The 54,981-nt window shown below is 60.7% G+C and carries 58 protein-coding genes (2 of these 58 running past the window's edge); 32 read left to right on the forward strand and 26 right to left on the reverse strand.

Annotated elements, in window-relative coordinates; genetic code table 11:
• The 4 genes from CFE47_RS08875 to moaE form a co-directional block, all read left to right on the forward strand.
• Nucleotides 1–662: the 3' end of a PhoH family protein gene (locus tag CFE47_RS08875; RefSeq protein ID WP_185707832.1), read on the forward strand. Its footprint begins 733 nt before the window's first position; the window shows 662 of its 1,395 coding nt (coding positions 734–1,395); its start codon lies beyond the left edge, outside the window; its stop codon occupies nt 660–662.
• A gap of 170 nt (nt 663–832) precedes the next feature.
• Nucleotides 833–1,306, forward strand: a complete 474-nt coding sequence (gene moaC, locus CFE47_RS08880) for a cyclic pyranopterin monophosphate synthase MoaC (RefSeq protein WP_286836317.1) — start codon at nt 833–835, stop codon at nt 1,304–1,306.
• Nucleotides 1,303–1,545 carry a molybdopterin converting factor subunit 1 gene (gene moaD, locus CFE47_RS08885; protein WP_286836318.1) on the forward strand — a complete coding sequence of 81 codons (243 nt, stop codon included), beginning with the start codon at nt 1,303–1,305 and terminating at the stop codon, nt 1,543–1,545. The genes moaC and moaD overlap by 4 nt, the downstream gene beginning before the upstream one ends.
• A 2-nt stretch (nt 1,546–1,547) precedes the next feature.
• Nucleotides 1,548–2,000: a molybdopterin synthase catalytic subunit MoaE gene (gene moaE / locus CFE47_RS08890; protein ID WP_286836319.1), complete on the forward strand. Its 453-nt coding sequence runs from the start codon at nt 1,548–1,550 to the stop codon at nt 1,998–2,000.
• A gap of 158 nt (nt 2,001–2,158) precedes the next feature.
• Here the strand turns inward: moaE and rhlB are convergent, their stop codons facing one another.
• Nucleotides 2,159–3,607: an ATP-dependent RNA helicase RhlB gene (rhlB, locus tag CFE47_RS08895; protein ID WP_286836320.1), complete on the reverse strand. Its 1,449-nt coding sequence runs from the start codon at nt 3,605–3,607 to the stop codon at nt 2,159–2,161.
• 102 nt (nt 3,608–3,709) lie between these two features.
• Nucleotides 3,710–4,366, reverse strand: a complete 657-nt coding sequence (locus tag CFE47_RS08900) for an alpha/beta hydrolase (RefSeq protein ID WP_185707824.1) — start codon at nt 4,364–4,366, stop codon at nt 3,710–3,712.
• Nucleotides 4,367–4,713: 347 nt separating this feature from the next.
• Between CFE47_RS08900 and CFE47_RS08905 the strand changes: the two genes are divergently transcribed.
• From CFE47_RS08905 to CFE47_RS08920, 4 genes are all read left to right on the forward strand, one after another.
• Nucleotides 4,714–5,745, forward strand: a complete 1,032-nt coding sequence (locus CFE47_RS08905; RefSeq protein WP_185707822.1) for an amino acid ABC transporter substrate-binding protein — start codon at nt 4,714–4,716, stop codon at nt 5,743–5,745.
• 72 nt (nt 5,746–5,817) lie between these two features.
• A complete protein-coding gene (locus CFE47_RS08910) occupies nt 5,818–6,999 on the forward strand; it encodes an amino acid ABC transporter permease (protein ID WP_185707820.1) in 1,182 nt (393 codons plus the stop codon).
• Nucleotides 7,000–7,009: 10 nt separating this feature from the next.
• Complete coding sequence (locus CFE47_RS08915; RefSeq protein ID WP_185707818.1) at nt 7,010–8,107, forward strand: amino acid ABC transporter permease; 1,098 nt, start codon at nt 7,010–7,012, stop codon at nt 8,105–8,107.
• An 11-nt stretch (nt 8,108–8,118) separates the two neighbouring features.
• Nucleotides 8,119–8,883, forward strand: coding sequence for an amino acid ABC transporter ATP-binding protein (locus tag CFE47_RS08920; protein ID WP_003171943.1), 765 nt, complete (start codon nt 8,119–8,121; stop codon nt 8,881–8,883).
• 58 nt (nt 8,884–8,941) lie between these two features.
• Here CFE47_RS08920 and CFE47_RS08925 read toward each other — a convergent pair whose 3' ends face one another.
• The gene (locus CFE47_RS08925) at nt 8,942–9,433 is read right to left on the reverse strand and encodes a type II toxin-antitoxin system MqsA family antitoxin (RefSeq protein ID WP_286836321.1); all 492 of its coding nucleotides are present in this window, start codon (nt 9,431–9,433) and stop codon (nt 8,942–8,944) included.
• Nucleotides 9,430–9,741, reverse strand: a complete 312-nt coding sequence (locus tag CFE47_RS08930; RefSeq protein ID WP_286836322.1) for a type II toxin-antitoxin system MqsR family toxin — start codon at nt 9,739–9,741, stop codon at nt 9,430–9,432. The genes CFE47_RS08925 and CFE47_RS08930 overlap by 4 nt, the downstream gene beginning before the upstream one ends.
• Nucleotides 9,742–9,900: 159 nt before the next feature.
• Between CFE47_RS08930 and CFE47_RS08935 the strand changes: the two genes are divergently transcribed.
• Nucleotides 9,901–10,560 carry a FadR/GntR family transcriptional regulator gene (locus CFE47_RS08935; RefSeq protein WP_286836323.1) on the forward strand — a complete coding sequence of 220 codons (660 nt, stop codon included), beginning with the start codon at nt 9,901–9,903 and terminating at the stop codon, nt 10,558–10,560.
• Nucleotides 10,550–11,803: a CynX/NimT family MFS transporter gene (locus tag CFE47_RS08940; protein WP_286836324.1), complete on the forward strand. Its 1,254-nt coding sequence runs from the start codon at nt 10,550–10,552 to the stop codon at nt 11,801–11,803. The genes CFE47_RS08935 and CFE47_RS08940 overlap by 11 nt, the downstream gene beginning before the upstream one ends.
• 3 nt (nt 11,804–11,806) lie before the next feature.
• On the opposite strand, the gene CFE47_RS08945 is transcribed toward CFE47_RS08940, so the two are convergent.
• From CFE47_RS08945 to CFE47_RS08990, 10 genes are all read right to left on the reverse strand, one after another.
• Complete coding sequence (locus CFE47_RS08945; protein ID WP_286836325.1) at nt 11,807–12,442, reverse strand: DUF1120 domain-containing protein; 636 nt, start codon at nt 12,440–12,442, stop codon at nt 11,807–11,809.
• 8 nt (nt 12,443–12,450) lie between these two features.
• Nucleotides 12,451–13,083 (reverse strand): DUF1120 domain-containing protein, encoded by a 633-nt coding sequence (locus CFE47_RS08950; RefSeq protein WP_286836326.1) that lies wholly within the window; start codon nt 13,081–13,083, stop codon nt 12,451–12,453.
• Between the two features lie 10 nt (nt 13,084–13,093).
• Entirely contained in the window at nt 13,094–14,215 is a 1,122-nt protein-coding gene (locus tag CFE47_RS08955) for a DUF1120 domain-containing protein (RefSeq protein ID WP_502695457.1), read from the reverse strand.
• Between the two features lie 11 nt (nt 14,216–14,226).
• Nucleotides 14,227–16,665: a fimbria/pilus outer membrane usher protein gene (locus CFE47_RS08960; RefSeq protein ID WP_286836327.1), complete on the reverse strand. Its 2,439-nt coding sequence runs from the start codon at nt 16,663–16,665 to the stop codon at nt 14,227–14,229.
• A gap of 97 nt (nt 16,666–16,762) precedes the next feature.
• Nucleotides 16,763–17,470 carry a fimbria/pilus chaperone family protein gene (locus CFE47_RS08965; RefSeq protein WP_502695458.1) on the reverse strand — a complete coding sequence of 236 codons (708 nt, stop codon included), beginning with the start codon at nt 17,468–17,470 and terminating at the stop codon, nt 16,763–16,765.
• Nucleotides 17,471–17,472: 2 nt separating this feature from the next.
• On the reverse strand, nt 17,473–18,093 hold the full coding sequence (locus CFE47_RS08970; RefSeq protein WP_286836328.1) for a DUF1120 domain-containing protein: 621 nt from the start codon (nt 18,091–18,093) through the stop codon (nt 17,473–17,475).
• A 99-nt stretch (nt 18,094–18,192) separates the two neighbouring features.
• A complete protein-coding gene (locus CFE47_RS08975) occupies nt 18,193–18,786 on the reverse strand; it encodes a DUF1120 domain-containing protein (RefSeq protein WP_286836329.1) in 594 nt (197 codons plus the stop codon).
• 73 nt (nt 18,787–18,859) lie between these two features.
• Nucleotides 18,860–19,483 (reverse strand): DUF1120 domain-containing protein, encoded by a 624-nt coding sequence (locus CFE47_RS08980; RefSeq protein WP_286836330.1) that lies wholly within the window; start codon nt 19,481–19,483, stop codon nt 18,860–18,862.
• Nucleotides 19,484–19,514: 31 nt separating this feature from the next.
• Nucleotides 19,515–20,141, reverse strand: a complete 627-nt coding sequence (locus CFE47_RS08985; protein WP_286836331.1) for a DUF1120 domain-containing protein — start codon at nt 20,139–20,141, stop codon at nt 19,515–19,517.
• A gap of 30 nt (nt 20,142–20,171) precedes the next feature.
• Entirely contained in the window at nt 20,172–20,801 is a 630-nt protein-coding gene (locus tag CFE47_RS08990; protein ID WP_286836332.1) for a DUF1120 domain-containing protein, read from the reverse strand.
• Between the two features lie 394 nt (nt 20,802–21,195).
• Between CFE47_RS08990 and CFE47_RS08995 the strand changes: the two genes are divergently transcribed.
• From CFE47_RS08995 to dacB, 8 genes are all read left to right on the forward strand, one after another.
• Nucleotides 21,196–21,975: a response regulator gene (locus tag CFE47_RS08995; RefSeq protein WP_286836333.1), complete on the forward strand. Its 780-nt coding sequence runs from the start codon at nt 21,196–21,198 to the stop codon at nt 21,973–21,975.
• A gap of 192 nt (nt 21,976–22,167) precedes the next feature.
• The gene (locus tag CFE47_RS09000) at nt 22,168–22,803 is read left to right on the forward strand and encodes a response regulator (protein ID WP_286836334.1); all 636 of its coding nucleotides are present in this window, start codon (nt 22,168–22,170) and stop codon (nt 22,801–22,803) included.
• A gap of 178 nt (nt 22,804–22,981) precedes the next feature.
• A complete protein-coding gene (locus tag CFE47_RS09005) occupies nt 22,982–23,452 on the forward strand; it encodes a nuclear transport factor 2 family protein (protein WP_286836335.1) in 471 nt (156 codons plus the stop codon).
• Entirely contained in the window at nt 23,453–23,725 is a 273-nt protein-coding gene (locus CFE47_RS09010; protein WP_286836336.1) for a GIY-YIG nuclease family protein, read from the forward strand. It begins immediately after the preceding gene.
• Between the two features lie 75 nt (nt 23,726–23,800).
• Nucleotides 23,801–24,736, forward strand: coding sequence for a glutathione S-transferase family protein (locus CFE47_RS09015; protein ID WP_286836337.1), 936 nt, complete (start codon nt 23,801–23,803; stop codon nt 24,734–24,736).
• A 109-nt stretch (nt 24,737–24,845) separates the two neighbouring features.
• On the forward strand, nt 24,846–27,266 hold the full coding sequence (locus CFE47_RS09020) for a TonB-dependent siderophore receptor (RefSeq protein WP_286836338.1): 2,421 nt from the start codon (nt 24,846–24,848) through the stop codon (nt 27,264–27,266).
• Nucleotides 27,266–28,297 (forward strand): YncE family protein, encoded by a 1,032-nt coding sequence (locus CFE47_RS09025; protein WP_286836339.1) that lies wholly within the window; start codon nt 27,266–27,268, stop codon nt 28,295–28,297. Before CFE47_RS09020 ends, CFE47_RS09025 begins: the two co-directional genes overlap by 1 nt.
• A 54-nt stretch (nt 28,298–28,351) precedes the next feature.
• Complete coding sequence (gene dacB, locus CFE47_RS09030; RefSeq protein ID WP_286836340.1) at nt 28,352–29,803, forward strand: D-alanyl-D-alanine carboxypeptidase/D-alanyl-D-alanine endopeptidase; 1,452 nt, start codon at nt 28,352–28,354, stop codon at nt 29,801–29,803.
• Between the two features lies 1 nt (nt 29,804).
• On the opposite strand, the gene CFE47_RS09035 is transcribed toward dacB, so the two are convergent.
• Nucleotides 29,805–30,584 (reverse strand): IclR family transcriptional regulator, encoded by a 780-nt coding sequence (locus CFE47_RS09035; protein WP_286836341.1) that lies wholly within the window; start codon nt 30,582–30,584, stop codon nt 29,805–29,807.
• A 120-nt stretch (nt 30,585–30,704) separates the two neighbouring features.
• Here CFE47_RS09035 and hmgA point away from each other — a divergent pair, with 120 nt between their 5' ends.
• From hmgA to CFE47_RS09055, 4 genes are read left to right on the forward strand one after another with little or no spacing between them, the layout of a single operon-like run.
• Nucleotides 30,705–31,988, forward strand: coding sequence for a homogentisate 1,2-dioxygenase (gene hmgA, locus CFE47_RS09040; RefSeq protein ID WP_286836342.1), 1,284 nt, complete (start codon nt 30,705–30,707; stop codon nt 31,986–31,988).
• Between the two features lie 3 nt (nt 31,989–31,991).
• A complete protein-coding gene (gene fahA, locus CFE47_RS09045; protein WP_286836343.1) occupies nt 31,992–33,278 on the forward strand; it encodes a fumarylacetoacetase in 1,287 nt (428 codons plus the stop codon).
• Between the two features lie 15 nt (nt 33,279–33,293).
• Nucleotides 33,294–33,929 (forward strand): maleylacetoacetate isomerase, encoded by a 636-nt coding sequence (maiA, locus tag CFE47_RS09050; protein WP_286836344.1) that lies wholly within the window; start codon nt 33,294–33,296, stop codon nt 33,927–33,929.
• A 56-nt stretch (nt 33,930–33,985) separates the two neighbouring features.
• On the forward strand, nt 33,986–35,347 hold the full coding sequence (locus tag CFE47_RS09055; protein WP_286836345.1) for an MFS transporter: 1,362 nt from the start codon (nt 33,986–33,988) through the stop codon (nt 35,345–35,347).
• Nucleotides 35,348–35,359: 12 nt separating this feature from the next.
• Here the strand turns inward: CFE47_RS09055 and CFE47_RS09060 are convergent, their stop codons facing one another.
• Nucleotides 35,360–36,163, reverse strand: coding sequence for a SirB1 family protein (locus tag CFE47_RS09060; RefSeq protein WP_286836346.1), 804 nt, complete (start codon nt 36,161–36,163; stop codon nt 35,360–35,362).
• Between the two features lie 187 nt (nt 36,164–36,350).
• On the opposite strand from CFE47_RS09060, the gene CFE47_RS09065 reads away from it, so the two are divergent.
• Nucleotides 36,351–37,370, forward strand: a complete 1,020-nt coding sequence (locus tag CFE47_RS09065; protein ID WP_185707763.1) for a Glu/Leu/Phe/Val dehydrogenase family protein — start codon at nt 36,351–36,353, stop codon at nt 37,368–37,370.
• 55 nt (nt 37,371–37,425) lie between these two features.
• Here CFE47_RS09065 and CFE47_RS09070 read toward each other — a convergent pair whose 3' ends face one another.
• The gene (locus CFE47_RS09070; RefSeq protein ID WP_012722374.1) at nt 37,426–37,686 is read right to left on the reverse strand and encodes a YebG family protein; all 261 of its coding nucleotides are present in this window, start codon (nt 37,684–37,686) and stop codon (nt 37,426–37,428) included.
• A gap of 248 nt (nt 37,687–37,934) precedes the next feature.
• Between CFE47_RS09070 and CFE47_RS09075 the strand changes: the two genes are divergently transcribed.
• Nucleotides 37,935–38,423, forward strand: coding sequence for a phosphate-starvation-inducible protein PsiE (locus CFE47_RS09075; protein ID WP_176994956.1), 489 nt, complete (start codon nt 37,935–37,937; stop codon nt 38,421–38,423).
• Here the strand turns inward: CFE47_RS09075 and CFE47_RS09080 are convergent.
• From CFE47_RS09080 to CFE47_RS09090, 3 genes are all read right to left on the reverse strand, one after another.
• Nucleotides 38,420–38,734 carry a DUF3509 domain-containing protein gene (locus tag CFE47_RS09080; protein ID WP_286836347.1) on the reverse strand — a complete coding sequence of 105 codons (315 nt, stop codon included), beginning with the start codon at nt 38,732–38,734 and terminating at the stop codon, nt 38,420–38,422. The genes CFE47_RS09075 and CFE47_RS09080 overlap by 4 nt on opposite strands.
• Nucleotides 38,735–39,034: 300 nt before the next feature.
• Nucleotides 39,035–40,321, reverse strand: a complete 1,287-nt coding sequence (locus tag CFE47_RS09085) for a serine/threonine transporter (protein ID WP_286836348.1) — start codon at nt 40,319–40,321, stop codon at nt 39,035–39,037.
• 60 nt (nt 40,322–40,381) lie between these two features.
• On the reverse strand, nt 40,382–41,758 hold the full coding sequence (locus CFE47_RS09090; protein WP_286836349.1) for an L-serine ammonia-lyase: 1,377 nt from the start codon (nt 41,756–41,758) through the stop codon (nt 40,382–40,384).
• A gap of 137 nt (nt 41,759–41,895) precedes the next feature.
• On the opposite strand from CFE47_RS09090, the gene CFE47_RS09095 reads away from it, so the two are divergent.
• Both CFE47_RS09095 and CFE47_RS09100 read left to right on the forward strand, forming a co-directional pair.
• Entirely contained in the window at nt 41,896–42,843 is a 948-nt protein-coding gene (locus CFE47_RS09095) for a LysR substrate-binding domain-containing protein (RefSeq protein WP_185707755.1), read from the forward strand.
• A 212-nt stretch (nt 42,844–43,055) separates the two neighbouring features.
• The gene (locus CFE47_RS09100) at nt 43,056–43,466 is read left to right on the forward strand and encodes an HPF/RaiA family ribosome-associated protein (RefSeq protein ID WP_286836350.1); all 411 of its coding nucleotides are present in this window, start codon (nt 43,056–43,058) and stop codon (nt 43,464–43,466) included.
• 54 nt (nt 43,467–43,520) lie between these two features.
• Here the strand turns inward: CFE47_RS09100 and CFE47_RS09105 are convergent, their stop codons facing one another.
• Nucleotides 43,521–45,035: an MFS transporter gene (locus CFE47_RS09105; protein WP_286836351.1), complete on the reverse strand. Its 1,515-nt coding sequence runs from the start codon at nt 45,033–45,035 to the stop codon at nt 43,521–43,523.
• Nucleotides 45,036–45,140: 105 nt separating this feature from the next.
• On the opposite strand from CFE47_RS09105, the gene CFE47_RS09110 reads away from it, so the two are divergent.
• A complete protein-coding gene (locus CFE47_RS09110; RefSeq protein WP_286836352.1) occupies nt 45,141–46,013 on the forward strand; it encodes a LysR family transcriptional regulator in 873 nt (290 codons plus the stop codon).
• Here CFE47_RS09110 and fecA read toward each other — a convergent pair.
• The 3 genes from fecA to CFE47_RS09125 all read right to left on the reverse strand — a co-directional run bounded on the left by fecA (nt 46,010) and on the right by CFE47_RS09125 (nt 49,864).
• Nucleotides 46,010–48,346 (reverse strand): TonB-dependent Fe(3+) dicitrate receptor FecA, encoded by a 2,337-nt coding sequence (gene fecA, locus CFE47_RS09115; protein WP_286836353.1) that lies wholly within the window; start codon nt 48,344–48,346, stop codon nt 46,010–46,012. The genes CFE47_RS09110 and fecA overlap by 4 nt on opposite strands.
• A 91-nt stretch (nt 48,347–48,437) precedes the next feature.
• Nucleotides 48,438–49,379, reverse strand: coding sequence for a FecR domain-containing protein (locus CFE47_RS09120; RefSeq protein WP_286836355.1), 942 nt, complete (start codon nt 49,377–49,379; stop codon nt 48,438–48,440).
• Complete coding sequence (locus CFE47_RS09125) at nt 49,376–49,864, reverse strand: sigma-70 family RNA polymerase sigma factor (protein WP_286836357.1); 489 nt, start codon at nt 49,862–49,864, stop codon at nt 49,376–49,378. The genes CFE47_RS09120 and CFE47_RS09125 overlap by 4 nt, the downstream gene beginning before the upstream one ends.
• Nucleotides 49,865–50,047: 183 nt before the next feature.
• Here CFE47_RS09125 and CFE47_RS09130 point away from each other — a divergent pair, with 183 nt between their 5' ends.
• The 5 genes from CFE47_RS09130 to CFE47_RS09150 are packed head-to-tail and all read left to right on the forward strand — an operon-like array spanning nt 50,048 to nt 53,810.
• Nucleotides 50,048–50,350, forward strand: coding sequence for a DUF3649 domain-containing protein (locus CFE47_RS09130; protein WP_122306279.1), 303 nt, complete (start codon nt 50,048–50,050; stop codon nt 50,348–50,350).
• Nucleotides 50,347–51,921 carry a PepSY-associated TM helix domain-containing protein gene (locus CFE47_RS09135; RefSeq protein ID WP_286836359.1) on the forward strand — a complete coding sequence of 525 codons (1,575 nt, stop codon included), beginning with the start codon at nt 50,347–50,349 and terminating at the stop codon, nt 51,919–51,921. Before CFE47_RS09130 ends, CFE47_RS09135 begins: the two co-directional genes overlap by 4 nt.
• Entirely contained in the window at nt 51,922–52,248 is a 327-nt protein-coding gene (locus tag CFE47_RS09140; protein WP_286836361.1) for a DUF3325 domain-containing protein, read from the forward strand.
• Nucleotides 52,249–52,257: 9 nt separating this feature from the next.
• Nucleotides 52,258–52,836 carry an RNA polymerase sigma factor gene (locus CFE47_RS09145; RefSeq protein ID WP_185707735.1) on the forward strand — a complete coding sequence of 193 codons (579 nt, stop codon included), beginning with the start codon at nt 52,258–52,260 and terminating at the stop codon, nt 52,834–52,836.
• Nucleotides 52,833–53,810, forward strand: a complete 978-nt coding sequence (locus CFE47_RS09150; RefSeq protein WP_286836364.1) for a FecR family protein — start codon at nt 52,833–52,835, stop codon at nt 53,808–53,810. Before CFE47_RS09145 ends, CFE47_RS09150 begins: the two co-directional genes overlap by 4 nt.
• Here the strand turns inward: CFE47_RS09150 and CFE47_RS09155 are convergent, their stop codons facing one another.
• Together CFE47_RS09155 and yejK are read right to left on the reverse strand one after the other, a co-directional pair.
• Nucleotides 53,811–54,161 (reverse strand): glutaredoxin family protein, encoded by a 351-nt coding sequence (locus CFE47_RS09155; protein ID WP_286836366.1) that lies wholly within the window; start codon nt 54,159–54,161, stop codon nt 53,811–53,813.
• On the reverse strand, nt 54,161–54,981 hold the 3' portion of the coding sequence (yejK, locus tag CFE47_RS09160; protein WP_003171997.1) for a nucleoid-associated protein YejK. Its footprint extends 184 nt past the window's final position; 821 of the gene's 1,005 nt are visible here — the last part of the coding sequence; the start codon falls outside the window, past its right edge — the gene reads right to left on this strand; the stop codon is at nt 54,161–54,163. The genes CFE47_RS09155 and yejK overlap by 1 nt, the downstream gene beginning before the upstream one ends.

Genomic DNA, 54,981 nt, shown 5'->3' on the forward strand with positions numbered 1-54,981 from the left:
CCCTGTTGCACCAGGAAGCCTGGGGCCTGAAACCGCGTGACATCTACCAGAGCCTGGCGCTGTATGCGCTGCTTGACCCGGACATTCACCTGGTCAACCTGACGGGCGCAGCCGGTTCCGGTAAAACCATTCTCGCCCTGGCTGCCGCCATCGAGCAGACCATGGTGACCAAGCGCTATCGCCGCATCATCGCCACCCGCAGCGTGCAGGGCCTGGACCAGGAAATCGGTTTCCTGCCCGGCACCGAGGCGGAAAAAATGGAGCCGTGGCTGGGGGCGATCACCGACAACCTCGAAGCCTTGCACATGGATGACGAAAACACCCATGGCAGCGTCGACTACATCCTCAGCAAAGTGCCGTTGCAGTTCAAATCCCTCAACTACATCCGGGGTCGCAGCTTCCAGCAGAGCCTGATTTTGATCGATGAATGCCAGAACCTCACGCCGCACCAGATGAAAACCATCATCACCCGTGCCGGCGCCGGTTCCAAAGTGGTGTGCCTGGGCAACCTGGCACAGATCGACACCCCTTACTTGTCCGCGACCAGCTCCGGGCTGACCTACCTGACGGAACGCTTCAAAGACTTCCCGAACGGCGTGCACATTGCGCTGCAAGGGGTTCCACGTTCGATTCTGGCTGAATACGCCGAATCTCATTTGTAAACGCGGTCAAAAATGTGGGAGCGGGCTTGCTCGCGAAGACGGAGTGTCAGGCGCCGAATGTATTGACTGATACACCGCCTTCGCGAGCAAGCCCGCTCCCACATAAGCCCGCCCCCACATTTAGATCAGTGTTGGGTTTACAATCGGTGCTCCTGATCAGGAGTAACCCCGTGCTGACTCATCTCGATTCCCAAGGTCGCGCCCACATGGTCGACGTCACCGACAAAGCCGTGACGTTCCGTGAAGCCGTGGCCGAAGCGCGCGTGCGCATGCTGCCCGAGACCCTGAAAATGATTGTCGACGGCGCCCATCCCAAGGGCGACGTATTTGCCGTGGCCCGCATTGCCGGGATCCAGGCTGCCAAGAAAACCAGTGACCTTATCCCTCTGTGCCACCCGTTGATGCTCACCGGCGTCAAGGTCGAGCTCAGCGCAGACGGTGCGGACGCCGTGCACATCCTGGCGCGCTGCAAACTCTCCGGGCAGACCGGCGTGGAGATGGAAGCCCTCACCGCCGCCAGCGTCGCGGCCCTGACGATCTACGACATGTGCAAGGCGGTGGATCGCGGCATGACCATTGAAAGTATTCGCCTGCTGGAAAAGCTTGGCGGTAAAAGCGGGCATTTCAAGGCGGAGCAGGCATGAGCATCAACGTATTGTTTTTTGCGCGTTACAGCGAGGCGGTGGGCTGGGACTCTCTGGAGGTCGAAGGCGACTTCGCCACGGTCGACGACCTGCGCAAGACCTTGGCTGCCAACCCGGGGTTTGAAGTGCTCCACGAAACCAGCCTGATGTGCGCGCGCAACCAGGAGCTGTGCAACCTCGATGAACCGTTGCAAGCCGGTGATGAAGTCGCGTTCTTCCCACCCGTGACCGGGGGCTGAACATGGCCATTCGGGTGCAGGCCCAGGCGTTTGATCCAGGTGCCGAAGTCAACGCGATGCACGCGGCCAACGTAGGCGTGGGGGCGGTGGTCAGTTTTGTTGGCTACGTGCGCGACTTCAATGACGGCCTGGATGTGGCGGGGATGTTCCTGGAGCACTACCCCGGCATGACCGAAAAGGCCCTGACCAAGATTATTGTGGAAGCTGAACAACGCTGGCCGCTGCTTAAGCTGGAAGTGCTACATCGTATTGGTGCGCTCGAGCCGGGAGAGCCGATTGTGTTTGTCGGGGCCGCCAGTGCCCATCGCCAGGCGGCGTTTGATGCCTGTGCGTTTGTGATGGATTACTTGAAAACGCGCGCGCCGTTCTGGAAGAAAGAGAACACCAGTGAGGGGCCGCGCTGGGTGGAAGGACGTAGCAGCGACCACGCTGCCGCAGATCGCTGGAAGTCTTAAGCCAAGCACAGAACCTAATGTGGGAGCGGGCTTGTGTGGGAGCCGGGCTTGCCCGCGATGCAGGCACCTCGGTTTTTCAGTTAAACCTAGGTGATGCTATCGCAGGCAAGCCAGCTCCCACACAAGCCCGCTCCCACAGTTTTAATCGCATTTCAGTTTTACGGGCGTTTGCGCTCTACAGGGCGCAACAGGTGCGTCGGCGGTGTTTCGCAGCTGATCTTGCGACCCAGCAGCGCCTCGATCGACGGCAACTGATACGAGTCATCTTCCCCGGCAAAACTGATCGACACACCCGCAGCACCAGCACGGCCAGTACGGCCAATACGGTGCACGTAGTCGTCCGGCACTTCCGGTAGGGTGAAGTTGATCACGTGGCTGATGCCGTCAATGTGAATCCCACGACCTGCCACGTCAGTGGCCACCAGTACGCGGATCTTGCCTTCGCGGAAGCCTTCCAGCGTCTTGATGCGCTTGTGTTGCGGCACGTCACCGGACAGTTGCGCAGCGTTCACGCCATCGCGCACCAGGCGCTCTTCGATGCAGCGCACTTCGTCCTTGCGGTTGGCGAATACCATCACGCGCTCCCAACCGTTGTCGTTGACCAGGTTGTAGAGCAGCTTGTACTTGTCGGCACCGGCCACGGCGTAGATGTGTTGCTCGACGTTTTCGCTGGCGACGTTTTCCGCCTCGATCTCGACGATGGACGGGTCGGTGGTCCACTGCTTGGCGAGGTTCATCACGTCTTCAGTAAAGGTGGCGGAGAACAGCAGGGTCTGGCGCTCGGACTTCGGCGGGGTCTGGCGAATGATCTGGCGCACTTGCGGGATAAAGCCCATGTCGAGCATGCGGTCGGCTTCGTCCAGCACCATCACTTCGACCATGTCCAGGTGCACGTCGCCGCGCTGGTTGAAGTCCAGCAGGCGACCTGGTGTGGCCACCAGGATGTCGCAGTGACGGGCTTCGAGGTGCTTGAGCTGTTTGTCGAAATCCATGCCACCGACGAACGTCATGACGTTGAGGCCGGTGTACTTGGTCAGGTCGGCGGCGTCCTTGGCGATCTGCACCACCAGCTCACGGGTCGGGGCGATGATCAGCGCGCGCGGCTCGCCCATGTAGCGTTCTTTCGGCGGCGGCGTCTGCAGCAACTGGGTGATGATCGAGATCAGGAACGCAGCGGTCTTGCCAGTACCGGTCTGGGCGCGACCGATGGCGTCTTTGCCCGCCAGGGTGAAGCCCAGCACCTGCGCCTGGATCGGCGTGCAGTACGGGAAGCCCAGGTCCTGGATGGCGTGCATCAGTTCCGGAGCCAGTTTGAAGTCGTGGAAGCGGGTCTTGCCTTCCTGGGGCTCGACGACGAAGTCTTCGAGTTTCCATGGGATCACGGGCGGCTTTGGCGCCCGCTCACGGCGAGGCTTGGGAGCCGGTGCGGCGTCTTTTGCCGGTTCAGGCGGTGTCACCGTAGGCGTTTTGGGCTGGGCGACAGGCGCAGTCCGGTCGGGCTGTTTACCGTCATTGCGGCTGCCGGCAGTCGGGGCAGGAGCAGCGGGAACAGGCGCGAGCGGCTCGGCCTCGCTTTTGCCGAACATCTTCTTGAGTGCTTCGAGCACGGTGATCTCATTAATTGGTTAAGGAATGTACGCCGGCCAGTGTAATGCAAGAATCGGGCGCGGCGTAGTGTGTCTGTCATACGGCTACATTAATGCAGGGTCTCAGCCCAGGCGTGCGGTCAACCAAGTGCCGATATCGCGGATCTCCTCGGGTAACACTTCGTGGCCCATTGGGTATTCCTGCCATGTCACGGTGACACCACGGGTCTTCAAGTGCTCATAGGCGCTACGGCCCATGGCGTTCTGCACCACGTCGTCATATTGGCCATGCAGGCACAGGGCCGGAATGCGTTGCTGGCTGGCGGACAATTCCAGCTCGTCACCAAAGGTGGGCGCATACGTGGAGAGGGCGATCACGCCACCCAACGGACCTTCCCAATTCAGATACGCGGTGTGGAAGACAACGGCTCCACCTTGGGAGAAACCTGCAAGGAAAATTCGCGAAGCGTCTATTCCGGTTCTCTTCTGCGCTTCGATCAAATCCGTGACCATCTTCGCCGAAACTTCCAGCTCCTCCAGGCTGATCGAACGGGCCGGACTCATGGCCTTGATGTCGTACCAGCTGGGCATCTCGTAGCCGCCGTTAATGGTCACCGGACGTGTCGGCGCCTGGGGCAAAACAAAGCGGGTGGTCAGCAAGCTTTCCTGCAGGGCTTCGGCCACCGGCAGGAAGTCGTAGCGATCGGCACCCAGGCCATGCAACCAGATTACGCAGGCGTCTGCGGGCTTGGCGGGCTGAAGAATCAAGGGGTCGGTCATGTCTGCTCCATAAATGTGCGGGCGCTCCGATTAAGTGCGACGGAACGGTGCGCGACGGGTTGATCTGTTAAGAGAATGTCGCAAGGTTGAATCTTTTTCTATTGACCATGGGCTGAAACGACTCAGCCATCACTCTGGTACGGGCCTTGCTATGTGTTGAACGATGTCAGAACTATCGCTTGGGACGGTAACACTATCAGTGACTGCCGCTTATGGGATAGCAGCTGGAATTACTGCGGAAGCCTCATGCTGCTTGACCCTAAAAAAAGCCAACACGGGTCGATATCGCCTCATAAGGGTGCGCTGAGGTTCGAGCTCCGACACAACAAGAGCAACTGGAGGTTTGAATGAAGGTATTGAAATCCACCCTGGCCATCGTGACTGCGGCGGCTGTACTGGGTGTCAGCGGTTTCGCCCAAGCCGGCGCCACCCTGGATGCCGTGCAGAAGAAAGGCTTTGTGCAATGTGGCGTGAGTGACGGCCTGCCGGGTTTCTCGGTACCGGATGCCAGCGGCAAGATCCTGGGGATCGACGCTGACGTGTGCCGCGCTGTAGCTGCTGCCGTTTTCGGCGACGCGACCAAGGTCAAATTCAGCCAGTTGAACGCCAAGGAGCGTTTCACCGCGCTTCAATCGGGCGAAGTCGACATCCTGTCCCGTAACACCACCATGACCAGCTCCCGCGACGCTGGCATGGGCCTGAAATTCCCAGGCTTCATTACCTACTACGACGGTATTGGCTTCCTGGTAAACAACAAGCTGGGCGTGAAAAGTGCCAAGGAACTGGACGGTGCAACCATCTGCATCCAGGCCGGTACCACTACCGAGCTGAACGTTTCCGACTACTTCCGCGCCAACAACCTCAAGTACACCCCGATCACCTTCGACACCTCCGACGAAAGCGCCAAGTCGCTGGAATCCGGTCGTTGCGACGTGCTGACCTCCGACAAGTCCCAACTGTTCGCCCAGCGCAGCAAGCTGGCCTCGCCGAAGGACTACGTGGTTCTGCCGGAAACCATCTCCAAGGAGCCACTGGGCCCGGTCGTGCGTAACGGCGACGACGAGTGGCTGGCCATCGTGCGCTGGGTGGGCTACGCCATGCTCAACGCTGAAGAAGCCGGTATCACGTCGAAGAACGTAGAAGCTGAAGCCAAGTCCACCAAGAACCCGGACGTAGCCCGTCTGCTGGGTGCTGACGGCGAATACGGCAAAGACCTGAAAGTGAAGAAAGACTGGGTCGTACAGATCGTCAAGCAAGTCGGTAACTACGGTGAAATGTTCGAGCGCAACCTGGGCAAGAGCACCCCGCTGGAAATCGACCGTGGCCTGAACGCACTGTGGAACAACGGCGGCATTCAATACGCACCACCTGTGCGCTGATCGCTGATGGTTCTGTCACCCGGTGGGCCAACCGCCGGGTGATGTTCTGTTCCATTCTTTCCGGGGCACTTCATGCAAAATCAAATCGGCGCACCAAAGCAGAAGCTCAGCTTCAGCGATCCCAAAGTGCGTGCGTGGCTCTTCCAGATCATCACGATTGTGGCGGTGGTCTCGCTGGGCTGGTACCTCTTCGACAATACCCAGACCAACCTTCAACACCGGGGCATTACCTCGGGTTTCGACTTTCTTGAACGCAGTGCCGGCTTCGGCATCGCGCAGCATTTGATCGATTACACCGAGTCGGACAGCTATGCCCGCGTCTTTGTGATCGGCCTGCTCAACACCTTGCTGGTCACCGTGATTGGCGTGATCCTGGCGACCCTGCTGGGTTTCATCATCGGCGTGGCCCGTTTGTCGCCTAATTGGATGATCAACAAGCTGGCGACCGTGTACGTGGAAGTGTTCCGCAACATTCCACCGTTGCTGCAAATCCTGTTCTGGTATTTCGCGGTGTTCCTGACCATGCCGGGGCCGCGCAACAGCCATAACTTCGGCGATACCTTCTTTGTCAGCAGCCGTGGCCTGAACATGCCGGCAGCGATTGCCGCTGATGGGTTCTGGCCGTTTGTGGTCAGCATTGTGGTTGCCATCGTGGCAATCGTGCTGATGGCGCGTTGGGCCAACAAACGCTTCGAAGCAACCGGTGTCCCGTTCCATAAATTCTGGACCGGCCTTGCGCTGTTCATTGTGATCCCGGCGTTGTGTGCCTTGATCTTCGGTGCACCGCTGCACTGGGAAATGCCGAAGCTGCAAGGCTTCAACTTTGTCGGCGGCTGGGTATTGATCCCTGAGCTGCTGGCACTGACCCTGGCGCTTACCGTCTACACGGCAGCGTTTATTGCCGAGATCGTGCGTTCGGGCATCAAGTCCGTCAGCCACGGCCAGACCGAAGCCGCACGCTCCCTGGGCCTGCGCCCTGGGCCGACGCTGCGTAAGGTCATCATCCCGCAAGCCCTGCGGGTGATCATTCCGCCGCTGACCAGCCAATACCTGAACCTGGCGAAAAACTCGTCCCTGGCGGCCGGTATCGGTTACCCGGAAATGGTTTCGTTGTTTGCCGGCACGGTGCTCAACCAGACCGGCCAGGCCATCGAAGTCATTGCCATCACCATGAGCGTGTACCTGGCGATCAGCATCAGCATTTCGCTGCTGATGAACTGGTACAACAAGCGCATTGCGCTGATCGAGCGGTGAGGAAACACGCATGAGTACGCATACTTTCAAACCTGATATGCCGCCGCCGAGCAAAGTCTTCGGCCCAGTGGCATGGATGCGCGCCAACCTGTTTTCCAGTTGGCTCAACACCCTGCTGACGTTGTTCGCGTTTTACCTGGTGTACCTGGTGGTGCCGCCGATCCTGCATTGGGCGATCCTGGACGCCAACTGGGTTGGCACCACGCGCGCCGATTGCACCAAGGAAGGCGCCTGCTGGGTGTTTATCCAGCAGCGTTTCGGGCAGTTCATGTACGGCTACTACCCCGGCGACCTGCGCTGGCGCGTGGACCTGACCGTGTGGCTGGCCATTGTGGGCGTGGCGCCGTTGTTCATCTCGCGCTTCCAGCGCAAGGCGGTCTACGGCCTGGGCTTTCTGGTGCTGTACCCGATCATTGCCTACTTCTTGCTGCACGGTGGGATCTTCGGCCTGACCAACGTGGCAACCAGCCAATGGGGCGGCTTGATGCTGACCCTGGTGATCGCCACCGTCGGTATCGCCGGCGCCTTGCCGTTGGGCATTGTGTTGGCACTGGGGCGGCGCTCGAACATGCCGGCGATTCGGGTCATTTGCGTGACCTTCATCGAGTTCTGGCGTGGCGTGCCGTTGATCACCGTGCTGTTCATGTCATCGGTGATGTTGCCGTTGTTCCTGCCCGAAGGCATGGGCATCGACAAATTGCTGCGCGCCTTGATCGGCGTGATCCTGTTCCAGTCGGCCTATGTGGCTGAGGTGGTGCGTGGTGGCTTGCAGGCGATTCCCAAGGGCCAGTACGAAGCGGCTGCCGCGATGGGTTTGGGTTACTGGCGCAGCATGGGCCTGGTGATTCTGCCGCAAGCCTTGAAGCTGGTGATCCCGGGCATCGTCAACACGTTTATCGCGCTGTTCAAGGACACCAGCCTGGTGATCATCATCGGCCTGTTCGACCTGCTCAACAGCGTCAAGCAAGCCGCCGCCGACCCGAAATGGTTGGGCATGGCCACCGAAGGCTATGTGTTCGCGGCCCTGGTGTTCTGGATTTTCTGTTTTGGTATGTCGCGCTATTCCATTCATTTGGAACACAAGCTCGACACAGGCCACAAGCGTTAGGAGTTGTTGTTATGAGCGAAGCGATCAAACAGCCTGTGAGCCCTGAAGGCATTATCCAGATGCAGGGCGTCAACAAGTGGTACGGCCAGTTCCACGTGTTGAAAGACATCAACCTCAACGTCAAGCAGGGCGAGCGTATCGTGCTGTGCGGCCCGTCGGGTTCGGGCAAGTCCACCACCATCCGTTGCCTCAACCGCCTGGAAGAACACCAGCAAGGCCGCATCGTGGTGGATGGCGTGGAACTGACCAACGACCTCAAGCAGATCGAAGCGATCCGCCGCGAAGTCGGCATGGTGTTCCAGCACTTCAACCTGTTCCCGCACCTGACCATCCTGCAGAACTGCACGCTGGCACCGATGTGGGTGCGCAAGATGCCCAAGCGCAAGGCCGAAGAAATCGCCATGCACTACCTGGAGCGCGTGCGCATTCCGGAGCAGGCCCACAAGTTTCCGGGGCAACTGTCTGGCGGCCAGCAGCAGCGTGTGGCGATTGCCCGTGCGTTGTGCATGAAGCCAAAAATCATGCTGTTCGACGAGCCGACCTCGGCACTCGACCCGGAAATGGTGAAGGAAGTACTCGACACCATGATCGGCCTGGCCGAAGACGGCATGACCATGCTGTGCGTAACCCACGAAATGGGCTTTGCGCGCACCGTGGCCAACCGCGTGATCTTCATGGACAAGGGGGAAATCGTCGAGCAGGCAGCGCCGAATGACTTCTTCGACAACCCGCAGAATGACCGGACCAAGTTGTTCTTGAGCCAGATTTTGCATTGATCGATGTGTGAATAAATAAACCCGGCCCTGTGCCGGGTTTATTTTTGCCTGCTGGTTTTTATGCTGACGCTTGAGTTGCCAGTTGTTGCTGATCTTTTGCCGTGAGCAAGCGGTTCAGGTCGTCGCCGACATTGAGCGCCTGGATTTCAGCCAGTAGGTGTGGATGTTTATCGAGTAGACGCATGAGTGTGAACAGCGGCTGTGGCGGGAAAAGTTCGCCACGTTCGTAGCGGGAAAATGCATTGTGGCCGCGGCCGGTCAATAGCTCCACCGCGCGCTTTTGGGTCAGGTGCAGCTTGCGGCGGATTCGCTTCATTTCGGCTGCGATGATTTGACGTGCATCGACCAGCAGTTGATCGGAAGCTTCGCCATAACGATCTGCGCTGTCATCGTCGTGATCGAATTCAACTTCCTGGCACGCCTGGCATTCCCACCCGGCGATGTCTGGAACCTGTCGAACCATCCCCGATGTTTCGATGGTAAACGTACGCCCTTGGAAATGATGCATTCCATCTGGGGCTCCACAGCTAACACACTGCTGAGTTTTCATAAGCTCTTCTCCTTGAAGGAGATTACGGGAGGCCCTCCGCCTGGGCGGTAAGTCACTTTGATGTAAATCTCCGTACCGTAAATCTTGATCAGGTAAACGTCCTGCCATACCCGATGGTCTAAATAAGTCGTCATGGATTTGTACAGCATTGGTTTTTCAAGGGCGCAGACCATCTGTTGCATTTGGCTGGTGCCCATCTTGAGTCGTCGAGCGCCTTCCCAGGCAGTTGCTGTAAATGCCTTTCTACCTGATCTGATGACTTCAGCCTTAACCAGCGCCAAATCGTAGTGAGGTGTGTACTTTTCCATAAGACACCTGAGTCCAATAATTACCCTCAGAGGGTAATTTTACCAATCGAAAATACTGCTCCTTTTCCTGCCTAAGAAACGTAGTGCGTTGCCTTTGTAAGCAACTCCGAATAGGCTGTAGGAAAATTCATCCTATGATTGGACGAAAGCGCAAAACCCATGACAGACATTGCCCCCCTGATCAAACGCTCCCTGGTGGACCAAGCCCTGGAGCAATTGCGCCTGCGCATCAGCCAGGGCGTGTGGGCTATCGGCGAACGCCTGCCCACCGAGCCTGAGCTGTCCGCCGAGTTGGGCATCAGCCGCAACACCGTGCGTGAGGCCATGCGCGTACTGGCGTTCTCCGGGTTGATTGAAATCCGCCAGGGCGATGGCAGTTATCTGCGTTCGATGACTGATCCACTGGGCACGATGCGGGCGTTGTCCCATTGCACTTTGGAACAGGCACTGGAGACGCGGCAGATCCTGGAAGTGGAGGCGATCAGCCTCGCGGCGTTGCGCCGTACCGAGGAAGATCTCAACGGATTACGTGAAGCCCTCGACGCTAGCGCCGAGCTGTACCACGGCGACCTGGAGGCTTACATCGATGCTGATCTGGTGTTCCACAAACGCCTGGTGGACGCGGCACACAACCCGGCGTTGAGCGAGTTGTACCAGTACTTTTCCGCCATCGTCGGCGCCCAGTTGCGGCAGACCTTGAACATTACCCCGCGCCGCCAGGCGGTGTTCGACCTGCATATCGCCCTGCTCGAAGCCGTGGAACACCAAGACCCGGAACACGCCAAATCCCTCTGCCGGCAGTTGATCAATGAACCCTGAAACCAAGCTTGAAGAACTGTTGATCGACGCCGAAGCCGACGATGAGGTGGTGCAGCACAGCCCTCCCGCAATCAATCGGCCTTGGCTGTTATTGCTGGGCCTGATCCTGGTGGCGTTGAACCTGCGCCCCGCGTTGTCGAGCATGTCGCCCTTGCTGAGCGAGGTGTCCAACAGCCTCGGTTTGTCGGCGGCCAAGGCCGGTCTGCTGACAACCTTGCCGGTGCTGTGCCTGGGGCTGTTTGCGCCGACTGCACCGATCCTGGCCCGCCGCTTTGGCGCCGAACGCGTGGTGCTGGGGATTCTGCTGACACTGGCAGCGGGCATCATCCTGCGCAGTTCATTCGGTGAAGTCGGACTGTTCGCCGGCAGCCTGATCGCAGGTGCCAGCATTGGCATCATCGGTGTGCTGCTGCCGGGTATCGTCAAGCGCGACTTTGCCAAGCAGGCGGGCACCATGACCGGTGTCTACACCATGGCGTTGTGCCTGGGTGCGGCGCTGGCGGCGGGTTCCACGGTGCCGCTGAGCCAGCACTTCGGTGACAGTTGGGCCATTGGCCTGGGCTTCTGGATTCTGCCGGCACTGGTGGCAGCGCTGTTCTGGCTCCCGCAGGTTGGGCAAAAGCACGGCGCCCATCACGTTGCCTATCGAGTAAAAGGCTTACTACGTGACCCGCTGGCCTGGCAGGTGACCTTGTACATGGGCCTGCAATCGTCCCTGGCCTACATTGTGTTTGGCTGGATGCCGTCGATCCTGATCGGTCGCGGCCTAAGTGCTACCGAGGCGGGGTTGGTGCTGTCCGGTTCGATTATCGTGCAGTTGGCCAGCTCCCTTGCTGCCCCTTGGCTGGCTACGCGCGGCAAGGACCAGCGCCTGGCGATCGTGGTGGTGATGGTGCTGACCCTCGGCGGTCTGTTCGGTTGCCTGTATGCGCCGCTCGACGGTTTGTGGGGCTGGGCGATCCTGTTGGGGTTGGGGCAGGGCGGTACGTTCAGCCTGGCGCTGACCTTGATTGTGCTGCGCTCGCGGGACTCGCACGTGGCAGCCAACCTGTCGAGCATGGCCCAGGGCATCGGTTACACCCTGGCGTCCATGGGCCCATTCGCCGTCGGCCTGGTGCATGACTGGACCGGCGGCTGGGCCGCTGTGGGCTGGATTTTCGCGGTGCTTGGCCTCGGCGCCATCGTGGCTGGCCTGGGGGCAGGCCGGGCGCTCTACGTGGACGTACGCAGCGAGAAGGTCTGAGGCCTAGAGGTAGACCACCTCCAGCGTGGCGGACCCGTCCATGGGCGTATCGGTGCTCAAGTCCAGGTTCTGCTTGGCGTTGATCACTGCTTCCAGCTTCAAGGTACTGCTCAGGGTCTGGATCGCCGAGGGCCCGGCGGTGCTGCCGACCACATCGGTAAAACCGAGCAAACTACGTGAGCCGATATCGATGGGGTTGGTGTTGGACGTGCGCCACGCCACGCCGCCGGTTGTGGATTCGGTGCCGTAGACCTGCGGCAGGTCATCAACCACGGTCTGCTTGGGGTCGAAACTCACCGAGTACACGCCGATTTTGTTGCCGCTCTTGTCCAGACCCAGTCCGTAGTAAATCTCACTGTTGACGTGGGCCGTGCCGTCACGGTTATCGCGCATGCGCAGGGCGTAACGACCGGCGGCGTTGCAACTGACAGTCAGTGTCAGGTACTTGAGCGGCAGGCGAGTGCCTGTGGCCTGGTTGAGGTCTTTCTGGGAAATTTTGCCGAAGTCCACCCTTCCGTCACTGGACAACACAGGTGTGCAGGCCATGGGTGTGATCAGGCCCGTAACGGTGAGTTCTACGGTGGAGGCGGCTTGGGCAGCGCCTGAAAGAAGAATCAAAACAATCAGTGTATGTTTCATGCGGGCTCCTAGAGGTAGTTGATTTCGAGGGTGGCCGAGCCGTCGATAGGCACTTCCTTGGTCAGGGTCAGCGTGTTGGCGGGGGCGATTCTTGGTGTGATCTGTAGGTCTGCGCTCAGACGCTGGATCGGGTCCGGCGCCAGATCAGGAGTGCTGCGCGTGACAGTGAACGAGGTCAGGAACGTCGGCGACAGGATGCTCGTCGGGCTCCACGAGGCTCCTGGCGCAGAACCGATCGGGTACATCTGGACCCCATCCGCCGTGATCGACAGCAGGTTCAAGATCATGCTGCCAACCTTTTCATTGCCATTGACCAGGCCAAGGCCGAATTTGAGCGGACTTTCGCTATCGAAATGCGAGCCCGAACGGTTATCCGACGGCTTCAGAGCCACCAGCGTTGAACCTTCGCAGGTGATCGTCAGTTGCAGGTTCTGAACGGGAAGTGGGGTGGGTTGATCGACATTCAGGTCCTTGGCGGCAATCTTGCCGAGGTCATGCACGCCGCCATTGGACAGGCTTGGTTCGCAAGCGCTGGGCGTGATCTTTCCGGTGACATGCAGGTCGACACTGGATGCGGCGTGGGCGAATGGAATGGCGGTCAGCAGTGAAAGTGCGGTCAGGGACGTCAGAATTGTTTTCATCGAAGTGTTCTCAAAGGTAATTGATTTCCAGGGTGGCCGAGCCGTCGAGCCGCACCTCACTGCCTAAATCGAGTGAGCCCAAGGGGGCCACTACCGTCTCCAGATTCAATGTGGCGCTGAGGTTTTGGATGGCGCTAGGGCCGCTGATGCTGCCGGCATTCGCGCTGAAACCCAGGTATCGGTTGGCTGCCACGGCTATTGGGCCGGAACTGGCACCGCTCCAAGGCATTCCACCTGTGGCGGAGTCGGTGCGGTAGACCTGTGTGAAGTTGTCCGCTCTGATCCGTGCCGGGTCAAAGATCAGCCGATAGCGGCCGATCTTCTGTTGCCTGGCGTCCAGTCCCAGTCCGTACGTGCTGTCGTCGGCGTTGCCGGTGGCTGAGCCTTGGCGGTTGTCCTGCATACTCACGGCAAAAGCGGTGGGCGCGTCGCAGGTCACGCTGAGTTCGGTTTGGCGGGGAGGCAGTGTGGTTTCCTGTAGCAGGTTGAGGTCGATCACCGACAGCTTGCCCAGGTTCACGTTGCCGCCGTTGGACAGGCTGGGCGTGCATGCCGCCGGGGCGAAGCGGGCGAGCAGGTTCACTTCCCGCGAGCGTCCGGTGCCGGGGGCGTCGAACAGGCCGCTGGTTTCCCAAGTGACCGCGTCACGGACCCGTGATGCGTCTTCACTGGCCCAGGCGCTGGCGTCGATCTGCACCGACAGGTTGCGCCCTGTAACCGGTACGCCGCCACGCAGGGGCACGATGCCGTGCTCGGGCCGCCATGCCAGTGCCGTCGCTGTCGCAATCGGTTGCTGGCCGCTGCCGGCAATCAGACCGAGTTCCACGGCCTGGCCGTCCAGCATGGCGTCACGTACCTGCAACCCGTAGCTGCCGCGTTCGGTAAAGCGAAACCGTTCTGCCCCTGCTCCCAGCCCTCTGTAGAACAGGCTCATGTCGACAGGGTGCGGACAGTTCAAGGTAAGACTTACACGCCGCTCCCCCAGCAGGCGTTCGGCACTCGGCACCAGCGCCACTGCGCGGTTCATCAGGCCGAAATCCAGGCGGCTTTCACTGAGGTTCAACTGGCATTCGTCTGCGTTGGCAGCGACGCTGAACAACAGGATTGCCAGTGACAACACGGCAGGTTTCATGGTGATTGTCCTCATGGCTGCACACACTTGGCGGGTGCGGTTTCGAAGTACTGGTCGGGGTCGCCATTTTTTGGCAGCGCGTAGCGCAACAGGCAGCGCGGTTGGTTTGGCGCCTTGATCCACAAAGGGCGCTCATCCAGCACGTTGGGCAGGAACACCTGACTGCCTTCCTGGACCAGGGTCACGAACTCACCGCTGTCCGTGCTCACTGCCGCGCCACGCGGCAACGGTTGGCCGTCGGTGGTGGTCACGCTGAGCAATGCGCGGCGGGTCATGCTGACGCCGAACTCCACCTTGTCTACGGCACCGCGTCCTGGCGTCAGGACGGCCATGCCATTGCTGATGTCGGCGTTGCGTGGCAGCGAGCGGGTTTGCACCTCTACCGGACTGCGGCCATAGGCGGCGAGTTGTGGCGCCACGGCCCGGCCTTGCCAGTCGGTCCATACCGGGCCGCTTGGGGTGGAAAGTTTGATCCCGGCCATGTCGCCCACTGACATCACCGCAAAGGTGTCGCGCACCGGGTACGGCGAGAACGTCACGCCGTCGCCATGCACCACCACGCCGCCACGGGCACCGCCCTGGTAGCTGGAGCGGTCCTTGTCGGAGCGGGTGTAGTTGAAGTCCAGTTGGCTGTAGTACGGCAGCGCCGACACGCCTACCGATGACTCCACTTCGCGGTCCCGGCTGTCTCGCTCCACGCCCACGCGGTAACTCAATTGGTCGTTGATCTGTTCGCCCATTCCCAAGCCAAGGCGGTGTTCGCCACCGGTATTGCGGGCCCACGCGCGACCGCGTCGGTTCTCGCCCAGGGGCAGGCTGATGTTCAGGTAGATGCTGTCGTCGCTTTGCTGGCGACCGCCCACCTGCCACTCGGCACTGGCGGAAATCGACACCCCGCCAAATGATGTGCCCCATGACGCCAGCGCCCGGCTGCTGCTGAAACCGGCATAAGAAGCCGAGCGCGAAACCCCGGCGCTGAAGGCCCCCCACGAAGGGCTTGCCCAGGACGCGGTAACACTTTGTTGGTCGCGATAACGCGAGCGTTCCTGTTCACGGGTATAGGTGCCATAGGTCGATTCCTCCAGGTCGCGATACCCCAGGGAGCGCCACGACGCCGCTGTGGTGACCGCCCAGTTGGTGGTCACCCGCTGAGCCCACGACAAGTCGGTTTGCACGCCCTGTTCATTGCCGACCCGAGTGGCCTGGGCGCCCTGGAAACCGAACTGCACCTGACTGTCCTGCCAGGGTAGCCAGCCCAGGTTCACGCCGGCTGCACGGTATTCATCAGCCGCCAGCACACCGCCGCCCAGGCTCACTTGCGGGTGCAGTGCGCCACTCCAGCCACCGCTGACCACCCAGGGCTCGGCGCCATCACTGTCGCCGATCTTGCGCACGCGCCCGGCCGCCACCGAATAACCCGGCGCGGGCAAGCCAAGACCGAGCATGGCCGCCGGTACGGTAAAGCGCCGCTCTTCACCGGTGCTTTCCTTGACCGTCACTTGCACGTCGGAACGACTGTTGAGGCGGCGTACATCGCTCAGCGAAAACGGCCCGGCGGGCACCACTGTGGAGTGAATCAACGCGCCGTTCTGGCGCACCTCCACCTGGGCCGGGCTGTTGGCGATACCATCGATGGTTGCGCCCTGGTTCTGGTCCTGCAAGGCGGTTTCGGTGAGGACCTGGGCACCGGTGATCTGCGTGCCGGCCAGCACCGGGTTGTAAAGGCTGATCTGGCCCGTCTGGAACACCGCCTGTTGCTCGGCGAAGGTGCGCTGGGCGTAGGCGTCGAGGTGGGTCGTGCGCGAGACTTTGTCCTGCCAGGTCTGCACCTGGCGGCTGCGCACGATCCAGTCTCCGGCGTTGAAGCCCACCTCGGTATTGGCTGAGCCGAAGCGGTTGCTGCCGTCTGCGTATTCGTTATGCAGGCCTGTCAGGTCGTAGTTGAGTAAACCCGCGAAGCCGCCGCTCTGGTAGCCCGACACGTCCTGTACCGTCGGGCGCAGGGCGTCGGTAGGTACCACGAGGGCCAGGTTCAGGGCCGCTGGGTCTTGCTCGATGACGGTCTGCGGATAGCGTGCGAGAAAGGCCTGGCACGGAGCATCCGTGCCAGGCACCACCAGATTGCCAGTGTCGAGCAAGGCTTGGTCGAAACACAGGTCGCCGTGTTGATCGATCGCGATGTTCACTCGACCTCGTCGCTGGCCGTTGACGTTGAGGTTCACGGCATGGCGGCCAGCAGTAAAGCGCGGTGCGTCCAGCAGCAGGTTTGCCAGCTCCGGGTCGATGCCGCGCTGGGCGAGGGTTTGCGGGTCGAAAGAGCCGGCTCTCGTCGCCTCATCTGCCAACGCTTCACTGCCAGGCCAAAGGGTGCCGAGGGTCATTGCCAACCCTGCGAGAAGGGTGCGGCAAGGTGAAACGACAGGCATGGCGTTGCCGTCGCGGTCAGTCATAACTGTGCTCACAAGGTCGTACTCAGTGTTGGAGGCGGGGCGTGCTGCCAGGCGTCCTGGCGGCCTTCAATGAGGCCACTTCGTTATTAGGGCGTGTTTACAGGTTCAGTGGCGCAACGTAGGGCTCTACCGCAAAGCCATACACGGTGGCCGGTTGCAGTTGAACCTGAGTGGCCGCTGTAGTGTTGGTGGCCACGGTGAGGGTTTCGCCGGGTAGCACATAGGTGCGTGGCAACAACGCCGAACCGTCCCCTGGTAATAGGCGCAGTTCCTGGGCAAGGCGTACGACGTAGGGTGTTGGGTTATGCACGCTCAGTTGCTGGCTCTTCAGGTTCCAGGCCAAGCCTTCCCACGGCGTTCGGTTGGGGGCCAGACCTTTGGGGTGAATAATCACGGGCAGGTTCTGGCGTACGGTCACGCCCACCCGCGCATGCCCGGCCTGGGTCTCCGAACGGCCTTGGGGCATGCCTTCGAAAATCACCCGTTTCAGGCGTTGTGTGGTCAAGGGTTCGGGGGACTGCAGGATGAACCGCACCAGTTGGCTCTTGGACGGCTCGACCCTCGACAGTGGCGGCGTGACAAACAGCAGCGACTTAGGGTCTTCCGGAATATCTTCCAGCGTGACGTGCAGCAGGGCGAGCTTGGTGTCAGTGTTGGTCACCGACACCGATGCCTCGCCGTCGGCTTCATGCACGATCACCACAGAGGTGTCGGGCACCATGCCGTCGGCGAGCGTGTGGGAGGAGAGTAATAAAACGAGCGCGCCCATGAGCAGGCGAAAAGGAAAACCAGGGAAGGTTTGCATAGCTACATATACCTCAGGTCGAGCACGATGGAGCCGTCGAGCGGCACTTCTTGGTTGAGAGTCAGGAACGCGGCGGCATTGATCGAGGTGTTGATGATCAAGGTGGCGTTCAACAAACGATGAGCTTCAGGTATCAAGGTGCCGGGCTTGGCAAAACCCATGAAGTTGTCGGGGTACGCATTGGACTCGGGGAACCAGGTCTGGCCCTGATTGCTGGAGGCCAGGACCAGCGCTGGCTGGCCGTCGGCGGTCGCGTTGCGGATGGCTAGGGAGACAGTGCCGAGGCGTTCGCTTGGTGCATGCACGTTGTTGCCCAAGCCGTAATAAAAGCCGGGCCCGAGGGACGAGTTCGCCCGGTTGTCGACACCTACCAGTACAAACAACACCGGTTCATTGCAGCTCACGCTCAGGTCCAGTGGCCGCATCGGCAGTGCACTGAACTCGTATTGATTGAGGCTGCGTGCCGGGACCATTCCATGGTCGACGATGCCGTTGTCCGACAGTCTCACCTCGCAGGCGCTGGGCGTAATCAGGCCCGTGACGTTGAGCACTGCGCTGGAAGAAGCCAGGACCAACGACGTGGTGTTGAGCAGATAAAGCAAGGCAAGCATAGGGAACGTCATGTTCTTCATGGCAGGTGTTCACCGAGTGCCGAGGTAGCGGCACACCCTTGGCAGATGGCAAGAGCGAGCGGCGAGCCCTGGGGCCCGCCGACCTGAGAGTTAGAGGTAACGCACGGTCAGGGTGGCCGAGCCGTCCATCGTTAATTCGCTACCCATCGTCAGTTCGCTGGTAGGGGAAATGTAGGTGTCCAGTTCCAGGTCACCTGTGAGCACGGTCACCGGAATGGGGGCCACGGCGGTGCTGTCGGCGACTGATATCAGGTAGTTCGGACGCATTGCCGTCGAAAGTTGCCAGCTCGATCCATTGTTGGCGGAGTTAATGGCGCGGCCAGCGACACCGTCGGCGGTGATGTTTTTCAAACTGAGCATATAGTCGCCGAGCTTTTCAGTGCCGTTGACGAAGCCCAGGCCGTATTGCCTGCCGTTTCCGCCGTAGTCCGAGCCAGCGCGGTTGTCCGTACCTTGAAACGCGACTAGCGTGGCGGCCTCGCAGGTGATCACAATGGGTTTGGAACGGGTTTCAAGTTGAGTCGGCTGGAGGGGATCGGCGTTGAGGTCCTTGGCGGAAATCTTGCCGAAATCGACGGTTGTCCCACCGGACATGCTGGGGGTACAGGCGCTCGGGGTAATCAGGCCGGTGACGGTCAGGTCGACGCTGGAGGCGGCCATTGCAGCATGGGTGGCAGTCAGCATCAGCGACGCGAGTACGAGACGGGATAGGGGGAACATAGCGGTTGGAATCCTTAGAAGAGAGAGTGTTCAGGGGTTACAAGTAGCGAACCGTGACGGTCACGGAACCGTCGATGGCCACTTCGTTGTTCAGGGTCAATTGGCTGGTGGGAGCAATCACCGGCTGGATGTCGAGTTCAGAGGTCAACAGTTGCACCGGCATCGGGGTCACGGTGGTGGCATCGGCTACCGATAACAGGATATTGCGCATCAGGTAGCGCTCGACGAACCAGGTCGAACCACCGTCATCGGAGCCAATGGTGCGGGCTGCGATGCCATCAGCGACGGGCGACCTCACACGCAAGGTCATGGCGCCGAGCTTTTCAGTTCCATTGATCAGCCCCAGGCCGAACTCCATCAGGTCATTGTTGTAGTCGGAACCTTCGCGGTTGTCCTTGCTTTCCAGCGCCATCAACGTGGCGGCGTCACACGTAACCGTTAATTGCACGGACTGTGCGTCAAGAAAGGTAGGTGTTGCCGCGTTCAGGTCCTTGGCAGAAATCTTTCCGTAGTCCACCGAACCGCCATTGGACAGAGTGGGTTCACAGGCGCTGGGAGTGATCAGGCCTTTGACGGTCAGGTCGACGCTGGAGGCGGCAAATGCGCTGGCACTGCCGGCCAGTAGCAGCGTCGCGATCAGGGGCTTGAGGTGGTTGTTCATAGTGTCTCTCCGGGAAGGTTAAGAGGTCGGGTTACCAGTACTTGAGCTGCAACGTGGCGTGACCATCGATAGGCAGTTCATCCAGCAGGCTCAGGTCGCCTGCCGGGGCAATCACCGTGAAGGCCCGCAGGCGGGCGCTCAGGTCTTGCAGCGCCATTGGGGTGTGCGGAACGCCGCCCGTGGTGAAGGCGGTCAACGCGGCGTGGCCCAAGTAGGAGGACGGGCCCCAGGTGGTGCCGCCGTCACGGGACATGATGGTTTGTACCGGTGCGTTGTCGGCCACCGCTTCAAACACCCCGAAGGACACCGCCCCGAGTTTTTGGTCATCATTGACCATCCCCAGGCCGTGCATGGAGCGCGGGTTGATGGCGGCAGTGCCCGCACGGTTATCCACCGTGGTCAGGGTGAACAGCGTCGCGCCTTCGCAATGCACTTCCAGGTGCATTTCACCGGTTTGCAAGCGAGTGGGCAGCACTGGGTCCAGGTCCCTGGCGCTCAACTTGCCGTGGTCAACCACACCGCCGTCTGACAGCGAGGGTGTGCAGGAACTGGGAGTAATGATGCCGGTGACGGCCAGGTCCGTGGTGCTGGCGGCGAAAGCGGCGGGAGCGCATGCCGCGAGCAGCAAAGCAAAAGCAGCAGGGGTGTGTTTATCCATGGGCACAAGTCCGTGTGGGGGATGGGAGGGTTAGAGGTACACCACGTCCACCGTGGCGCTGCCGTCCAGCGGTACTTCCTCGGTAAGGGTCAGGTTCTTGGCGGGTGCAATGTCGGTGGCTATCAGCAGGTCGACCGTGACGTTCTTCAGCGCAATCGGCGTGTCCATGACGAGGCCGAAGGCATTCCAGTACTCGTGGCCCATATAGCTGCCTGACGAGTTGACCAGCCAGGTTTTGCCATAGTCGAAGGAGAACAGGGGGTACACGGCGGTGTCCGCGACCGGGTTGTATACGCCGATCCGATAGGCGCCCAGCTTCTGGTCGCCGTTGATCAGCCCGAGACCGTAGTATTCGGACAAGGCGGAATAGATCGACGAGCCTCGACGGTTGTCCCGACCGTGCAGGGCAAACAACGTCTTGGCGTCGCAATTCACGCTTAACTTGAGCGTGACGTCGGGGAGCTCGGTGGGGAGGTCGACAGACAGGTCCTTTGCCGCAATCTTGCCAAAGTCGACTTTCCCACCGTCACTCAGACTCGGTGTGCACGCACTCGGGGTGATCACGCCGGTGACGGACAGGTCGATGCTGCTGGCGGCCTGGAGGGCCGATGTGCAGGTCATTAGGCAGGCAGCAGCGCATGCAAAAAAAGCGGGTTTCATGGGTGTTCCTCAGGATGATGTGCAAGCAGGCAGTGCCCAGGCAGTGCGCTGGCCGGTCAGGGGTTATTGGTATTGGAACTGACCGGTCGCGCCTTCTATGTGCCTGGAACGGTGGCGAATTTAGCGCCGGGACATGACCTGGGAAATGCAATAAATACGAGAATCAAAGCGGCAGGCAGAGCCGTGGGCAAATGGCTGTAACACGTGCGATGTGCCTGCTGGAAAAGGCGAGTTCTCGTAGTTGTTGTATCGCCACACTGCAACCGTTCGGATATTTTTTTGCGCTGTTCAACCATCCCATTCCCGCTATTCTTTTCGAGTGGAGACAACTTCGAGCGACGCCTTGCCTGCGGTTGGCAACCTGGTGAGCTGCTCGCTCTGCAGGAGGTCGTTTATGCCGGGCAATCCTTCTGCTCCCCCCTCTCTTGATTGGCAGCACGCCAGGGTGCTGGTGGTCGATGACCATCGCATGTACCGATTACTGCTGAGCACCTTGTTGGAAAGGCTTGGGGTAGCCCATCAAGCCTGCGAAAACGGTCTGCTCGCTGTACAGGCGATGACCGCGCAGCGGTTTGACCTGGTCATCAGCGATTGCCGCATGCCGGTAATGGATGGCTATGCGCTGACCCGGGAAATCCGTCGCCGTGAGCAGCAAGCCGGCCATTGCGGTATTCCGGTGATTGCCCTGAGCGGGAGCCTCACCTTGGACGATGTCCGGCTGTGCAAGGCGAGTGGCATGGATGCCTGGTTGGTCAAACCGCTGTCGTTGGAACAATTGCACGACGTGTTGCAGTACTGGTTGAGTAATCCGGTGTCCGGTCACAACCCCGTGCCGACGCGTTGGCGACACAGCCAACCCAGCCGTAATAGCTTGATCGCGGCTTTTGGCGCATGGGAGGTGGTGGAGTCCATGCTGTTCAATCTGTTGCAGGAAGCTTATGCCGATCTCACTGCGCTGATCCTGGCGCGGGCTCGCCTGGACACTGCCGAGACGGCACATCGCCTGCACCGTCTGGTAGGGAGTGTCGCGTTCCTGGGGACGACCGATCTGGAGCCGCGCGCCATTGAGTTGATCACTCAGGTCAACCAGTGCGGAGTCGCACTACGGGCCAGGGAGCTAGAGCAGTTCCAGCAGGACATTGAAGAGTATCTGCAACGTCTCGCCGATCTATGAGTTAGTTTTGAAGGAATTTATCTATCTGTGCTGTAGTACTTTTCTGTATGTATTTTCTTTTTGTTCTGTAGGTATAAGTTCATCGCTCATGAAACAAGGGTGTAGGGGAAATCCGCCTGGTTATTACCAGTTGTTGCTGGAATCTTTGCGAGGTATTTTGCGGGAACTCAAATTGCCATCATGGATAAAACAATGTTTCGCGTAATTATTGCCGATGACCACCCTATTGTCCGGGTGGGGCAAAAAGTGGTGATTGAAGCGACGGGCAGTTGCAAGGTCGTGGGCGAAGCCAATGGGCCCGATCAATTATTGGATCTGGTGGCGAATACGGCGTGTGATGTGATCGTCACAGACTTCGCCATGCCCGGTGATCAGCAGGCCGATGGTTACAGTTTGCTGGGTCTGCTGAACCGTCAGTACCCCAAGGTGCCGGTGATCCTGGTGACTATGTTCGCCAATGTGGCGACGTTGCGTGCGGCGTTTTCTCACGGCGCGCGGGCGATAGTTGCCAAAAGCGCCTCGGCTCGAGAGTTACCCCAGGCGCTGAAAACCGTGATGCAAGGCAAGACGTTTGTCAGTGAATGCCTGCGACTGCAATTGGATATGGCCTCCGTGACCCAAACTACCGAAACACCGCAACTTTCCGGCAAGGAACGGGAAGTGGTACGCATGCTTGCCAGTGGCATGACCGTGAGCCAGATAGCGGCGCGGGTCAACCGAAGTATTTCCACTATCAGTAAACAAAAAAGTACCGCGATGAGCCGTTTGTGCATTTCAACTGATGTTGATTTGTTTACCTATGCGCGTGAAAACGGAATGGTGCCTTAGTTTGAAACGCTGTTGATATTTGTTGTTGCTTAATTGCGTGACGTGGAACGAGTGTCTTGGCCGGCAGTGGTCGTAAAACAGCATCGTGAATATTTTCAAGGTGAATGGTCATAGCCTTGCGCGCCAGCGAGTATTATCGTGCAGGCCTACTGATACCAATGGACTGCGGAGCCTGCCCATGAGTGACGTCCACGACGCCCTGATCACCGAGTTCTACCAGGCGTTCCAGCGCCTGGACGCCGAAGCCATGGCCGCTTGCTACACCAAGGATGTGGTGTTCAGCGACCCGGCCTTCGGCGAACTGCGCGGGCGCGACGCCGGTGATATGTGGCGCATGCTCACCACACGCGCCAAGGACTTCTCCCTGACGTTCGACAGCGTGCGCAGCGATGAGCGCGGCGGCAGTGCGCATTGGGTTGCCACCTATTTGTTCAGTGCCACCGGTAACACGGTGGTCAACGATATCCAGGCACGTTTTGTGTTTCGCGATGGCAAGATCAGTGAGCATCACGACAGCTTCGACCTGTGGCGCTGGTCGCGTCAGGCATTGGGCACCAAGGGGCTGTTGCTGGGCTGGACACCGTTGGTGAAAAACGCCGTGCGCAGCCAGGCGTTGCGCGGTTTAAAGGCATTCCAGGCCAGCCGTTGAGTGAGCACGCCAGACCCAAAACCCTGGTTCGTCTACCTGGTTCGCGCCGCCAACGGCTCGCTCTACTGCGGCATCAGCAATGACCCGGTGCGCCGTTTTGCCACTCACCAGAGCGGCAAAGGCGCGCGGTTTTTCCTGTCCAGCCCGGCGGTGGCGTTGGTGTACACCGAGCAATGCGCGAGCAAGGGCGAGGCGCTGCGCCAGGAGCGGCTGATCAAGAAATTGAAGAAAAGCGCCAAGGAGTGCCTGGCGGCGAGTGGTTCATTGATTTGACTGATGGGTTCCCATCGGCCCCATTTTCGGGTTTGCAGGCTAAGCTAGCGGCTCACTTCTGAAGCGGAGCCTGGCATGTCTGAGTTAATCCTCCACCATTACCCGCAGTCCCCTTTTGCTGAAAAAGCCCGCCTGTTGCTGGGCTTCAAAGGCTTGTCCTGGCGCTCGGTGCATATCGCACCGGTGATGCCCAAGCCAGACCTGATGCCCCTGACTGGCGGCTATCGCAAGACCCCAGTGCTGCAAGTCGGCGCCGACATCTACTGCGACACAGCGTTGATCGCCCGCCGCCTGGAGCAGGAAAAATCCGCCCCCGCGCTGTTTCCCCAAGGCTTGGAACTGGTCACCCAGGGCTTCGCCGCCTGGGCGGATTCTGTGGTGTTTTCCCATGCCGTGGCGCTGGTATTCCAGCCCGAATCCCTGGCGGTCAAGTTCGCCAAAGTGCCAGCGGAAATGATCCAGGTGCTGGTGGCAGACCGCAGCAAATTGTTCAGCGGCGGCACGGCGGCACGCGTGCAACTGGACCAGGCCCTGCACCAATGGCCGGCCATCGTCAGCCGCATCGATCAACAATTGCGGCACCAGGCGGGGGACTTCCTGTTCGGTGAGCCTTCGATTGCCGACTTTTCCCTAGCCCATCCTTTATGGTTCCTCAAAGGCTCGTCGGTGACCGCACCGTTGGTGGATGCTTATCCTGCTGTGGCTGCCTGGTTGGATCGCGTGCTGGGTTTTGGTCATGGCACCTTCACCCAGATGAGCGCCGAGCAAGCGTTGGACGTCGCGCGCAACGCGAGCCCCGCGGTGTTGCCCGATGAAGTCTTTGAAGACTTGAATGGCTTCAAAGTGGGACAGCACGTGACCATTTCGGCCACGGACTATGGCACCGACCCCGTCGCTGGCGAACTGCTGTTTGCCGGGCGCGAAGAGCTGATCCTGCGCCGTACCGACGAACGCGCTGGCACCGTGCACGTGCACTTCCCACGCATGGGGTTCCGTATCCAGGCGCAATAAATAAAAAATTTTGCAAAGAAAGGTGAGGTAAACCTGCGGCCCATCCGTGTAGTGCTTGAAACTGCGATCTATTCGCATTAACAGCGTTTTCTACACGGGTTCTCACAGCATGAAGTCGACGGCGGGCGGTTTGGTTAAACAGTGGCTGGGAGCCTCGGTATTGGCGGTGTCGGGGTTGGCATTGCTGCCCCTAAGCGTGGCTCAGGCACAGGAGCAGCAAAGCGCCCAGTTCAACTTTGCCCTGGCAGCCAAACCGCTGCCCCAGGCGTTGAGCGATTTCAGCCGGGTCACCGGGATCAGCGTGATCTACACCGATGAAGCGCCCTATGGCCTCAGCGCCCCGGCCGTCAGCGGCCAGATGAGCGCGACCCAGGCCTTGCAACGCTTGCTCGGCAACTCCGGCTTCACCTTCCGCCAGATCGATGCCCGCACCCTGGCGCTGGAGCCGGTGCCCACCGAAGGCGCCGTCAACCTCGGCGCCACCACCATCAGCGGCGCCAGCCAACAAGCCCAGGACACCACCAGCTACCAGCCGCCGCCCACCAGTTCGGTGATGCGCTCCAAGGCACTGCTGCTGGAAACCCCGCAAACCGTCAACGTCGTTCCTGCCCAAGTGCTGCGCGACCAGACCCCACGCAACCTGGATGACGCCCTCGGCAATATCAGCGGCATCACCCAGGCCAACACCCTCGCCAGCACCCAGGACGCGGTGATGCTGCGCGGTTTTGGCGACAACCGTAACGGCTCGATCATGCGCGACGGCATGCCGGTGGTGCAGGGCCGTGCGCTGAACGCCACGGCGGAACGCGTCGAAGTGCTCAAGGGCCCGTCGTCGTTGCTGTACGGCATTCAGGACCCGGGCGGCGTGGTCAATATCGTCAGCAAAAAGCCTGAACTGGTGCAATCCACCGCCCTGACCGTGCGCGGCTCGACCTTTGGCGACGGCAAGAACGGCAGCGGCGGCAGCCTCGACACCACCGGCCCGATTGGCGACAGCGGCTTGGCTTACCGGCTGATTGTCGACCATGAAGATGAAGACTACTGGCGCAACTTTGGCACCCACCGCGAAACGCTGGTGGCGCCGTCCCTGGCCTGGTACGGCGACAGCACCAAGTTGCTGCTGGCCTACGAACATCGTGAGTTTCTCTCGCCGTTCGACCGTGGCACCGCTATCGACAAGTCCAACCACCCGCTGGATATTCCGTCCACTCGGCGTCTGGATGAGCCCTTCAACAATATGGAAGGCCGCTCCGACCTGTACCGCTTCGAAGCCGACCACGACCTGAACGACGATTGGAAAGCCCATTTCGGCTACAGCTGGAACCGCGAAACCTACGACGCCAGCCAAGTGCGCGTGAGCGCGGTGAATACCAACGGCACCCTGACCCGCAGGATGGACGGCACCAAAGGCGCGATCACCACCGACCGCTTCACCACGGCCAGTCTGGAAGGCAAGGTCAACGTGTTCGGCTTACAGAACGACCTGGTGTTCGGCGTGGATGACGAATACCGCAAGATCTACCGCGCCGAACTTATCCGTCAGAATTCGCGCAGCACGTTCAACTACAACAACCCGGTCTACGGCAACGAAGTCGCGGGTACCACCGTCAGCGCCGCTGACAGCGCCCAGACTGACCTGCTGCGCAGCGACTCGCTGTTCTTCCAGGATGCGATTCACCTCACCGACCAGTGGATTTTCGTCGCTGGTGCGCGCTACCAAATGTATGACCAGTACGCCGGCAAGGGCGTGCCATTCAAAGCCAACACCAACGGAAACGGCCAAGCCTGGGTGCCGCGTGCGGGCTTGGTGTATCGCTACACCGATGAACTGTCGTTCTATGGCAGCTACACGGAGTCATTCAAACCCAACTCCACCATTGCTGCACTGGCGGATGGCAGCACCTTGACCGGCGACCTGACGCCCGAGAAATCCAAGTCTTGGGAACTGGGGGCCAAGCTCGACATTCCTGGGCGTATCACCGCCAGTGCTGCGTTGTTCAACATCGACAAGCGCAACGTGTTGGTGTCGTCGGAAGTGGCTGGCAGCACCATCTACAGCTTGGCTGGCCAGGTGCGTTCCCGCGGCCTGGAACTGGACGCCACTGGCCAGTTGACCGACCAGTGGAGCGTGATTGGCAGCTACGCCTACACCGATGCCTTGGACACCAAGGACAAGGACCCGACGCTTGAAGGCAACCGCCTGCAAAACGTCGCCAAGCACACCGGCTCGTTGTCGGTGGCCTACGACTTCGGCAGCATTTTCGGCGGCGACCAACTACGTGTGGGCACGGGTGCCCGCTACGTCGGCGAGCGCGCAGGCGATGCCGCCAACGATTTCAACTTGCCTGGCTACACCGTGGCCGATGCATTTGCCACCTATGACACCAAGATCGACGGGCAGAAGGTCAAGTTCCAGCTCAACGTGAAGAACATGTTCGACCGCACCTACTACACCTCGGCGGCCAGCCGCCTGTTTGTGTCGATTGGTGATGCTCGGCAATTCTCGGTATCCAGCACCCTGGAGTTCTGATGAAAAAGCTCGGTGCATTATTGGCCCTGTTGATCAGCGCTTCGGCGCTGGCCGATGGGGCGTCGTACCACCGCGAACATCGGATGACGCTGCCCGGCTCCGGTCACAGTTGGGGCTTTGTCGGCCTCGACCCGACTCGGCCCTACCTGTTCGTGGCCCGTCGCGAAAACGGCCTGACAGTGTTTGATGTGCAGCACCAGCACGCGGTCAAGACCGTGGCCCAGTCCGAGGGCGCCAACGGCGTGGTGTTTGTGCCTGGATTGGACCGGGTGTTCGTGCTCAATACCGACGGCAGCCTGGGCGTGGTGCAGTTATCCACACTCAAGCCGCTCAAACGTATCGCGGTGGCGCAAAGCAACCTCAACAGCGCTGTGTACGAGCCGTCGACCGGCAAGGTCATTATTGTCAGCGGGCGGCGCGCGGATCGTTCGACGTTGTTTGAGTTCGATCCCCAGCAGGAGCGCATCACCGGTGCCCATGAGTTGGCGGTGAAGAAAATCGACCCGTTGTTGCTCAAGGGCGATGGCAGTTTCTTCCTGCCGATGCGCGATGAAGGCAAGGTGGCGCGCTATGCCGCCAGCAACTTTGGCGTGCTCGATACCTGGCAATTCGCCGACTGCCCCAAGCCCAGCGCGCTGGCCCAGGATGTCGAGCGCCAGCGCTTGTTTGTCGCGTGCCGGGGCGACGATCCGGTGTTGATCGTGGCGGATCGCGAGACGGGTGAAGTGAAGGCCAAGTTGCCAATTGGGCGTGACGTCAACGCCGTGGCCTACGACGCGCGGCATCGTCGCTTGCTGATTCCCAGCGGCGTGGATGCCAACCTGATGGTGATCGACCAGCAAGATGCCGATCACTACGCCTTGGCCGCCACCGTCAGTACCTTGCCGATGGCCTACAACATGGCGTTCGACGCCCAGCGCCAACGGGTTTACCTGCCAGCGATGGACTATGTGTTGCCCGCCGCCGAGCCTAAGGCCGATCCACAATTTCAGGCCGATACGTTCTCCATCACCACCCTGGCACTTGATTGAGCGCAGTGAATTAACCAAGCTGCGCACTCTTTCAGATTCAGGAATGCCAGGGTTATGCGGTTGGGACGATGGATACACGCCGGTGCGATGGCGCTGGGTTTTGGGCTGTTGCTCAGTGGTTGCGCCTCACCGTCGAAGACAGCCACCGGGCAAAGCCTCGACCAGTTGCTGGCCGACCCGGCGCTGCATGGCGCAACGGTGTCGCTGATGGTGCGGGATGCCCGCAATGGCAACACGCTGTATCAGCACAACCCGCGCACGCGGTTGGTTCCCGCCTCCAATCTCAAACTGCTGACCACGGCAGCGGCGATGGATGTGCTGGGGCCGCACTACCAGTTTGCGACGCAACTGCTAACCAACGGCACGCAGCAAGGCGAGCGCCTGGTGGGCAACCTGTACCTGCGCGGCCTGGGCGACCCGACGCTGCAGTTCGCCGATTACCAGGCCTTGGCCGCACAACTGGCCAGCAAAGGCATTCGCCAGGTGCAGGGCGACCTGGTGTTCGACGACACTTGGTTCGACGCCGAGCGGTTGGGTGTCGACTGGTCCCACGATGACGAAAGCACCTACTACGGCGCGCAAATTTCAGCGCTGACCGTGTCACCCAATGCGGATTTTGATGCCGGCACTGTGCTGGTCACTGCCAAGGCGCCAGTGCGAGTCGGTCAGCCGGTCGGCGTCGAGATCTTCCCGCCCACCGATTACCTGCAACTGAGCAATCGCGCGGTCAGTGGGCCGGGCAACACCTATGGGATCAACCGCCGCCACGGCACCAACCTGTTGCAGCTCAGCGGTGCGGTCGCGCCGGGCAAGCAGAGCAAGCAATTGGTCAGTGTGTGGGAGCCGACGCAATTGGTGGCGAACTTGTTTGAGCAAGCGCTGGCGCAGCAGGGCATCACGGTGTTGGGGCGTCGGGTGATCGGTGGTGCAAGCCCGGCGGCGGCGAATGTGTTGGCTGAACACCGGTCGGCACCGTTGCAGGAGCTGATCACGCCGCTGCTCAAACTGTCGAACAACAACATGTCCGAAGCTCTGCTGAAGGCCATGGGCCGCCAGAGCGCCAACAGCGGCACGGCGGCGGCAGGCGTGGTGGCGGTGGCCGGGTTTCTCAAACGTCAGGGCTTGGATACGACAGCGCTGAACCAGGTCGATGGGTCCGGCTTGTCGCGGCTTAACCTGGTGTCGTCGCAAACCCTGACCGACCTACTGTTGGCCGCCAACAAACAGCCGTGGTTCAACGCCTGGTACAACGCGTTGCCGATTGCGGGTAACAGCGACCGCATGACCGGTGGCAGTTTGCGCTACCGCTTGCGCGGCACCCCGGCGCAAAACAACCTGCACGCCAAGACCGGCTCCATGGGCGGCGTGTCATCGTTGAGCGGCTACGTCACCGACGCCCATGGGCAGCGGTTGGTGTTTGCAATGATCACCAACAATTACGTGGTCAGCGGCGCCCAGGTAAAGGCGCTGGAAAACCGCGTGGCAGTGGCTTTGGCCAACTGGTGATTCAGGGCTGATAGCCCATGCGCCAACTCACGGCCCGGGTCGCTGCCAGCAAGTGCTGCGCCGCCGGGCCGTCTTCATCGGCGTGGAACAACGAGGTGGGGCCGACCACGGTCATGACCGCCGCCACTTGCCCGACGGCGTTGAACACCGGCGCCGACAGTGCATCCACCCCCGGCATCAACAAACCATGCACAAAGTGCAGGCCACGGCTGCGGATCTGTTCGCAAGCAGTGGCGTAGGCCTGATCGTCGGCCAGGGTGTGGGCGATGCCGGCCTGGATCTCGCGCTGCCGCAAATCCACGGTTTCCCGCGACGGCAAGTAGGCGCTGAACACCAGCCCGGTGGACGAACTGAGCAGCGGCAGCACTGAGCCCAGTTGTGTCACCACCGTCACCGCGCGCACGGCGGGTTCGATATGCACCACGGTCGCGCCCTGGTTGCCCCATACCGCCAGAAAGCAGGTTTCATTCAATTCATCACGCAGCTCCGCCAGGGGCAGGGCGCCGACTTTCAGCACGTCCATGCTGCCCAGCGCGGCCAGGCCCACGCGCAAGGCTTCACGGCCGAGGCCGTAATGGTTGGTGGCGGTGTTCTGTTCGGCAAAACCCGAGGCGATCAATGCCTGCAAATAGCGGTGCACCTTGCTCGCGGGCATTTGCACGTGCTCGGCCAGGCGCGACAGCGAAGTGGCCGGCGACAGTTCGGCCAGGGCCTTGAGGATATCGGTGCCCACTTCGGCCGAGCGGACTTTCTGTTTACCGGTGTCGCGGGGCTTTTCCATGGAAGGGCGAGTATCCGAGAGATGAATGGGCGTCTTTATAGCTTGACGGTCGATAGTGATCAAATTACGTTATGCGTAACTGGATTACGATAAAAACAACTTCCGTACAGAGGATGCTCCATGAACCTCGAATACCAATCGGGCTTTGGCAATGAATTCGCCAGCGAAGCCCTGCCCGGCGCATTGCCGGTTGGCCAAAACTCCCCGCAAAAAGCGCCCTATGGGCTGTACACCGAACTGTTCTCCGGCACGGCCTTTACCATGGTGCGCAGCGAAGCCCGACGTACCTGGCTGTACCGCATTCAGCCTTCGGCCAATCACCCGGCGTTCGCCAAACTGGAGCGTCAATTGGCCGGTGGGCCGCTGGGTGCGGTGACGCCGAATCGCTTGCGTTGGAACCCGTTGGATATTCCCGCTGAGCCGACGGACTTTATCGATGGCCTTGTGGGCATGGTTGCCAACTCCGGGTCGGAAAAACCCTCAGGCATCAGCATTTATAACTACCGCGCCAACCGTTCGATGGAGCGGGTGTTCTTCAACGCCGATGGCGAACTGTTGATCGTTCCCGAGCAAGGTCGCCTGCGCATCGCCACCGAGTTGGGTGTGCTGGACGTGGAGCCGCTGGAAATCGTCGTACTGCCACGTGGCTTGAAATTTCGCATTGAACTGCTGGACGCGCTGGCCCGTGGCTATGTCGCAGAAAACCACGGCGCGCCGCTGCGCCTGCCAGACCTGGGGCCTATCGGCAGCAACGGCCTGGCCAACCCGCGGGATTTCCTCACGCCGGTGGCGCACTACGAAGACTTGAAACAGCCTACAACCCTGGTGCAGAAATTCCTCGGCGAACTGTGGGCCTGCGAGCTCGACCATTCGCCGCTCAACGTGGTCGCCTGGCACGGCAACAACGTGCCGTACAAATACGACCTGCGTCGTTTCAATACCATCGGCACCGTGAGTTTCGATCACCCAGACCCGTCGATCTTCACCGTTTTGACCTCGCCCACCAGCGTGCACGGCTTGGCCAACCTCGACTTCGTGATCTTCCCGCCGCGCTGGATGGTGGCCGAGAACACCTTCCGTCCGCCGTGGTTCCACCGCAACCTGATGAACGAATACATGGGCCTGATCCAGGGCGCCTACGACGCAAAGGCCGAAGGCTTCCTGCCCGGCGGCGCGTCGCTGCACAGCTGCATGAGCGCCCACGGCCCGGACGGCGAGACCTGCACCAAGGCGATCAACGTCGAGCTGGCGCCACACAAGATCGATAACACCATGGCCTTCATGTTCGAGACCAGCCAAGTGCTGCGCCCGACCCAGTTCGCTTTGGACTGCCCGCAACTGCAACCTTCTTACGACGCGTGCTGGGCCTCGCTGCCTGCCACCTTCAACCCGAACCGGAGATAACCCATGACTCAGCCAACACACACCCGCAGCTGGGTGACCTCCGCCAACGGTCACACGGATTTCCCTCTGCAAAACCTGCCTTTGGGCGTGTTCAGCCTCAACGGGTCGGCACCCCGCAGTGGCGTGGCGATCGGCGATTCAATCCTCGACCTGCACGCTGCAATCGACGCGTTCGAGGGGGAAGCCCGGCGTGCCGTGGAGGCCACTGCTGGCGGCCAACTGAACGCGTTTTTCGAGTTGGGCCGTGGCCCGCGCGTGGCCTTGCGCGAGCGCCTGCTGGAACTGCTGGCCGAGGGCAGCCCGCTGCACACCCGTGAAGCTCAGGTGCTGCATCGCGCCGCCGATTGCCAGATGCACGTCCCCGCGCGGATCAATGACTACACCGACTTCTACGTCGGCATCGAGCACGCGCAGAACGTTGGCAAGTTGTTCCGTCCCGACAACCCGCTGCTCCCCAACTACAAGTACGTGCCGATTGGTTATCACGGCCGTGCATCCACCATCCGCGCTTCTGGTGCCGATGTGCGCCGCCCTAAAGGCCAGACGCTGCCCGCTGGCCAGACCGAACCGACCTTCGGCCCCTGCGCCCGCCTGGACTATGAGCTGGAACTGGGCATCTGGATTGGCCAGGGCAATGCCATGGGCGACTCGATCGCGATTGGCGACGCCGCCGAACACATCGCCGGTTTCTGCCTGCTCAACGACTGGTCGGCGCGGGACATCCAGGCCTGGGAATACCAGCCGCTGGGGCCGTTCCTGTCGAAAAGCTTCATCACCACCATCTCGCCGTGGGTCGTCACCGCAGAAGCCCTGGAACCGTTCCGTAAAGCCCAGCCGGCGCGCCCCGAAGGCGACCCACAACCGCTGCCGTATTTGCTGGATAAACGCGATCAGGCCGCTGGCGCCCTGGACATCGAACTGGAGGTGCTGCTGACCACCGCCGCCATGCGCGAGCAGAATATGCCAGCCCATCGCCTGGCGCTGAGCAACAGCCTGCACATGTACTGGACCGTCGCGCAGTTGGTGGCGCACCACAGCGTCAACGGTTGCCAGTTGCAGGCGGGCGACCTGTTTGGTTCGGGCACCTTGTCCGGGCCAGAAGTGGGGCAGTTCGGCAGCCTGTTGGAAATGACCGAAGGCGGCAAAAAGGTGATCGAGTTGCCGTCCGGCGAGGTGCGCAAGTTCCTCGAAGACGGTGACGAAATCATCCTGCGTGCTCGTTGCAACCGTGAAGGCTATGCGTCCATCGGCTTCGGCGAATGCCGTGGCACCGTGGTTGCAGCGCGCTGAGAGAGGGCTTGGGTGATGGAACTCTATACCTACTACCGTTCCACTTCGTCATACCGGGTACGGATCGCCCTGGCGCTCAAGGGCCTGGATTTTATGGCGGTGCCGGTCAACCTGCTGGTGCCACCGGGCGGAGCCAATCGCCAACCCGACTACCTGGCGATCAACCCGCAAGGCCGTGTGCCGGCCTTGCGTACCGATGACGGTGAACTGTTGATCCAGTCACCGGCGATCATCGAGTACCTGGACGAACGTTATCCACAGGCACCGCTGCTGTCCGAAGATCTGGCCACCCGCGCGCATGAGCGTGCGGTCGCGTCGATCATCGGTTGTGACATTCACCCGCTGCATAACTCCAGCACCCAGAACCTGCTGCGCCAGTGGGGGCATGACGAGGCGCAGTTGCTGGAATGGATTGGGCACTGGATAAGCCAGGGGCTTGGGGCGGTGGAGCAGTTGATTGGTGATGCAGGCTTCTGCTTTGGCGAGCAGCCGGGCATGGCGGATGCGTTCCTGATTCCGCAGTTGTATGCGGCAGAGCGCTTCAAGGTGCCGTTGGCGGCGTACCCGCGCATTGGTCGGGTGGCCGCATTGGCAGCGCAGCATCCAGCGTTCATCCAGGCCCATCCCGCCAATCAACCTGACACCCCTTAGCGCCCACAATGGATGTGCATTACACCTCCCAATAAAAACAAGACAGGTACCTTGCGATGCACAATCAGATTGCCAGCTTTCGCGCGGCACTCGACGCCCGTCCGGTGTCGCGCTACCAATGGTTGATCCTCCTGTTGCTGGCGCTCCTGCTGGTAACCGATGGCTACGACGCTCAGGTACTGGGTTATGTAGTACCGGCGCTGGCCCAGGATTGGGGCCTGGAAAAATCTGCATTCGGCCCGGTGTTCAGCGCCAACCTGCTGGGCCTGACGTTGGGCTCGCTGCTGGTGACACCGCTGGCTGACCGGTTTGGCGTGCGCCGTATCCTGCTGGGCTGCGTGCTGATCTACGCCAGCCTCACCGTGCTGATGGTGTTTGCCAACTCGCTGACCACGTTGATGGCGGCGCGGTTTATCTGCGGTATCGGCATGGGCGGCGCGATGCCCAGCGCGATGGCGTTGATGTCGGAGTACTCGCCGCCGCGTCTGCGCACCTTCATGGTGACCCTTGCAGCGTGCGGCTTCTCGTTTGGCGGGGCGGCAGGCGGGTTTGTGGCGGCAGGGTTTATCGAAGGCTACGGCTGGCAAGCGGTATTCCTGGCCGGTGGTGTAACGCCGTTGCTGCTGTTCCCCTTCTTGGTGTGGTTGCTGCCTGAGTCGTTGCCGCGCTTGCTGCGGGATGCGCCGCCGTATGTGCGCTTGCACAAAGTCACGTCGCGCATGCTGCCTGACTGGCAGGCACCCCTGGCGACTGATGCAGAAAACCGCCAGGAACAGGGCAGCAAACTGACGGTGGTGGAGCTGTTTCGCAACGGCTATGCACGCCCGACACTGCTGCTCTGGGCGACGTTTTTTGTCAGTTTGATCCTGCTGTATTTCATGATCAGCTGGTTGCCGTCGCTGCTGCTGGAAAGCGGCCTGGCGCTGAAACAGGCCAACCTGGTGACCTCGATGTTCCTGTTTGCCGGCACCTTGGGCGCCATCGGCATGGCCTGGTTTGCCGACCGTTTGAAAAGCAAGGTGCGGCTGCTGTCCTGCGTGCTGGCGGCCGCAGCCGTATGCACCATCCTGCTCGGCCTGAACCACGATAACCCGCGCTATCTGGTGGCCTGCGTATTTGCCGCCGGGTTCTGCATCATCGGTGGGCAGCTGACGCTCAACGCCTTTGCCAGCAACTTCTACCCCGCGCACGTGCGCGCCACCGGTACCGGATGGGCACTGGGCGTGGGGCGGTTTGGTTCGATTCTAGGGCCGTTGTTCGGCAGCCTGCTGTTGGCGATGCAGATTCCGGTGCAGCAGATATTTTTCTTCTGCGCAGTGCCGGCGGTGATAGCGGCGTTGTTGATTATTCAGGTGCGTGCGCCTGGGATTGATGCCCCCAAGCGTTCGCTGCCTGGCGACATTCTCAAAGCCCCATAGCTCACTACAGTCCTAGTGCACCACCGAGTTGGGTGGCAAGTGCCCGAGCCGCTCGGTCAGGCGCAGGCGCTGGATCGGGTCTTCGCTGAGCAGCAGCGCGTGCTCCAGGTCGAAGCGCTCGGCATTCGGGCAATCCAGGCGTTGATACAGGCTGGCCCGCGCCAGGTAATCGGCGGCGCTGGCATTGCCTAACTCCAGCACACGTTCGGCGTCGACCAGGGCGTCCAGCGGCGCGTCGTTGGAAAGGTGCAACTGGCGCAGGTTGCGCGACAGCCGTTGCAGGATCGAGCGCGGGTCGGCGGTGTGCAGGTGATCGGACTGCAACTTAAGGTTGGGCCCATATTGGCGATGCAGCAGTTCGCGGCAATCGTTGGGGTACAGGCGCCGGCCGCCACACGGGTCCAGCAGGTGGTCAGCGCCGGGCACCCGCAGCAGGAAGTGCCCTGGGAAATTCACACCGACCATCGGGATATGCAGACGACGCGCCAGTTCAAGGGCAATCAAGCCCATCGCCAGCGGCTGCCCGCGTTTGCGTTGCAACACCTTGTCCAGCAAGGCGGCGGCGGGGCGTAGGGGGGTGAAGTCGTCCTGGGCGAACCCCAGGTCATTCAGGCGGCGCAGTAATGGTTGCCCGAGCTCGTCCGGCGGCAGCATGGGCATGCCCACACCCACCTGCTGTTGCAGTAACGCCAGCTCCTGCAAGATCACCAACGGTTGCACCGCCGCGTCATGCTCGGCTGCAATCCACAGCGCCGCTTCAAACAGCGCAGGGGGGGAACGTTCAAGGCAGGCGAAAAAGGCTTTGCGGGGATTCATTGCATTCTCCGGCGGATGCCCCCGTTTTAGCCTTGCTGGGAATTTTCGTCCAGTGGCTTGAGAAATATCCCGCGCACTTATGTCTCAGGGCCTGCAAAACCGGTCGGCTTATTCCAGCGTGGTCCGGCAGTTTTCTACCGCAAGCCTATACTTGGGCCACCACCAGAAGTGATTCGGGAGCCTGACGATGTTTGCTCTCATGCACAGCACCCGCCTTGAATCGCTGCACCTGAGCGTCGACCCGGTCACCGGGCTTAAAGCGGTCATTGCCATCCATAACAGCCGCCTGGGCCCCGCCCTTGGCGGCTGTCGCTACCTCTCCTATCCGGACGACCAAAGCGCCGTGGCGGATGCCGCGCGCCTGGCCCAGGGTATGAGCTACAAAGCTGCCCTGGCCGGCCTGCCGGTGGGCGGCGGTACGGCAGTGATCATCCGTCCCGTGCATGTGGAAAGCCGTGCGGCGCTGTTTGAAGCCTTTGGTCGCTGCATCGAAAAGCTCGATGGCCGTTTCATCATTGCCATCGACAGCGGCACTTCGGTCGCCGACATGGATTGCATCGCCCAACAGACACGCTTTGTCACCAGTACCACGGCTGCCGGCGATCCTTCGTCCCATACCGCCATGGGCGTGTTCGCGGGTATTCGCACCACCGCGATGGCCCGCCTGGGCAGCGACAACCTCGAAGGCCTGCGCGTGGCGGTCCAGGGCTTGGGCAACGTGGGTTACGCCCTGGCCGAACAACTGCACGCCGCCGGTGCCGAGTTGTTGGTGAGTGACATCGACCACGGCAAGGTGCAATTGGCCATGGAGCAACTGGGCGCACACCCCATCGCCAACGATGCCTTGCTCAGCACGCCTTGCGACATCCTCGCGCCGTGTGGCCTGGGTGCGGTGTTCAACCGCCAAAGCGTCGGCCAACTGCGCTGCGCCGCCGTGGCCGGTTCAGCCAGCGCGCAACTGACCAACCTGGACATTGCCGATCAGTTGGAAGGGCGCGGCATTCTCTATGCGCCCGACTATGTGATCAATTCCGGTGGCCTGATCTACGTCGCGCTCAAGCACAACGGCGCGCAATTGCCGGATATCACCGCGCACCTGGCCAATATCGGCACACGCCTCACGGAAATCTTCGCTCACGCTCAAGCTGAGAAGCGCTCCCCTGCACGGGTGGCGGACGAACTGGCTGAGCGCCTGCTGTACAAATAACCCACGCATTAAAAAGGCCCTGAATCATTGATTCAGGGCCTGTTCAATTCGGGCTTTATTCCGCCGGAGCGTTCAGCAATTCGGACAGCGCGTCCGGTTGGCTCTTGAACGCCTTGGCAAAGACATCACGGTTCTTCGCCATGTAGATCCCGGCTTCTTCGACCTGCTGCTCGCTCAGGGACGGCACGGCTTTTTGCAACACTTCTGCCAGCAACTCAGCGAGTTCAAGCATTTTGTCATGACGGTCAGCTTCGGCTTTATCCATGAACAAACGCTCCAGATCTCGGCTGCTGCGGTATACCACTTCGACGGCCATTCACCACCTCACATGCCTTCACGATAGTTGTCTTTTGCGACTACTGTATTTATATACAGCGAAAAGGGTAAGCCAAACCGTGGGGTTTGGGTAGCAGTTTTTTAATGTAGCCCGTAAATACAGGTTTGCAGTGCCTCATGTCACCCCGCCATCATCTTATACCGGTCGCTGGCCTTTTTTCTGCATGCAGAACAACGGTCACGTCTAACCCGCATTATCCGGTCGAGCCGACCTAAGGAAGCATCATCGTGAAAATCAACTGGGCCGAAAAGCTGCGCCAGAACGTCCATGAACTGGCCGAGTCCCTGGGCAACCTGTTTGTCGAGTCGTTCCACTACCTGGCGCTGTTCGCCATTGGTGCGGTGACCGCATGGGCGGCGGTGATGGAATTTTTGGGGATGCTGGAGAACGGGCACATCAAGATCGATGACATCTTGCTGTTGTTCATCTACCTGGAATTGGGCGCGATGGTCGGGATTTATTTCAAGACCAACCACATGCCCGTGCGCTTCCTGATCTACGTGGCGATCACCGCGCTGACGCGCCTGCTGATCTCCAACGTGTCCCACCACAACCCGCCTGATATCGGCATCATCTACCTGTGCGGTGGGATTCTGCTGTTGGCGTTCTCGATCCTGGTGGTGCGCTACGCCTCGTCTGCGTTTCCGTCGGTGAAGGTCGAAGGCCCGCGCCGCAAAGGCGAGGCGAGCCTGGAAACCGAGAAGGGTGAGCTTTAAAGCCCGACGCTGAAGGGCAGGGAACTGGTGGGCGGTCGTTGCAACAGTTTGTGATCGCCATCGGTCATCACCGCCAGGATCTCCATGGCGCTATGGCCCTGCTCGATGGCAATGCCGAATTGAATGCTTTGTACCAGGCGTTTAAGCCGTTGCGGGTCGTTGCGTTGCTCGGCGCTTATCATGCGCTTGGCCACCACACCCGACTCATTGGAAAGAGTGAGCATGATGCTGCCATCCAGCCGTTGGATGCTCAGGTTGACACGGTAGTTTGGCGTGAAAGTGTCGGTGATGATCTGAAAAGGATTGTCCATGGTGCGTTACCGCCTGATAAGAACATGCAGTCATTGACGACCGGCATCGGGAATAGTTCGCGTCTCCTGACCACCGGCCACTTCGTCGCTGAGGTTTTCGCAAGGTCCGTTTTCCTCAATGGCTGTACAGCAAAGGGCGTGCCGTGCGGTGCTCCTTGGGGTTGCAACATTCCAATGTGGGAGGGGGCTTGCCCCCGATAGCGGTGTGTCAGCCAATGAATGCTTGGCTGAAAGATTGCTATCGGGGGCAAGCCCCCTCCCACATTCGACTTGTGTTGTTCTTGAGACCGATGACCTGTTTCAGGGCAGTACCGAAAAAACGATCGCTGACAGCGCAATCAGCCCGATCACCACCACAAACACATTCGACACCTGGCCCGAGTACTGGCGCAGCGATGGCACTCGGCGGATCGCGTACATCGGCATCAAAAACAGCAGGCACGCGATGATCGGCCCGCCCATGGTTTCGATCATGCCCAGGATGCTTGGGTTAAACGTGGCGACGGCCCAGCAGGTGAGCACCATGAACAGCGCAGTGCTGCGTTCCAGCCATTTGGCCGACATGGAACGGTTACGGCCACGCAGGGATTTGACGATCAAGCCCTGGAAGCCTTCGCTGGCGCCGATGTAATGACCGAGGAAGGATTTGGTAATGGCCACCAGTGCGATCAACGGCGCGGCGTAGGCGATCACCGGGGTCTGGAAGTGATTGGCCAGGTACGACAGGATCGAAATGTTCTGGGCCTTGGCCGCTGCCAGGTCTGCCGGCGACAGTGCCAGTACACAGCTGAAGCAGAAGAACATCACCGTCAACACCATCATGCTGTGGGCGGTGGCGAGAATGCCGCTGCTCTTACGCTCGGCCTGCGCGCCGTACACGCGTTTCTGGTCGACGGCAAACGCGGAGATGATCGGCGAGTGGTTGAAGGAAAACACCATCACCGGGATCGCCAGCCACAGGGTCTTGAAGAACAGTGGCAGGGGCATGCCATCACCGGCGGAGGCGAAGAACGCGCCGTTCCAGTTAGGAATGAGGCTGAACGCCAGCAACAGCAGGGCGGCGACGAACGGGTATACCAGCACGCTCATGGCCTTGACGATCACGCCCTGGCCGCAACGCACAATGGCCATCAGGCCGAGGATGAGCACCAGCGACAGGATCGCCCGGGGCGGCGGTGCAATATGCAGTTGGTGTTCCATAAAACTGCTGAGGGTGTTGGTCAGCGCCACGCTGTACACCAGCAGGATCGGGAAGATCGCAAAGAAGTACAGCAGGGTGATCAGCTTGCCCGCACCGACGCCGAAATGTTCTTCGACCACTTCAGTGATGTCGCCGGATTTGCCCGACAGCACAAAGCGCGTCAGCCCACGGTGAGCAAAGAAGGTCATTGGGAAGGCCAGCAGCGCCAGCACGATCAACGGCCAGAAGCCGCCGACGCCGGCGTTGATCGGCAGGAACAGGGTGCCGGCACCGATGGCGGTGCCGTAGAGGCCGAGCATCCAGGTGGTGTCGTGTTTGGTCCAGCCAGTTGTAACGGTGCTCTCTACAGCAGGATTTTCGGCAGCAGGTGTACGTACATCGGTCATCGTTATTGCCTCGTTATTATTTTTGCGCGGGCTCACGTTGGGACGGTCAGGGAATGCTCCTCAGCATTCCACCCAGCTCACGGCCAGGCCGCCCCGTGAAGTTTCTTTGTATTTGTCATGCATGTCGGCGCCGGTATCGCGCATGGTGCGGATCACTCGGTCGAGGGAAATGAAGTGTTTGCCATCACCGCGCAGGGCCATTTGCGTGGCGTTGATCGCTTTGACGGCGGCGATGGCGTTGCGCTCGATGCACGGCACTTGCACTAGGCCGCCAACGGGGTCGCAGGTGAGGCCGAGGTTGTGTTCCAGGCCGATTTCGGCGGCGTTTTCCAGTTGCTCGGGAGTGGCACCGAGTATGTCGGCCAGCCCGGCGGCGGCCATGGCGCAGGCCGAGCCGACCTCACCCTGGCAGCCCACTTCGGCGCCAGAGATCGAGGCGTTTTTCTTACAGAGGATGCCGACGGCGGCGGCGGCCAGGAAGAAATTGACCACGTCGTCGTCGGACGCGTCACTGTTGAACTTCATGTAGTAATGCAGCACCGCCGGGATGATCCCCGCTGCGCCATTGGTCGGCGCGGTGACCATGCGCCCGCCGGCGGCGTTCTCTTCGTTGACGGCGAGGGCGAACAGGTTCACCCATTCCATGGCCGACAAGGTCGACGTGATCACGTTTGGTTTGCCGATTTCCAACAGGCTGCGGTGCAATTTCGCCGCACGACGTGGCACATCCAGCCCGCCGGGCAAGATGCCTTCATCGCGCAGGCCTTGCTCCACGCACTCGCGCATCACCGACCAGATATGTAAAAGGCCGCTGCGGATGTCTTCGTCACTGCGCCAGGCGCGTTCGTTGGCCATCATCAGCTCGGAAACCCGCAAACCGTGCTTGTTGCACAAAGCCAGCAGTTCGACGGCGCTGGAGAAGTCGTAGGGCAATTCCACATCGCTGGTCGGCGCAATGCCCGATTCAGCCTCAGCCGCTTCGATAATGAAACCGCCGCCCACCGAGTAATAGGTTTGCTCGCTCAGCAGGCCGCTGTCGCCGTAGGCGTGCAGGGACATGGCGTTGGGGTGGTAGGGCAGGCTTTCGTCCAGCAGCAGGAGGTCGGTGTGCCAGTTGAAGGCAATGTCTTCGACACCGGCGAGCAACAGCCGGCCGGATTCGCGCAGGTGCTGGATACGGGTGTTGATCGTGGTGGGATCGACCTTGTCCGGCCACTCGCCCATCAAGCCCATCACGCAGGCGCGGTCGGTGGCGTGGCCAACGCCGGTGGCCGACAGCGAGCCGTACAGGCGCACTTCAACGCGGCGGGTGGCGCTCAGCAAATGTTGATCGATCAGGGCTTGGGCAAAGGTTGCTGCCGCCCGCATGGGGCCCACGGTGTGGGAGCTGGATGGGCCGATGCCCACTTTGAATAGATCGAAAACACTGATAGCCATGCTAAAGCCTTACAAGCAATGGAGTAGGAATCGCTGCCATGTTTTGTAGGACGAGCGCAATTGGTGCGATACTGAGCCTCTGGATCGGCACTGACCAACGAATTATCCTAAGACACCCTTTAGCAGGACTAAACGCTATGACCCGCCCCCTTCATGGCCAGACCTACGTCTGGCTGCACGTTTTTTCCTGCGCCGCGCGGCACTTGTCGTTCACCCGCTGCGCCGAAGAGCTGCACATCACGCCGGGGGCGGTGAGCCAACAAATCCGCCAGTTGGAGGAGCGCCTGGGCTTTCGCTTGTTTCATCGACGTGCACGCGGTGTGGAGCTCAGTGCCGAGGGGCAGCGTTTGGCGGCGACGGTGGGGGAGGCCTACGGCAGTATCGATGCTGAATTGCAGCGGCTGGATGCGGGGATGATCAGCGGCACCCTGCGGTTGCGCTCGATTCCGTCGTTTCTCGGCAAGTGGCTGACCCCGCGCCTGCCACGTTTGCAGCAGCGCTTCCCGGACATTCAACTGCGCCTGGTCGCTGAAGACAGCAGCATCGCCCTGCACGAAGGTGACTTCGACCTGGCCATCGACTTGAACGACGGCAGCTACCCGGGCTTGTTATCCACAGCCCTGTTGGATGAGCAGATCTTCCCGGTGTGCGCGCCGAGCCTGCTGCGCGGACGCCCGCCGTTGCATGGCCCGGCCGACCTGGTGCACTTCCCGCTGTTGCACGACATTACCGCTTGGCGTGGGAGTTATGAGTACGCGGAGTGGGAGTTTTACCTGAATGCTATTGGCTATCACGAAGCCGACGTGCGCCGTGGTCATACCTTCAACCGCAACCACCTGACCATCGAAGCCGCCATTGCCGGTATGGGCGTGGCCATCGCACGGCGTACCTTGCTTAACGATGAGCTGGAGCGCGGCACCTTGATCGTGCCATTCGGCCTTGCCGTGCCTAATCACAAACGCTATGTGCTGCTGTATGCGCCGGGCGCGCTGAGCCATCCGGGCGTGCGGGCAGTGCATGATTGGTTGGTGGAGGAAGCAGAGATTTTTCGCGGTTTGCACCCGTTGGGAGAGGGGCAATTGTGAGGTTCGCTGGGCGTAAGAAGATGTAACTAACTCCCCACCCTAACAGCGTTTTTGCTTGTAGTCAGGGTTAATTTGTAATGTGGGATTTATCTTTGCAAAGGGGTTGAAATGTTTCTCTGACTGCTCAATTGTGTAATCAAGAGGTCATGGTTTCACCGCATCGGTGTTGCAGTTGTGACCTCTCGCGAGCTAGCTGAAATAAGGGAAGAACTATGCAAATCCAAGTCAATAGCGATAACCATATTGAAAGCAGCATCCGACTGGAGGAGTGGGTACGTACTACCATTGAGAGCACGCTCGAACGTTACGAAGAAGACCTGACCCGAGTGGAGGTCTACCTGCGGGATGAGAACGGCGACAAGCCCGGTCCCCACGATTTAAGTTGCCGTCTGGAAGCCCGGCCAAAAGGCCATCAACCGCTTTCGGTGTTGCATAAAGCCGATACCCTGGAGCAGGCGATCGACGGTGCGGCCACCAAGCTGGACCATGCGTTGGAACATCTGTTTGGCAAACTGCAAGGCAAGCCACGCGCTGCCGCGAAAAACCTGCCGGCCAACAAAGTGAATGACGACGCGCTTGAAGAGGAATTCCTGGAAAACGAAAACGCTGCACTGAATAGCTGACAGTTTTTTCAACTCCCACTAGAAACGGGCCTGCATTTGCAGGCCCGTTTGCGTTTACCGGTTGCGCCGGAAGAAATGCCCGCTCAGCAGCGCCAGCCCGCAAGCCCCTAGACCTGCAAACAGCATGGCCCATCCAGCACCGTGACGCAGCGCGCCCTGGGCATCGGTGAAGGTCAGCCCTATCGAAGACGACAATTTGCCCGCCGCAATGTTTTGGCTGATTGCTGGCCAATCCATTGCTGTGCTTGCGGGCAACACAGCGGCCAGTTGATGGCTGATGCCCAGCAGCAACACTAACCCCATCAACGCGATGTTGAGCGCCAGAGTGATCAATCGTGCACTTAAGTCGATGCCCGAAGCCATGCCCGCACGATCCGCCGAGACGGAACCGGTGGTGGTATTGGTGGTGGGTGAGTTGGTCAGGGCCAGGCCGACGCCGGCAATCGCGCAACTGATCAGCACCAGTACGATACTCGGCTGGGCGGCGCTGTTGACGGCTGCCATGCTTAAGAATCCCGCGCCCATCATGCCCAGACCCAAAGGAATGATGCGCTCGGCGCCGTAGCGCAAGGCCAGGCGCTCGGCCAGCGGTGGTACCAGCAAGGTCGGCAGGGTATAGGCGAGCAGGGCGCCGCCGGTGGTCAGCGTGTCGTAGCCCAACCCCGCCTGGAAATACAGCGGCAGGTAGATCATGAACGGCCAGAAGCTGAAGTTCATGCCGATGGAACCCATCAACGCGCCGTTGAAGCGTTGGATGCGAAACACCGAGAAGTCGAACATCGGATGGGCGCTGCGTCGTTCGATGAAGATGAACAGCAGCAGACCTACCCCTGACAAAACCGCCCAGCCGAGCATGGCCGGTGTGCCAAAGCCGTACTCGCTGCCTTGGGTGATGAAGTACACCAGGGCGAACACCGCCAGCGTCAAGGTGAGCATGCCGGCGATGTCGAGGCGATGGCCGGCTGGGTCGCGGGACTCCTGCACGCTGATGTGCAGCAAGCCCAGGGTGAGCAAGGTCAGCGGTACGTGTACGAGAAATACCCAGCGCCAGTCCGCCACCGCCAGGATCAATGCCCCGACCATCGGGCCGAACCCCAAGCCTATGCCCGCAATCACACCCCACACCGCAAACGCCCGTGCCCGCGCTGCCGGCTCGCGGAACTGATGCGACAGAATCGCAAACTGACAGATCATCATCGCGCCGGCGCCGATGCCTTGTACGAAACGTGCCGCGATCAGCGTCGAAGCGTCATTGGCCAGCCCGCACGCCAGTGAAGCCAGGCCAAACAGCCACAGGCACAACACCAGCATGCGCCGACGGCCAAAACGATCCGCCAAGGTGCCCGCCGCCATCAATACGCTGGTGCAGGCCAGCGTGTAGGTATTCATGATCCATTGGGCGTCCTGGAAACCGGTGCCCAATTGCTCTTCGAGGGTGGGCAGGATGACAGGCACACTGGAGATTTCCAGGCCGAACATCAGCGCCACCAGGCACACGGCGGTGAGGGCGAGGCCGTTCCTGGCGGTGCTTGGCGTAGTGCTGGCCGATAACGTGGTGGCGGGTGGCATGGGACTCTCCTGAAAAGATGACATTGGGCTATTTTCAGGGGAATTCAGCGACTTATTCGTGATAAGTTTTCCGCTGATAAGGGAATACGAGGCGACAATAAAACCATGGCCACTCCACGCTTTGATGGCGTTGAACTGTTCCTCCAAGTGGTGGAAAGCGGCAATCTGACAGAGGCCGCCGAACGGCTGAACCTCACGCGCTCCGCTGTCGGCAAGGGCTTGGCACGGTTGGAGACGCGGCTGGGTACGCGCCTGTTGCAGCGCTCGACCCGCCGTCAACATCTGACAGAAGACGGGCAGGCGTACTACGAACATTGCCTGCGGGCGTTGGCGGAACTTGAGGCCGCCGAATCGGTGCTGGAAAGCGGTCGGCAGCAACCCCGCGGACGCTTGAGGGCCAGCGTGCCACTGGCGTTCGGGCATCACTATGCAGCGCCCGCACTGTGGGGGTTGATGGATCGTTATCCAGAATTGGAAATCGAAATCAGCTTCTCTGACCGCATGATTGACCTGGTGCAGGAAGGCTTCGACATTGCCGTGCGCATCGGTGAGTTGCCCGACACCGACCGCCTCAATGCACGCCGCCTGGGTGAACAGGCCATGGGCTTGGCGGCGTCCCCAGCGTACTTGCAACGCGTAGGCCAAATCGTGTCTGTCGATGATCTGGCAGGCCACCGAGGTATCGCCTACCGGACCAACCACCCCCATCGCTCACGGGTCATATCGCCGCTGGTGCTCGATGACCTCCAGGCCGTGGCCGATGCCGCTATCGCAGGCGTTGGCCTGGCCTGGTTGCCCAGTTGGTTGATCGCCCATTACGTGCTGCGCGACCAACTCGAAGCCGTCCTGCCGGGCTACCGCGAACAACCCGCGCCGATCCATGTGGTCTGGCCGACCGCACCGCATATGCCGGCCAAGACCCGTTGCGCCATCGATGCGCTGGTCGCGGCGACCCCCAGTTGCCTGGCGGGCAGTTAGAACGCGATGGAGGTCTGCACGTACACAGTGCGCGGCTCGCCGACGTACTTGCCCTTGTTGTTGTCGTCGAACGAACGGGTGAAGTACTGGGTGTTGAAGATGTTTTTCACACCGACCGCCACGTTCAGGTCCGACAACTGCGGGCCGAAGTCGTACGCAGCGCGGCTACTGAACAACATGTAGCCAGGGATACGTCCGGTGCTGCCGTCAGCACTTTCCTTCTGGGTGTTGGCGTTGTCGGCGAACTGGCTGCTCTGGAAGCTGCTGTCCAGGTTCAGTTTCCAGCGGCCTTCGGTGTAGCCCACGCCCATGGTGCCTTTGTGCTTGGATGAGAAGGGCACGCGGTTGCCTTTGTTCGGGCCGTCTTCGCGGATGGTGGCGTCGACGTAGGCGTAGCTGGCGTATACATCAAAGCCGGCCAGCGCTGGGCTCAATCCGTCGAGGGCGTAGTTGACGCTGGTCTCGATGCCTTGGTGACGGGTCTCACCGCGGGCGATCACCGAGTCGTTGGTCTGGTTGCTTTCATACTGGTTGTCGAAGTTGATCAGGAACGCGCCGATTTCTGCGCGCAAGGCGCCGTCGTCATAACGGGTACCCAGTTCCCAAGTGCGGGCCTTTTCCGGTTTGACGGCGCCGCTGGTCACACGGTTGGGCATCTGGCTGTACTGCACGCTGCCAAATGAACCTTCGGTGTTGGCGTAGAGGTTCCAGCTGTCGGTCAGGTGATAGAGCACGTTCAACGCCGGCAGCGCGGTGTTGTAGTCGCCCTTGTATTTGACGTTGGTCAGGTTGTTGGTTTGCTGGGACTCGATCATCTCGTAGCGGATGCCCGGCGTGATGGTCCATTTGCCGATATCAATCCGGTCATCGACGAAGAAGGCATTGGCTTCGGTACCGCCACGGGTGTCACGGTCGTTGCGGCTGTCGGTGGTGGGGATTTGTTGGTTGGTGGCAATGGGTGTGCGGTAACGCAGTTCGTGGCCGGCCTCATTGATATAGCGGTAGCCCACGCCCACTTCATGGCTGGTAGGGCCCAGGTCGAAGCCTTGGGCGAAGCGGGTTTCGATACCACGTACCCAATACTCGCGCGGCGATAGCGAGAGGAAGGTGCCCTGGTCGAGGTAGCCGCTGCGCAGTGTCTTGGTGAAGAAGCTGTTGACGGTGAATTCGCGACGGTCTTGCTCGTAGCGGTAACCGACGTTGAACATCGTGCGGCGGCCCCAGAATTTGTCGTAGGGGCGGGTGGACTGATACGGATCAGCCTTGTAGTCCTTGACGTTCAAGCCCCCAGGCATATCGGCCTGGCCTTCGTAGTACTGCGCCATGGCATTGAAGCTGTTGGCTTCGTCCAGTTGGTATTTGCCCTTGAGGATCAGGTCGTCAATGCGCGTGTTGCTGTTTTCACGCCAGTCGCCGCCACGGGTGCCGGAATACAAGATCGCGCCGCCCAGGCCGTTGTCGGCAGTGCCGCCGGCCAGCAGGTTGCCGGTGGTCTTGAAGCCATCGTGGCTGGAAGACGGGCTGGTTTCAGTCTGGAGTCCGCCTTTGACGGTGGGCGCATCCGGGATCGCGCGGGTCACGAAGTTGACCACACCGCCCACGTTCTGCGGGCCGTAACGCACCGCGCCGCCGCCGCGTACCACGTCCACCGCGTCCATGTTGCCCATGCTGATGGGCGCGAACGAAAGCTGCGGCTGGCCATAGGGTGCGAAGGGCACCGGGATGCCGTCCATCAATACCGTGGAGCGCGACGCCAAGCGCGGGTTGAGGCCGCGAATACCGAAGTTCAGCGCCATGTCGTGGCTGCCGGTGCCGTTGTTTTCCGGGGCGTTGACGCCGGGGATGCGGTTGAGCACATCGCGAGCCTGGGTGGCGCCCTGGCGTTCGAATTCTTCGCGGCGGATCACGTCACGGGCACCCGGGTGTTCGAACACATTGGTTTGCGCAGCGTCACCGAGCCAGTCGCCGACCACGCTGGACGTGCCCAGTTCGAGAGTGGCGGGGGCATTGGCCGGTTGCAGGCTGTAGGCATTGTCACCCTCCGCACGGGCTTGCAAGCCGGTGCCTTCCAGCAGTTTCTGCAGACCGTCAGCCGCGCTGAAGTTGCCCGACAGGCCCCGGCTCTGCATACCTGCTGTGACTTCGGACCCGAACGAAATCAACACGCCGGCTTCGCGACCAAATTGGTTCAGTGCGGTTTCCAGCGAGGTCGGTGCGATGTGGTAAGGCTTGGCCTCGGCGGCCATCACAGCGGGCAGCACGGTAAGACTCAAGCTGGCGCCAAGTAGGAGTTGGCGCAGGGTGCGGGCAAGAAGCGTCGGTTGCTGGGGCATGAAGAGCGGTCCTGAGAAGGAAGGATCAAGGTGGCTTTCCTTCTCTGTCACGCGAGGTGTGGAAAACGGCTCACACTTTTTGTAAATACATTCAGGCGCGTGCCTGGACCGTCACCCAGTAACGGGTAAAGCGCCGCACCTTGACCGGCAGGCTGACTTCCAGCAGGTCGAGAATGCGTTCGCTGTCATCCAGCGGGTAGCTTCCGGAGATCAGCAGGTTGGCCACCTGCGGATCGCAATTGAGCTGGCCACGGCGATAACGGCCCAGCTCGCCGAGGAAGTCTTCCAGGCGCATGTGCGCGGCCATCAGCATGCCATCGGCCCAGGCGCCGCTGTTGGCGTCGGTAGGGCGCGGCGTGTCCCAGCCTTTGCGGGTGAAATTGACCTGGTGCGCGGCCTGGACTGTCAGCGGCAGGCCGGTGTAGGTGTTGGGCATGACCTCGACCTGGCCGTCGAGCACTGCCAGTTGGGTGTGGTCGTTGAACTGGCGCACGTTCAGGCGCGCCGCCTGGCTGGTGAGCAGGCCCTGGCCCGTCAGGACGTTGAGCGGCGCGCTGCCTTTAATGCCGGTCAGCAGGATCTCGCCTTCGAGCAGGCGGATCAGCCGCTGTTGACCGTCGAAATGCACATCCACGGCGCTGCCGGTATTGAGCTGCAATTGGCTGCCATCGGCGAGTTGCACCTTGCGGCGCTGGCCGACCGGGCTGCGGTAATCGGCGGTCAGTGGCGGCAGGATATGTTGCTGGCGCAAGCTCCAGGCAGCGGCGGAGCCGGCACCGAGGATCAACAACAGCTTGAGCGCCTGGCGACGGCTGGTGGACGTCGGCGCGTTTAATGCCGCGTGAGCCAGTGGCGAAGGCATGCCGCGCAGTCGCTGGTTGACGCGCTGCATATGGTCCCACGCACGCTGATGCTCGCTGTGGGCATTCAGCCATTGCTGCCAGGCCGCTTGCTGGCGCGGGTTGAGGGCGCCTTGCTGCATTTCCATCAGCCAGTGCACGGCTTGTTCGGCGACTTGGGTCGAGATATTCATAAGGCGAAGTAGCAGCGCATGGCGGCTTTGGTCAGGTGGCGTTTGACGGTAGCGATGGAAATGCCCAATTCGGCGCCGATTTGCGCGTAGGTCAAGCCATCGAGTTGGGCCAGCAGGAACGCACGCTTGACCTGGATTGGCAGGCCGTCGAGCAGTTGGTCCAACTCGACCAGCGTTTGCAGAATGATCGCGCGTTCTTCCTCGGACGGTGCGACGTGTTCGGGCATTTGCGCCAGGGCGTCGAGGTAGGCGCGTTCCAGGTCCTGGCGGCGGTAGAAATTGAACAGCACGCGCTTGGCGATAGTGGTGAGGAACGCGCGAGGCTCGACCAGCGTGGGTGTTTCGCGTGCGGTGAGCACACGAATGAAGGTGTCTTGCGCCAGGTCGGCCGCACTTTCCGGGCAGCCGAGTTTGCGTCGCAACCAGCCGGTCAGCCAGTGGTGATGGTCGTTGTACAGAACTTCGACGGTGGTGGACGGCTGCAACGGAATCACCCTTCGCTACGAGCATGCGAGCATCGGCACGCTTTAGAGAACAAGAATTGTTCGCATTGTAGGCGGCCCGATACCGTTCGGCAATCCGCCAGCACGGGTGTTTCATCCGTTCTGTTTTGCTTATGAGAATATTTATCATTAATATTGCGGCCTGATGAACCTGGCGCCTCCTGCATGAAAAGCAAAACCTCACTTCCCGCGCTCTACCGTCTGGCCGTCACCTCACGTGTGCTGGCAGCCGTGGTAGGCGGCTACCTGATGGCCTCATTGGCCGCCATCTGCCTGGCGTTGTGGATGCCCACTTCCCGCGCCGATGCGGTGATCACCGGGATGATGAGTTCGTTTGTGTTCTACCTGCTGGCGGTGCTCTGGTGTTTCGCCTGCCGCACCGCGTGGCGCGCCTGGTTTGGGGTGATGCTGCCAAGCGCAGCCTTTGCCACCCTGGCGGGCGTTGGGCTGTGGATGGCGCGCACATGAAAGAGGGCTTCCGCCAGGCCATGGCCTGGTTGCACACCTGGGCCGGATTGATCTTTGGCTGGCTGCTGTTTGCGATTTTTCTGACGGGGACCTTGTCGTATTTCAAGGATGAAATCAGTCATTGGATGCAGCCCGAAGTACAGGCTCACCCGCTGGACGATGCGCGCAGCCTCGGTGTTGCCCAATCCTATCTGCAGCAGCAGGCGCCTAATGCCGCGCGCTGGTTCATCACCTTGCCAGACAGCCGCGACCCCGGGTTGTCGGTGATGTGGCAAGACAAGATCGACCCAAGCAAACGCGGTAATTTCATCCAGAAAACCCTCGACCCGGTGACCGGCCAAGCGCTAGAAGCGCGTGAAAGCATGGGCGGCGAGTTCTTCTATCGTTTCCACTACCAACTGCAAATGCCCCACCCGTGGGGACGTTGGTTGTCGACCACCGCCGCGATGGTGATGTTCGTCGCGTTGATCACCGGCATCATCACCCACAAGAAAATCTTCAAGGACTTTTTCACCTTCCGTCCCCGCAAGGGCCAACGTTCTTGGCTCGATGGGCATAACGCGGTGGGTGTGCTGGTGCTGCCGTTCCACTTGATGATCACCTACAGCAGCCTGGTTATTTTTATGACCCTGGTGATGCCTGCACCCATCCTCGCCTCGTACGGCAATGACACGCGGGCCTTCTTCAATGATGTGTTTCCGGCCACCAACGCAGCGCCTGCGCTCGGGCAGCCCGGGCAACTGATGCCGCTGGTGCCGATGTATGAGCAAGCTAGGGCGCAATGGGCGGGCGGACACGTCGGGCGCATTGCGGTGAACAACCCCGGTGATGTGAACGCGTCTGTCAATGTGTTCCGGGCCGGTGCCGATCGTGTGGTGCATGATTTCGGCAGCACCGTGTCGTTTAATGGTCACACCGGCGAGTTGCTGCGTGTGAGTGCCGAGCAATCCTTGCCGGCGGTGATCGGCGGCAGTTTCTACGGCTTGCACATGGGCCATTTCGCCGGCCCGGTGCTGCGCTGGCTGTACTTTATCTGCGGCCTGGCAGGCACGGCGATGATCGGCACCGGGCTGGTGATCTGGCTCGGCAAACGCCAACTCAAACACGCTAAAACCGGGGTGATGCCGTTCGAGTTGCGGCTGGTGGAAGTGCTGAACATCGCCAGCATGTCCGGGCTGATGATCGCCATTGCGGCGTTCTTCTGGGCCAATCGCCTGCTGCCGGTGAGTTTCGCCGAACGTTCTGCCTGGGAAGTGCAAACCTTCTTCATCGCCTGGGGCCTGAGCCTGCTACACGCCATCCTGCGCCGTGGCCGCCAGGGTTGGGTCGAGCAATTGAGCTTCGGCGCGTTGCTGTTTATCGCGATCCCATTGCTCAACGCGTTGACCACGCCTTACCACCTGGGCACTTCACTGGCCCGTGGCGACTGGGCCATGGCCGGCTTCGACCTGACTTGCCTGGCCAGCGGCGTGTTCCTCGGCTGGGCTGCGTGGAAAATGCAGCACCGTGCCGCTGCGCAACCCAAGGCCGAGCGTGCACGCTCGTTGACGCTCAAGCAGGAGGCGCACTGAATGCTCCTCTCGCTGCTGATGTGCTACGCCGGGTTTACCGCGCTGTGCCTGTCCACCGACCGTCACCACGGCGAGTTGCTGCACAGCAAACCTTCTGCGCGCCGGCGTCTGGGTTTGCGCGCGACGGGGTGGCTGTTGCTGATCGTGTCGATCTGGCCGGCTGTGAGTGTGGCGGGCTGGGGCCAGGGCCTGGTGGAGTGGTGCGCAGTGTTGATGCTCAGTGCGTTGCTGTTGGTGTTGCTGTTGCCGTACCGGCCAAGGCTGGCCTTGATCCTGGCGGGCGTCAGCCTACTGGCCAGCCCTGTTGCGGCCTTTGCCACTCTCTGAGCCTATTCGATGATGATCAGCACTCCGCCTGAATCCCAAGACAGCCAGCACGTTGATGCGGCGGGCGGACGTGCGCATTTCTTGCAGGTGTTCTTGTCCCAGCGTTCGCAGATGGAGGCGCTGGTCAGCCGACGTGTCGGCTGTCGCGCCACGGCGGCGGACCTGGTGCAGGATTTGTTCCTGCGTTTCTGGCGTCGGCCGCTGGTACAGGTCGAGGAGCTCAGCACCTATCTGCTGCGTTGTGCCGGCAATATCGCCATCGACCACCTACGCAGCGAAGGCGCCCGTGTGCGCAGTAGCGAAGGTTGGTTGCCAGAGCAACAGGATAACCAGGGTTCCGAACCCCAGGCCGCGCTGGAAGCGGGCAATGATTTGCGCCATGTCGAAGCTGCGTTGCGCAGCTTGCCGGAGCGCACTCGGCAGATATTTCTGCTCAATCGCATTCACGGCCGCAAGTACGCGGAAATCGCCAAGGCCATGGGGTTGTCCCAAAGTGCCGTGGAAAAACATATGATGCGTGCCCTCGAAGCTTGCAAGGCCAGCCTTCGTGAACCATCGCCTCCACGCACGCCAGGGAAAGCCTCGTGAACCTCACCCCCACGCCCGACCAGGAACAAGCCGCCCTGGCCTGGCTGAGCCTGCTGCACGATCAACCCAGCAGCGGCGACCAGGCCACGCTCAGCCAATGGCTGCGGGCTGACCCTGCGCACGTCGAGGCCTATTCACAGGCCCAGGTGTTGTGGGAGTTGAGCGAAGTGCCAGCGCGCCAACTGGCGAACGAAGACGCCCTGGCCTTGCAGCGTTACCTCAGCGCGATGAATACCTCGAAACGCTCGCGGGTGGTGCGTTGGTCTGGCGCATTGGCCATGGCGGCGTGCCTGCTGGTGATGGTGTCCATGGGCGCCGGTTGGCAGCCTTCGCGTTGGGTTGATGACTTCGGTGCCGACTATGTGAGCGCACCTGGAGAAGTGAAAACCGTCACCTTGGCCGACCAGTCCCAAGTGACCCTGGATGCCGACAGCGCGATTGCTGTGGATTTCAGCCAGGGCGAGCGGCATATCCAATTGCGTCGCGGCGCGGGTTTTTTCAGCGTGACTCACACGGGCCAATCGTTTGTAGTGGAGGCGGGCAGCGGTGAAGCGCGGGTGCTCGGCACACAATTTGAAGTGCGCCTGCAACCGGCGGGCGCCCAGGTGACTGTGTTATCGGGAAAGGTGGGTGTGACGCCTTCCAAGCAAGGCCAGCAGCAAATTCTGACGGCCGGCCAGCAAGTGGCCTATGCCGAGGGTGTTGCCGACATAATGCATCCGGTGGACAGCGAATCCCGCCTGGCGTGGCGTGACGGTTGGCTCAACTACTACAAGGCACCGCTGGCCGATGTGATCCAGGACCTGGGCCGTTACTACCCTGGCCGCATCCTGTTGCTCAATAAAGAAATGGGCGCCAAGCGCGTCAGCGGTAGCTTCCCGAGCAAAGACCCGCAAGCGGTGCTGAACGCGTTGCAGGCGGTACTCGGTTTTGAGCAGCACAACGTATTGGGGCGGATGATCGTGGTGCGCTGATTACTTAAGCGCGGCCATGATTTTTTCGGGGCTGTATTCGCGGATCAACGTGCCGTTTACGTCCACAAATGGAATGCCACCGCCCCCCAGTGCCTCATACGCCTTGCGCGCCTGGGCGTCCTTCTCGATATCGAGCGCCTGGTATGGGATGCCCTTTTGGTCCAGGAAGCGACGGATCTGCTTGCAGTAGCCGCACCATTCGGTGGAATAGAGCACCACCCGCGCCGAAGCCCGGACTTGCTCTGGCGCCACCTGCGATGGGTTGAACACCCGCTCGATCTTGCCCCAGTTCTGGATTACCACCACCACCAGCAAGACCAGCAGGACCTTCTTGAAAACCCCGCCAAGCATCAGTTACGGCGCTTGAGCTGGTCGGTCAGTTGGGTCGGCAGGCCCTTGATGATCAGCGTGCCGGCGGCTTCGTCGTATTCGATCTTGTCGCCCAGCAGGTGCGCTTCAAAGCTGATCGACAAACCTTCGGCACGCCCGGTGAACCGGCGGAACTGGTTGAGGGTGCGCTTATCTGCCGGAATTTCCGGTGACAGACCGTAGTCCTTGTTGCGGATGTGGTCGTAGAACGCTTTAGGCCGATCTTCATCGATCAGACCCGACAGTTCCTCCAAGCCCATGGGCTCGCCGAGCTTGGCCTGGCTGCTGGCGTAATCCACCAGGGTCTTGGTTTTTTCGCGGGCGGACTCGTCCGGCAGGTCTTCGCTTTCGACGAAGTCACTGAAGGCCTTGAGCAGGGTGCGGGTTTCGCCTGGGCCGTCAACGCCTTCCTGGCAGCCGATAAAGTCGCGGAAGTACTCCGAGACCTTCTTGCCGTTCTTGCCCTTGATAAACGAGATGTACTGCTTGGACTGCTTGTTGTTCTGCCACTCGGAGACGTTGATGCGCGCCGCCAGGTGCAGTTGGCCGAGGTCCAGGTGACGTGAAGGGGTCACGTCCAGTTCATCGGTCACCGCCACGCCTTCGCTGTGGTGCAGCAGGGCGATGGCCAGGTAGTCGGTCATGCCTTGTTGGTAGTGGGCAAACAGCACGTGGCCGCCGGTGGAGAGGTTCGACTCCTCCATCAGCTTTTGCAGGTGTTCGACCGCCGTACGGCTGAAGGTGGTGAAATCCTGGCCACCGTCGAAATATTCCTTCAACCAGCCGCTGAACGGGTGCGCGC

It is taken from the genome of Pseudomonas sp. PGPPP1 (assembly GCF_002255865.1).
Taxonomy (GTDB): domain Bacteria; phylum Pseudomonadota; class Gammaproteobacteria; order Pseudomonadales; family Pseudomonadaceae; genus Aquipseudomonas; species Aquipseudomonas cremoris.

Excerpts from the sequence above, each read along its gene's own strand:
- moaD (WP_286836318.1), top strand. The coding sequence starts at position 1,303 with ATGAGCATCAACGTATTGTTTTTTGCGCGTTACAGCGAGGCGGTGGGC.
- moaE (WP_286836319.1), top strand. The coding sequence starts at position 1,548 with ATGGCCATTCGGGTGCAGGCCCAGGCGTTTGATCCAGGTGCCGAAGTC.
- CFE47_RS08900 (WP_185707824.1), bottom strand. The coding sequence starts at position 4,366 with ATGACCGACCCCTTGATTCTTCAGCCCGCCAAGCCCGCAGACGCCTGC.
- CFE47_RS08905 (WP_185707822.1), top strand. The coding sequence starts at position 4,714 with ATGAAGGTATTGAAATCCACCCTGGCCATCGTGACTGCGGCGGCTGTA.
- CFE47_RS08910 (WP_185707820.1), top strand. The coding sequence starts at position 5,818 with ATGCAAAATCAAATCGGCGCACCAAAGCAGAAGCTCAGCTTCAGCGAT.
- CFE47_RS08915 (WP_185707818.1), top strand. The coding sequence starts at position 7,010 with ATGAGTACGCATACTTTCAAACCTGATATGCCGCCGCCGAGCAAAGTC.
- CFE47_RS08920 (WP_003171943.1), top strand. The coding sequence starts at position 8,119 with ATGAGCGAAGCGATCAAACAGCCTGTGAGCCCTGAAGGCATTATCCAG.
- CFE47_RS08925 (WP_286836321.1), bottom strand. The coding sequence starts at position 9,433 with ATGAAAACTCAGCAGTGTGTTAGCTGTGGAGCCCCAGATGGAATGCAT.
- CFE47_RS08930 (WP_286836322.1), bottom strand. The coding sequence starts at position 9,741 with ATGGAAAAGTACACACCTCACTACGATTTGGCGCTGGTTAAGGCTGAA.
- CFE47_RS08935 (WP_286836323.1), top strand. The coding sequence starts at position 9,901 with ATGACAGACATTGCCCCCCTGATCAAACGCTCCCTGGTGGACCAAGCC.
- CFE47_RS08940 (WP_286836324.1), top strand. The coding sequence starts at position 10,550 with ATGAACCCTGAAACCAAGCTTGAAGAACTGTTGATCGACGCCGAAGCC.
- CFE47_RS08945 (WP_286836325.1), bottom strand. The coding sequence starts at position 12,442 with ATGAAACATACACTGATTGTTTTGATTCTTCTTTCAGGCGCTGCCCAA.
- CFE47_RS08950 (WP_286836326.1), bottom strand. The coding sequence starts at position 13,083 with ATGAAAACAATTCTGACGTCCCTGACCGCACTTTCACTGCTGACCGCC.
- CFE47_RS08955 (WP_502695457.1), bottom strand. The coding sequence starts at position 14,215 with ATGAAACCTGCCGTGTTGTCACTGGCAATCCTGTTGTTCAGCGTCGCT.
- CFE47_RS08960 (WP_286836327.1), bottom strand. The coding sequence starts at position 16,665 with ATGACTGACCGCGACGGCAACGCCATGCCTGTCGTTTCACCTTGCCGC.
- CFE47_RS08965 (WP_502695458.1), bottom strand. The coding sequence starts at position 17,470 with ATGCAAACCTTCCCTGGTTTTCCTTTTCGCCTGCTCATGGGCGCGCTC.
- CFE47_RS08970 (WP_286836328.1), bottom strand. The coding sequence starts at position 18,093 with ATGACGTTCCCTATGCTTGCCTTGCTTTATCTGCTCAACACCACGTCG.
- CFE47_RS08975 (WP_286836329.1), bottom strand. The coding sequence starts at position 18,786 with ATGCTGACTGCCACCCATGCTGCAATGGCCGCCTCCAGCGTCGACCTG.
- CFE47_RS08980 (WP_286836330.1), bottom strand. The coding sequence starts at position 19,483 with ATGAACAACCACCTCAAGCCCCTGATCGCGACGCTGCTACTGGCCGGC.
- CFE47_RS08985 (WP_286836331.1), bottom strand. The coding sequence starts at position 20,141 with ATGGATAAACACACCCCTGCTGCTTTTGCTTTGCTGCTCGCGGCATGC.
- CFE47_RS08990 (WP_286836332.1), bottom strand. The coding sequence starts at position 20,801 with ATGAAACCCGCTTTTTTTGCATGCGCTGCTGCCTGCCTAATGACCTGC.
- CFE47_RS08995 (WP_286836333.1), top strand. The coding sequence starts at position 21,196 with ATGCCGGGCAATCCTTCTGCTCCCCCCTCTCTTGATTGGCAGCACGCC.
- CFE47_RS09000 (WP_286836334.1), top strand. The coding sequence starts at position 22,168 with ATGTTTCGCGTAATTATTGCCGATGACCACCCTATTGTCCGGGTGGGG.
- CFE47_RS09005 (WP_286836335.1), top strand. The coding sequence starts at position 22,982 with ATGAGTGACGTCCACGACGCCCTGATCACCGAGTTCTACCAGGCGTTC.
- CFE47_RS09015 (WP_286836337.1), top strand. The coding sequence starts at position 23,801 with ATGTCTGAGTTAATCCTCCACCATTACCCGCAGTCCCCTTTTGCTGAA.
- CFE47_RS09020 (WP_286836338.1), top strand. The coding sequence starts at position 24,846 with ATGAAGTCGACGGCGGGCGGTTTGGTTAAACAGTGGCTGGGAGCCTCG.
- CFE47_RS09025 (WP_286836339.1), top strand. The coding sequence starts at position 27,266 with ATGAAAAAGCTCGGTGCATTATTGGCCCTGTTGATCAGCGCTTCGGCG.
- dacB (WP_286836340.1), top strand. The coding sequence starts at position 28,352 with ATGCGGTTGGGACGATGGATACACGCCGGTGCGATGGCGCTGGGTTTT.
- CFE47_RS09035 (WP_286836341.1), bottom strand. The coding sequence starts at position 30,584 with ATGGAAAAGCCCCGCGACACCGGTAAACAGAAAGTCCGCTCGGCCGAA.
- hmgA (WP_286836342.1), top strand. The coding sequence starts at position 30,705 with ATGAACCTCGAATACCAATCGGGCTTTGGCAATGAATTCGCCAGCGAA.
- fahA (WP_286836343.1), top strand. The coding sequence starts at position 31,992 with ATGACTCAGCCAACACACACCCGCAGCTGGGTGACCTCCGCCAACGGT.
- maiA (WP_286836344.1), top strand. The coding sequence starts at position 33,294 with ATGGAACTCTATACCTACTACCGTTCCACTTCGTCATACCGGGTACGG.
- CFE47_RS09055 (WP_286836345.1), top strand. The coding sequence starts at position 33,986 with ATGCACAATCAGATTGCCAGCTTTCGCGCGGCACTCGACGCCCGTCCG.
- CFE47_RS09060 (WP_286836346.1), bottom strand. The coding sequence starts at position 36,163 with ATGAATCCCCGCAAAGCCTTTTTCGCCTGCCTTGAACGTTCCCCCCCT.
- CFE47_RS09065 (WP_185707763.1), top strand. The coding sequence starts at position 36,351 with ATGTTTGCTCTCATGCACAGCACCCGCCTTGAATCGCTGCACCTGAGC.
- CFE47_RS09070 (WP_012722374.1), bottom strand. The coding sequence starts at position 37,686 with ATGGCCGTCGAAGTGGTATACCGCAGCAGCCGAGATCTGGAGCGTTTG.
- CFE47_RS09080 (WP_286836347.1), bottom strand. The coding sequence starts at position 38,734 with ATGGACAATCCTTTTCAGATCATCACCGACACTTTCACGCCAAACTAC.
- CFE47_RS09085 (WP_286836348.1), bottom strand. The coding sequence starts at position 40,321 with ATGACCGATGTACGTACACCTGCTGCCGAAAATCCTGCTGTAGAGAGC.
- CFE47_RS09090 (WP_286836349.1), bottom strand. The coding sequence starts at position 41,758 with ATGGCTATCAGTGTTTTCGATCTATTCAAAGTGGGCATCGGCCCATCC.
- CFE47_RS09095 (WP_185707755.1), top strand. The coding sequence starts at position 41,896 with ATGACCCGCCCCCTTCATGGCCAGACCTACGTCTGGCTGCACGTTTTT.
- CFE47_RS09100 (WP_286836350.1), top strand. The coding sequence starts at position 43,056 with ATGCAAATCCAAGTCAATAGCGATAACCATATTGAAAGCAGCATCCGA.
- CFE47_RS09105 (WP_286836351.1), bottom strand. The coding sequence starts at position 45,035 with ATGCCACCCGCCACCACGTTATCGGCCAGCACTACGCCAAGCACCGCC.
- CFE47_RS09110 (WP_286836352.1), top strand. The coding sequence starts at position 45,141 with ATGGCCACTCCACGCTTTGATGGCGTTGAACTGTTCCTCCAAGTGGTG.
- fecA (WP_286836353.1), bottom strand. The coding sequence starts at position 48,346 with ATGCCCCAGCAACCGACGCTTCTTGCCCGCACCCTGCGCCAACTCCTA.
- CFE47_RS09120 (WP_286836355.1), bottom strand. The coding sequence starts at position 49,379 with ATGAATATCTCGACCCAAGTCGCCGAACAAGCCGTGCACTGGCTGATG.
- CFE47_RS09130 (WP_122306279.1), top strand. The coding sequence starts at position 50,048 with ATGAAAAGCAAAACCTCACTTCCCGCGCTCTACCGTCTGGCCGTCACC.
- CFE47_RS09135 (WP_286836359.1), top strand. The coding sequence starts at position 50,347 with ATGAAAGAGGGCTTCCGCCAGGCCATGGCCTGGTTGCACACCTGGGCC.
- CFE47_RS09140 (WP_286836361.1), top strand. The coding sequence starts at position 51,922 with ATGCTCCTCTCGCTGCTGATGTGCTACGCCGGGTTTACCGCGCTGTGC.
- CFE47_RS09145 (WP_185707735.1), top strand. The coding sequence starts at position 52,258 with ATGATGATCAGCACTCCGCCTGAATCCCAAGACAGCCAGCACGTTGAT.
- CFE47_RS09155 (WP_286836366.1), bottom strand. The coding sequence starts at position 54,161 with ATGCTTGGCGGGGTTTTCAAGAAGGTCCTGCTGGTCTTGCTGGTGGTG.